Annotated in this window: 33 protein-coding genes and 1 pseudogene (1 of these 34 only partly in view); 23 read left to right on the forward strand and 11 right to left on the reverse strand. The window is 46.8% G+C overall.

Going from position 1 to position 45,183, the window contains the following annotated elements; translation table 11 throughout:
* The 5 genes in view from BUB37_RS15415 to BUB37_RS15435 are tightly spaced (at most 38 nt apart) and all read left to right on the forward strand, a layout consistent with a single transcriptional unit that may run on beyond the window.
* Nucleotides 1-731, forward strand: partial view of a sulfatase family protein gene (locus BUB37_RS15415; RefSeq protein ID WP_094766751.1) — the final stretch only. 835 nt of this gene lie to the left of the window's left edge; the window shows 731 of its 1,566 coding nt (coding positions 836-1,566); its start codon lies beyond the left edge, outside the window; its stop codon occupies nucleotides 729-731.
* Between the two features lie 22 nt (nucleotides 732-753).
* On the forward strand, nucleotides 754-2,667 hold the full coding sequence (locus BUB37_RS15420; protein ID WP_212635307.1) for a glycoside hydrolase family 97 protein: 1,914 nt from the start codon (nucleotides 754-756) through the stop codon (nucleotides 2,665-2,667).
* Between the two features lie 5 nt (nucleotides 2,668-2,672).
* On the forward strand, nucleotides 2,673-4,292 hold the full coding sequence (locus BUB37_RS15425; protein WP_072994719.1) for a sulfatase: 1,620 nt from the start codon (nucleotides 2,673-2,675) through the stop codon (nucleotides 4,290-4,292).
* A gap of 19 nt (nucleotides 4,293-4,311) precedes the next feature.
* Nucleotides 4,312-5,580, forward strand: a complete 1,269-nt coding sequence (locus BUB37_RS15430; RefSeq protein ID WP_212635308.1) for a DUF6786 family protein — start codon at nucleotides 4,312-4,314, stop codon at nucleotides 5,578-5,580.
* A 38-nt stretch (nucleotides 5,581-5,618) separates the two neighbouring features.
* Complete coding sequence (locus BUB37_RS15435; RefSeq protein ID WP_094766752.1) at nucleotides 5,619-6,647, forward strand: family 43 glycosylhydrolase; 1,029 nt, start codon at nucleotides 5,619-5,621, stop codon at nucleotides 6,645-6,647.
* A 266-nt stretch (nucleotides 6,648-6,913) separates the two neighbouring features.
* Here BUB37_RS15435 and BUB37_RS15440 read toward each other — a convergent pair whose 3' ends face one another.
* The 8 genes from BUB37_RS15440 to BUB37_RS15475 all read right to left on the reverse strand — a co-directional run bounded on the left by BUB37_RS15440 (nucleotide 6,914) and on the right by BUB37_RS15475 (nucleotide 12,713).
* Nucleotides 6,914-7,558 carry a DsbA family oxidoreductase gene (locus BUB37_RS15440; RefSeq protein ID WP_072994721.1) on the reverse strand — a complete coding sequence of 215 codons (645 nt, stop codon included), beginning with the start codon at nucleotides 7,556-7,558 and terminating at the stop codon, nucleotides 6,914-6,916.
* A gap of 1 nt (nucleotide 7,559) precedes the next feature.
* A complete protein-coding gene (locus BUB37_RS15445) occupies nucleotides 7,560-7,874 on the reverse strand; it encodes an EthD family reductase (RefSeq protein WP_072994722.1) in 315 nt (104 codons plus the stop codon).
* A gap of 78 nt (nucleotides 7,875-7,952) precedes the next feature.
* On the reverse strand, nucleotides 7,953-8,516 hold the full coding sequence (locus BUB37_RS15450; protein WP_072994723.1) for a carboxymuconolactone decarboxylase family protein: 564 nt from the start codon (nucleotides 8,514-8,516) through the stop codon (nucleotides 7,953-7,955).
* Nucleotides 8,517-8,588: 72 nt separating this feature from the next.
* Nucleotides 8,589-9,152 carry a TetR/AcrR family transcriptional regulator gene (locus BUB37_RS15455; RefSeq protein ID WP_072994724.1) on the reverse strand — a complete coding sequence of 188 codons (564 nt, stop codon included), beginning with the start codon at nucleotides 9,150-9,152 and terminating at the stop codon, nucleotides 8,589-8,591.
* A 93-nt stretch (nucleotides 9,153-9,245) separates the two neighbouring features.
* The gene (locus BUB37_RS15460; RefSeq protein ID WP_072994725.1) at nucleotides 9,246-10,520 is read right to left on the reverse strand and encodes a TRAP transporter large permease; all 1,275 of its coding nucleotides are present in this window, start codon (nucleotides 10,518-10,520) and stop codon (nucleotides 9,246-9,248) included.
* Nucleotides 10,517-10,972, reverse strand: coding sequence for a TRAP transporter small permease (locus BUB37_RS15465; RefSeq protein ID WP_072994726.1), 456 nt, complete (start codon nucleotides 10,970-10,972; stop codon nucleotides 10,517-10,519). The genes BUB37_RS15460 and BUB37_RS15465 overlap by 4 nt, the downstream gene beginning before the upstream one ends.
* A complete protein-coding gene (locus tag BUB37_RS15470) occupies nucleotides 10,969-12,003 on the reverse strand; it encodes a TRAP transporter substrate-binding protein (RefSeq protein WP_094766753.1) in 1,035 nt (344 codons plus the stop codon). Before BUB37_RS15470 ends, BUB37_RS15465 begins: the two co-directional genes overlap by 4 nt.
* A 113-nt stretch (nucleotides 12,004-12,116) precedes the next feature.
* Complete coding sequence (locus BUB37_RS15475; RefSeq protein ID WP_072994727.1) at nucleotides 12,117-12,713, reverse strand: RNA polymerase sigma factor; 597 nt, start codon at nucleotides 12,711-12,713, stop codon at nucleotides 12,117-12,119.
* Between the two features lie 117 nt (nucleotides 12,714-12,830).
* Between BUB37_RS15475 and BUB37_RS15480 the strand changes: the two genes are divergently transcribed.
* The 9 genes from BUB37_RS15480 to BUB37_RS15520 all read left to right on the forward strand — a co-directional run bounded on the left by BUB37_RS15480 (nucleotide 12,831) and on the right by BUB37_RS15520 (nucleotide 28,650).
* On the forward strand, nucleotides 12,831-13,997 hold the full coding sequence (locus BUB37_RS15480) for a FecR family protein (protein WP_072994728.1): 1,167 nt from the start codon (nucleotides 12,831-12,833) through the stop codon (nucleotides 13,995-13,997).
* Nucleotides 13,998-14,148: 151 nt separating this feature from the next.
* Nucleotides 14,149-17,508, forward strand: coding sequence for a TonB-dependent receptor (locus tag BUB37_RS15485; protein ID WP_072994729.1), 3,360 nt, complete (start codon nucleotides 14,149-14,151; stop codon nucleotides 17,506-17,508).
* 43 nt (nucleotides 17,509-17,551) lie between these two features.
* Nucleotides 17,552-18,976 (forward strand): RagB/SusD family nutrient uptake outer membrane protein, encoded by a 1,425-nt coding sequence (locus tag BUB37_RS15490; protein WP_170863176.1) that lies wholly within the window; start codon nucleotides 17,552-17,554, stop codon nucleotides 18,974-18,976.
* 132 nt (nucleotides 18,977-19,108) lie between these two features.
* Nucleotides 19,109-20,689 carry an arylsulfatase gene (locus tag BUB37_RS15495; protein WP_072994759.1) on the forward strand — a complete coding sequence of 527 codons (1,581 nt, stop codon included), beginning with the start codon at nucleotides 19,109-19,111 and terminating at the stop codon, nucleotides 20,687-20,689.
* A gap of 16 nt (nucleotides 20,690-20,705) precedes the next feature.
* Nucleotides 20,706-22,394: an FAD-dependent oxidoreductase gene (locus BUB37_RS15500; RefSeq protein WP_072994731.1), complete on the forward strand. Its 1,689-nt coding sequence runs from the start codon at nucleotides 20,706-20,708 to the stop codon at nucleotides 22,392-22,394.
* 95 nt (nucleotides 22,395-22,489) lie between these two features.
* Complete coding sequence (locus tag BUB37_RS15505; RefSeq protein WP_244526856.1) at nucleotides 22,490-23,965, forward strand: sulfatase family protein; 1,476 nt, start codon at nucleotides 22,490-22,492, stop codon at nucleotides 23,963-23,965.
* Between the two features lie 53 nt (nucleotides 23,966-24,018).
* Nucleotides 24,019-25,692 (forward strand): FAD-dependent oxidoreductase, encoded by a 1,674-nt coding sequence (locus tag BUB37_RS15510; RefSeq protein WP_072994732.1) that lies wholly within the window; start codon nucleotides 24,019-24,021, stop codon nucleotides 25,690-25,692.
* A 3-nt stretch (nucleotides 25,693-25,695) separates the two neighbouring features.
* Complete coding sequence (locus BUB37_RS15515) at nucleotides 25,696-27,150, forward strand: carbon starvation CstA family protein (protein WP_072994733.1); 1,455 nt, start codon at nucleotides 25,696-25,698, stop codon at nucleotides 27,148-27,150.
* Between the two features lie 78 nt (nucleotides 27,151-27,228).
* Nucleotides 27,229-28,650 carry a sulfatase family protein gene (locus tag BUB37_RS15520; protein ID WP_212635310.1) on the forward strand — a complete coding sequence of 474 codons (1,422 nt, stop codon included), beginning with the start codon at nucleotides 27,229-27,231 and terminating at the stop codon, nucleotides 28,648-28,650.
* Nucleotides 28,651-28,671: 21 nt separating this feature from the next.
* Here BUB37_RS15520 and BUB37_RS15525 read toward each other — a convergent pair whose 3' ends face one another.
* A complete protein-coding gene (locus BUB37_RS15525) occupies nucleotides 28,672-29,280 on the reverse strand; it encodes a hypothetical protein (protein ID WP_072994734.1) in 609 nt (202 codons plus the stop codon).
* On the reverse strand, nucleotides 29,277-31,970 hold the full coding sequence (locus tag BUB37_RS15530) for a tetratricopeptide repeat protein (RefSeq protein WP_072994735.1): 2,694 nt from the start codon (nucleotides 31,968-31,970) through the stop codon (nucleotides 29,277-29,279). Before BUB37_RS15530 ends, BUB37_RS15525 begins: the two co-directional genes overlap by 4 nt.
* A gap of 427 nt (nucleotides 31,971-32,397) precedes the next feature.
* On the opposite strand from BUB37_RS15530, the gene BUB37_RS15535 reads away from it, so the two are divergent.
* The 6 genes from BUB37_RS15535 (at nucleotide 32,398) to BUB37_RS15560 (ending at nucleotide 42,405) form a co-directional block, all read left to right on the forward strand.
* Nucleotides 32,398-32,961: an RNA polymerase sigma factor gene (locus tag BUB37_RS15535; RefSeq protein WP_072994736.1), complete on the forward strand. Its 564-nt coding sequence runs from the start codon at nucleotides 32,398-32,400 to the stop codon at nucleotides 32,959-32,961.
* Nucleotides 32,962-33,085: 124 nt separating this feature from the next.
* On the forward strand, nucleotides 33,086-34,228 hold the full coding sequence (locus BUB37_RS15540) for a FecR family protein (protein WP_072994737.1): 1,143 nt from the start codon (nucleotides 33,086-33,088) through the stop codon (nucleotides 34,226-34,228).
* 92 nt (nucleotides 34,229-34,320) lie between these two features.
* Nucleotides 34,321-37,683, forward strand: a complete 3,363-nt coding sequence (locus BUB37_RS15545) for a SusC/RagA family TonB-linked outer membrane protein (protein WP_094766755.1) — start codon at nucleotides 34,321-34,323, stop codon at nucleotides 37,681-37,683.
* A gap of 13 nt (nucleotides 37,684-37,696) precedes the next feature.
* Nucleotides 37,697-39,202 (forward strand): RagB/SusD family nutrient uptake outer membrane protein, encoded by a 1,506-nt coding sequence (locus BUB37_RS15550; RefSeq protein ID WP_072994739.1) that lies wholly within the window; start codon nucleotides 37,697-37,699, stop codon nucleotides 39,200-39,202.
* Nucleotides 39,203-39,232: 30 nt separating this feature from the next.
* Entirely contained in the window at nucleotides 39,233-40,774 is a 1,542-nt protein-coding gene (locus BUB37_RS15555) for a sulfatase family protein (RefSeq protein ID WP_072994740.1), read from the forward strand.
* Between the two features lie 59 nt (nucleotides 40,775-40,833).
* A complete protein-coding gene (locus BUB37_RS15560; protein ID WP_072994741.1) occupies nucleotides 40,834-42,405 on the forward strand; it encodes a sulfatase family protein in 1,572 nt (523 codons plus the stop codon).
* Between the two features lie 44 nt (nucleotides 42,406-42,449).
* Here the strand turns inward: BUB37_RS15560 and BUB37_RS21805 are convergent, their stop codons facing one another.
* Complete coding sequence (locus BUB37_RS21805; RefSeq protein ID WP_072994742.1) at nucleotides 42,450-42,635, reverse strand: hypothetical protein; 186 nt, start codon at nucleotides 42,633-42,635, stop codon at nucleotides 42,450-42,452.
* Nucleotides 42,636-42,964: 329 nt separating this feature from the next.
* Here BUB37_RS21805 and BUB37_RS15570 point away from each other — a divergent pair, with 329 nt between their 5' ends.
* The 3 genes and pseudogenes from BUB37_RS15570 to BUB37_RS15580 form a co-directional block, all read left to right on the forward strand.
* On the forward strand, nucleotides 42,965-43,993 hold the full coding sequence (locus BUB37_RS15570; protein ID WP_072994743.1) for a DUF4138 domain-containing protein: 1,029 nt from the start codon (nucleotides 42,965-42,967) through the stop codon (nucleotides 43,991-43,993).
* Nucleotides 43,994-44,040: 47 nt separating this feature from the next.
* Nucleotides 44,041-44,532: a conjugal transfer protein TraO gene (locus BUB37_RS15575; protein WP_072994744.1), complete on the forward strand. Its 492-nt coding sequence runs from the start codon at nucleotides 44,041-44,043 to the stop codon at nucleotides 44,530-44,532.
* Between the two features lie 11 nt (nucleotides 44,533-44,543).
* Nucleotides 44,544-45,183, forward strand: a pseudogene (locus BUB37_RS15580) (hypothetical protein); the annotation flags it as partial.

Genomic DNA, 45,183 nt, shown 5'->3' on the forward strand with positions numbered 1-45,183 from the left:
TGTACGGCGATTTTGTAATGCAGGTAGACGACGTTGTGGGCCAAATTCGGGAAGTTCTTAAGGAACGGGGAATTTCGGAAAATACCTTATTGGTGTTTACGAGCGATAACGGATGTTCGCCCAGGGCCGATTTCGAGGAGCTCGCCAGGGTCGGCCACGACCCCAGTTATGTGTTCAGGGGAGGCAAGGCCGATATCTATGAGGGCGGCCACCATGTCCCCTTTATTGTCGAATGGCCCGATAAGGGGTTGAAGAACGCCCAAAGTTCCAAAATCATATGCACGACCGACCTGTTCGCCACCTGCGCCGACCTTACGGGGTATAAAACAAAGGACAATGAAGCGGAAGACAGTTACAGCATACTGCCCCTGATTACCGGGGAAAGCGATAAGGAGATTCGTGAATTTACCGTACACCATTCGGTCAATGGCTCCTTTGCCATACGACAGGGCGACTGGAAACTGATCGTGGCCCCGGGCTCGGCCGGGTGGAGCTACCCCACGCTGCAGGATATCAAAAAGGAAAACCTCGATCTGCCCGACATGCAGTTGTACAATTTAAGGAAGGACATAGGCGAAACCCGTAATCTTGTCGACCAAGAGCCCGAAAGGGCGAAGGAGCTGCTCAAAGCCCTAAAAAAGATTATTTTAGACGGTCGTAGTACCCCGGGGAAGAAGCAGGAGAACGACGCGACCGAAGATTGGAAGCAAATAGAGATGATCGTCAATTGAATTTCGGGGAAGAAAAGCTGTTATGATATATAAAAAAACGATGGTAAGGGCCGTAGTTCTTTTCTGCCTGGTATTTGCTTGTGCATGTGTCCCTTCAAAAACGGTCGACCCGGTCACATCGCCCGATGGGGCACTATCCGTTGCCGTCGATATCGTCGATGGGGAGCTGGCCTACGAAGTCCTGTATAAAGGGAAGCAAGTAATAGCCCCTTCTGGCCTGTCGCTCTTTCCCGGGGCGAAAGTGGTGGTTGCGGGTACAAAGGTCCGTACCTCGAAAACGGAATGGGAGCCGCTTTGGGGGCAGTTCGATAAAATTACGGACCACTATAACGAATTGGTCCTGTCCCTAAAATACGATGGGGTCGCGGCCAACCTTTATGTTCGGGCCTATGATGGCGGGGCCGCTTTCCGCTATGAGGTCGATGAACTGCCGTCGGACGCCCAGCCGGCCTATTTTATCGAATACGGACTTTCGCAGAATGACGAGGTGTACATGCCCGCAGGGGAAGGCATGCCCAAGGGGCCGATCGTTTTGGGCGATTTGGCGCAAATGGACTCGGTACCGGACCCATGGCAAATGCCCTTGGTCGTCGAAACGGCCCAAGGGCCATTTGTGGCCCTGCTCGAATCGGACCTGGTAAGTGCCCCGGGTTTTTCGGTCATCGATTTCGACTTCGATACAAAGGGCGACAAGCTGTTTTCGAACAACAGGTTCGAGGCGAAGGACGATAAACTGAAAACACCGTGGCGGCTGATCCTTCTGGAAGGGAACATTGGCGACTTGATCACCAATCCCGTCCCCTTGAACGTGGCGGCGCCCCTGGCCCTCGAAGACCCTTCGTGGATCAAGCCCGGAAAGACCTTGTGGGACTGGCGCGTTCACGGGTATACCGCAGCGGACGGCTTTACCTACGGGATCAATACGGAGAGCTACCTGCGCTTTATCGATTTTGCCGCCGAAAACGGGATAGGCTATTTTTTGGTCGACGATGCCTGGTATACCGATGTTTCGGAAGGACATATCGAAATGTCGGATAAGCTCGATTTGGAAAAGGTAATGCAATACGCCGGGGACAAGGGCGTGTCGATCTTGCTGTATTACGACAACCACAAGGGCAGGTATGGCGATGCCGCCCTTTTTCCGTACTACCGCGAATTGGGGGCCAAGGGAATAAAGTACGGCTTTCAGGGAAAGAACGTTCCCTTTACCCGCAATGCGATCCAAATGAGTGCCGAGAACGGGCTCCTGATCGATTTTCACGATGGCCCCGTGCCCTTTACCGGGATAACGCGCACCTATCCGAATGCCATTACCCGGGAATATTGCCATGCCCAACAAGACTCGCGCCGGGCCTTTACCCCTCAAAGCTTTATTCGTATGGCCTTGATCAATGCCCTGCAGGGCCCCTTGGACATGAACAACGGGGTTTTCGATATAGGCAGTGTAAACGCCGGTGAGCGCGAAAAGGGTCCCAAGGCAAAAAACCTATATACCACGGTAACCGCCGAAGCGGCCCGTACCCTCATAATCTTTAGCGGCCTGGTATGCCTTCCCGACGCCCCGGAGGCCTATGCCGAAAAAGGCGACCTTTTTGAGTTTGTCAAGCAAATGCCGGTTGGCCAATGGGACGAAACCCGAATCCTGCACGCCCGAATGGACCAATACATTTCCACGGCCCGAAGGAGCGGAGCGGACTGGTTTGTCGGTTCGGTACACAACGAGCCCGGGGGAACCTTGCCCATTGCCCTCGATTTTTTGGAGGAAGGGAAGGAATATAAGGTGACGTATTACGAAGATACCGACGAAACGCATTTTAAGAATAATCCCGAAGCTTACCGGGTGCGACAGGGTACGGTGAAAAAAGGAGACCTGGTAAGGGCGAAAATGGCCCCCGGTGGTGGGCATTGTATGTGGATAAGACCTAACGAAAATTAAACCTTATGATACCATCGAAGTGTATAAATCCTTTATTGGCCGGTGTAAGCTTGTTGTTCTTGATTTCCTGTGGAAATCGGAAGGAACCGGAGCCGACGGCCAAAAAACCGAACATTCTTTTTATTCTGGTCGACGACCTGGGCTATGCCGACCTCGGGGTGATGGGCAGTTCGTACTATGAAACACCCAATATTGACCGATTGGCCCGGTCGGGCACCATTTTTACCAACGGCTACGCCACTTGTGCCGTTTGCAGTCCGTCGCGCGCAAGCTTGCTGAACGGCCAGTTTACGGCCCGGCACGGACTTACGCAATACGAAGGGGCGAAAACGGGGCAGGCCTGGAAGGCCCTGAACCGGCATACCAAGTTGTTGCCTCCCGAGTACGGGCACCATTTGGATACCAATGATGTGGTACTGCCCGAGGTGCTCAAAGACAATGGCTATGTCACTTTCTTTGCCGGTAAATGGCATTTGGGCGGTGCGGCGAACCGCTCGCTTCCTACCGATCACGGGTTTGACTATAATCAAGGGGGCTATGAAAAGGGAGGGCCTTACAGTGGCGGTTATTTTTCCCCGTTCAACAATCCGTATATGGAAGATAGGGACGATGAAAAGGGGATGTCGCTTTCCATGAAGCTGGCCAAGGAAACATCCGCCTTTATACGGGAACAACAAGATTCGACCTTCTTGGCCTACCTTTCGTTCTATGCGGTGCACGCCCCCATTCAGACGACCCGGGCCAAGTGGAAGAAATATAGGGACAAGGCCGACCGTATGGGAATCGCCGAAAAAGGATTTGAAATGGAGCGCGTACTGCCGGCAAGAAAGTACCAAGACAATCCCGTCTACGCCGGATTGATAGAGCAGGTCGACGAGGCGGTGGGCAGTGTACTCAAGACCCTCGAAGAACTTGGGCTCGACAAAAATACCATCGTCGTCTTTACCTCCGACAACGGAGGGGTTACCTCGGGCGATAATTATTCGACCAACCAGTTGGAGCTTCGCGGGGGAAAGGGATACCAATGGGAAGGTGGCCTACGGGTGCCCTATTTTATTTATGTGCCCTGGTTGGCGCAGGGCGGGGAGAAAAACGAAGAGCCCGTTTCCGGGGCCGATTTGTATCCGACCCTGTTGGACCTCGCCGATATTCCGCTCCGGCCCGAACACCATGCGGACGGGGTAAGCCTAAAACCCCTGCTTGAAGGGAAGGAAATTAAGGAACGGCCCCTGTTTTGGCACTATCCACATTACGGAAACCAAGGGGGCGAACCCGTTTCGATCATGCGGAAAGGCAATTATAAGATCATTCACTATTGGGAAGACGGCCATACCGAACTCTATGATCTGGCAAGCGATATCGGGGAAACGACGGACCTTTCCGCCCAAAACAAGACCTTGGTAGGGCAAATGAAACAAGAAGTGACCGATTGGCTGGAGGATATGGATGCCCAGTATGCCGAAGTCGATACCCTCTGGAACGAGGCGGCTTGGAAACAAAGGCTGGCCGACCATAAAACCAAACTGATGCCCAAGTTGGAGCAACAGCGTAAGGCCATGCTATCGACCGATTGGCGGCCCAACGAAGATTGGTGGGGCAGCGAACCCGTAACGGGCAAGCAATAAACCCATAAAGCAGAAGTGTATGAAAACCATTTCCATTACCTCCCTGATCCTCGGCCTAAGTATGGTACTGGGCGTGTTGTCGTGTCGGCCGAAGGCCAATTCAAAAGATAGACCAACCGAAAAAGATAATAAAGTGACCGATTCCATTGATTACCGCACGTTTAAAGATGACCTTTCCTTTTTGCAGGCGTATACGCCGATCGTAGAATTGTCAGACCGATCGGGGAAAAGTAGGATAGCCCTTGCCCCGAACCTGCAAGGTCGGGTAATGACCAGTAGCGCTTCGGGGGAGACGGGGATGAGTTACGGGTGGATCAATAGGGAACTGTTCGAGTCGCGGGATACCTTGGACCATATCAATGCCTTTGGCGGCGAAGAGCGTTTTTGGATGGGGCCGGAAGGGGGGCAGTACTCCATTTTCTTTGCCAAAGGTGCCGATTTTAATTTGGATAATTGGTTTACCCCCAGGCTTATCGATCTCGAACCTTTCGCTATTAAAACCGTATCCAAAAGCAAGGCGGTATTTGAGAAAGCGGCTTCGCTCACCAATTACTCCGGATTTCAATTCCATCTGGGTATTGAACGTGAGGTGGCCCTGCTTACCGACGATGACATCCGTAAGGAGCTGGACTTGGATAGCTTGGAAGGGTTGAGTACGGTGGCCTATCGAACCACCAACACCTTGACCAATATCGGAAAGCAGGATTGGAAGAAAGAAACGGGGCTTTTGTCGATCTGGTTGTTGGGCATGTTCAACCCGTCGCCGAACACGACCATCATCATTCCCTACAATTCGGCAGGCGAGGGACCCGTAGTAAACGATATGTATTTTGGCAAGGTGCCTGAAGATCGGTTGGTCATCAAGGAAAACGTCGTCTTTTTTAAGGGGGATGGAAGGCATAGGGGTAAAATTGGCCTGTCGCCATCCCGGGCCAAAAACATAATCGGTTCCTACGATGCCGAAAGAGGCCTGTTGACCTTGGTCAAGTACAGGCAACCCGACCATGATGCCGAGTATGTCAATTCGATGTGGGAAATTCAGGAAAGGCCCTACGACGGGGATGTCGTCAATGCCTATAACGACGGTGCCCCAAAGCCGGGCGAAAAGCCCCTTGGTCCCTTTTATGAGCTCGAGACATCGTCACCGGCCCTGGCGCTGAAGGCTGGGGAAAGCGGTGGGCATACACAAATGACCTTTCATGTCGAAGGCGATACGACGGTCTTGGGCCCGATACTGGAGCGCATACTGGGCGTAGGCGTAGAAGAGGTAAAGGGGGCTTTTGAATGAGGGGCTAAGTTCTGGATGCAACGATTAAATTTGAAGAAATGAAACCTATTTTATGTGCCATAGCCGTCCTCGTAATTTCACTTATGTCTTTGGAAAGTTGCAAGTCCAAAGAAAAACAAGGCCTTGAGGCAGGGGAGGAAACCTTGGCTTCGGCAAGCGAAAGAGTGACGTTTACGTATCGGGAAATTACCGGTATCGGAAAAGATTCCCTGTACAACAGGCGCGATAACAGCGACATTATCAAGGTCGGGGATACCTACTATATCTGGTACTCACGTATGGATAGTCCGATAACCGCAGGGTATTGGGCAACCATTTGGTATGCGACCTCAAAGGACGGTGGCCATACCTGGGAGGAACAGGGCATGGCTCTGGACGTAGGTCCCGATGGGGCCTTTGACCATAGCTCGGTATTTACCCCGAACATTTTGGTGAGGAATGGAAAATACTACCTCTATTATACCGGGGTGAAGCCCACACCGGGAAATCGGGACAAGGTATTCGAAAACAATTCGGAGAATGATTTTACGGCCATAGGGCTGGCCGTTGCCGATAGTCCGGACGGCCCGTTCAAACGGGTTGAAAACAATCCTGTGCTGAAGGTAAGTCCCAATAAGGAAGCTTTTGACAGCTACCGTATCGACGATGCCAGTCTGATGGTAATCGATGGTAAAATCGCTTTGTACTATAAGGGCAGGTCGCTCATTGACGGCGAAAAGGGGCCGGGCCTTACCAAAATGGGCGTGGCCTATGCCGAAAGACCGGAAGGCCCTTTTGTGAAGCACGGGGAAGCCCTGCAGGACAAGAGCCACGAAGTACTGGTTTGGAGAAAGGGCAAGGGGGTGGCCACCTTGGCATCGATAAGCAAAACGCTCCGTTATGCCGAAGACGGGATGCACTTTTCCTTGCTTCAAGATAGCTTGGCGAACATTCCCAAGGCACCGGGCCTATACCGGCCCCATCTGGAAAACGGCAACCCCGAGATCGAGCCCCCGGGTTGGGGCGTTTCGATGAAGGTCGAGAACCGTCAAGCCTTTTTCGTCCGGTTTGAGATGATACCGGACTAAGTCCCGTCTTTTTTTAGCTTTGGCTTCGGGGGCCGTTTTTTAATTTCCCGTACAAAGTGACCGATTTGCCCACGGAATTTTTTAAAGTAAAATCCGGTGCTTTTTCCCTAGGTTCAGAGGCCTGTCCAGTACTCCGGAATCTTCTACACTTTTAATGCTTGCCGAATAGACCCGATTGTTTCTTCGGTGAATTTGACCGCACCTGCTTTTCGCCGTACATCGAATAGGGCATCCAATTCCCCTACACTTCCATTTTTTATATGGTATTATTCGGCGATAACTTCTGAAAGTACCTGTTTGAAGGTATCAACAGGCTGTGCTCCGGTAATGGCGCTTTTTCGATTGAATACGATGGTAGGAACCGAATTGACCCCCAGGTTCTTCCAGTATCCTTCTTTGCTCCTTACGTTGTACCGAGCCTCCTCCTTATCCAGTTCGGCCAGTGCTTCCTCGGCATTCAAGCCCACATCCAACAAGGCCTGTTTTAACACATTTCTGTCAGAAACATCTTTTCGCTCGCTAAAGAAAGCCGTGGTGAGCCGCATGTTCAATTCCGTCTGTTTGCCAAAAGCTTGGGCATATTCCAACAGAACATGGGCATCGAAGGTGTTTACCATCCGCATTTCATCAAAATAATCGAATGTAAAACCGAGTTCTTCGCCCATTTCGGCCATACGTTGCTGCGATTCTTTTTGCTGTTCTATGGTAGATCCATATTTTTGGGCAATATGCTCCGTTACATTCTGGCCTTCGGCAGGCATATCCGGATTCAGCTCAAAAGGTTGCCATTCGATTTCTACTTGGTCCGTTATACCTAATTCCGAAATGGCTTTTTCCAGTCGTTTGTAACCAATGGTGCACCAAGGGCATACCACATCGGATACGATATCTATTTTTAGTTTTTCTTTCATTTTAATAGGATATGGATTCACTGATCTGAAGCTCGCCCCTAACATTGCTATAGTTTTTAACGTCCGCCGCAAATGTTGCCGCGTGCGGACCGAAAGAAGCTTGAAAAGAAGCGATATCATCGAACTTTAAATGGGCTATTGCCACATAGGGGGCTGGTTCGCCTTCGCCCCTGCCGGCCATGCCCAAATCCAGTTCCATGCCTTTTAAAGCACTGCCCAATAATTCTGAAACCATGGGCAAATGCTTGTTTTTATAATACTCGGCATTAAACTTAACGTCTTTGCCGTTCGGGTACATCACCGATACTTTTATCATATTTCCAATTTTTTATAAGCAAAACCTTCCGAATAAACGGAAGGTTTACCGTCATCCATCAACCTGTAGGTTTCGAAGTTACGAAACTACATTCTCTTTTGACCATGCAAACTTTTTAAAGCCGGCATCCACGGGGGTGTTGGCGATATGGTTTACATAATTGCTTATTGTTTTTTGCGATAGGCCCAAAATAATTTCCAGTACTTGGGCCTCGCCATAACCCGCCGCGTAAAAGGCGTCCAGATCTTCTTGGCTTACGTGCCCACGGTTTCTGACTATGGTCAATGTCATGGTGCGCAGGGCCTCCAACTTGGGGTTTTCAAGAGGGGTTTCGTTGCGCAATGCCTCTGTAATGGCATCGTCTACCTTCATCATTTTGGCGATTCCCGTGTGGGCCGGAACACAATAATGGCATGCGTGCTCCACATTAATGGTCTGCCATACGACGGTCAGTTCTTCTTCGTTGAAGGAAGTTTGGGTAAAGAGCTCGTGTAAGGTTTGATAGGCCTCTAAAATTTTTGGCGCCCCGGCCAAAACGCCGTGCAAACCGGGAATCATCCCATAGGCCTTTTGCGATTTTTCCAATAATTGCTTGCTTCCTTCGGGAGCTGTCTCGATGTTGTGGACTTGTAACGTTGTCATGATTTTCTTTGTTAAAAGGATTAATGTTAAATATTTCTAAACAATCGTTTAGTTTTAGGTTAAAAAAAATGGTTAAAGGTTTTTAAAGGTCATTTCTATGTAATCTTCGATTTCTTGTTTTGTATTTACCCTCGATGCGGCGGCCAAGCCGTGTTTGGCCAAAAGTAGGTAGTTGGCTTCCCTTATGATGGTGTCCTCGTCCTTGGTCTTATCCATTTTGAGTTTTTCGATAATCAGCTTTTTAAGCTCGGCCATAAATGAATTGACCTGTTCCTTGATTACTTGGTCTTCAATTTCAGAAAACTCGTTATAGGTATTCGTAATAAAACACCCCTTAACATTGTCGTCTTTAAAATTGGAACTTACGGAATCGTAGAAAAATTGTTTGATATCGGCTATCCCCTTGTTGGCATTTTTGAGCTTTTCCAATAGAACCCTGACCCTTGTTTTATAGCGTTCGAGGCATTGAAGGAACAAGCCGTGCTTACTGTCAAAACTGGCATAGATAGAAAATTTGTTGATGCCCATTTCCTTTTCGAGCATCTGCATAGAGGTATTTGTATAGCCATTTCTCCAAAAAAGGTTCATGGCCTTCTCTACCACCTCGGCTTCGTCATATTGCTTTTTTCTTGCCATTGCTTAGAACTACACCACAAAACTAAACAATTGGTTAGATATAGTATCCTGTTTAACAAATTTTTGGGGTTTGAGGGGGAGACTTCCTGTGTATCAATCCATAATAAGATCGGGCAAGAACAAGGATATCTCCGGAAAAAGGGTGACCAAGGCCAAGATGATCAAACTGACCGCCAAAAAGGGGAGTCCTGCCTTGCTTACCGACCCGATCGATACCTTGCCGATGCTGGAGGAGACGAACAGGCAAATACCCAAGGGCGGTGTTGTGAGTCCGATCATCAGATTCAATAGGGCAATGACGGAAAAATGAATGGGGTCGACCCCGACGCCCATCGAAACCTTGAGCAAAATAGGGAAAAGGATCAGCAAGGCGGCAATGGTTTCCATAAAGGTACCCACAAAAATGAGCAACAGGTTGATCAGCAGCAAGACCACATATTTGTTCTCCGAAAAGTTGAGAATTTCGTTGGAGACCAATTGGGGCATTTGTTCCGTAATAAGGATCCATCCGAATAGATTGGCAAAGCCCACCAAGACCATAAGTGAGGCCGAGGTCTTCATTGAATCCAAAACCAAAACCCATATGTTTTTAAGGGAGAGTCTTTTGTAGACAAAAATACCGATCAACAAAGCGTAGGCTACCGCTATGATCGATGCTTCCGTAGGAGTGAATATTCCACCGATTATGCCGAACAGGATAATGAGGGTCATCAACAGGGCCCAAAAGGTGTCGACGAAGCCCTTGGCTATTTGTCGAAAGGAGCTCCTTTCGTGTTTGGGATAGTTGCGTTTGCGTGAGAGGTAGTAGGTGACGGCCATTAGTCCTGCCCCGAGCAATAGGCCCGGTAAGGCTCCCGCCAAAAAAAGTCGGCCGACCGAGAGTCCGCTCAAGGTAGCGGCGATTATCATGGGCACGCTGGGCGGTATAATGGGGCCTACGGTCGATGAGGAGGCAGTTATGGCACAGGCAAATGAGGGATCGTAGCCTTCTTTTCTCATTGCGGGTATCAGTACGGATCCCAAACTGGCCGTATCGGATATGGCGGTTCCCGAAATCCCGGCAAAGAGCATCGATGCCCCTATGTTGGCCAGGGCCAGTCCCCCTCGAATATGGCCCAGCAAATGGTTGCAAAAAGCAATGATTTTCTCCGTTAGGCCCCCATAGTTCATCAGATTGCCGGCCAAGATAAATCCGGGTATACTGAGCAATACAAAAACGTCGATGCCGGAGTAGAGTTTCATGGGCAAAACGATCAAGGGAATGCCCTTGGCAATCAGGTAGGCCAAGCACGAAATGCCCAGCGAAAATGCTATTGGAAAGCGCAAAACAAGACAGACGATAAAGACGATAAACAGTAACCAGATCATTTTTTTCTACGGATTGTTTTAAGGAGTTCGAGCCAGGTGTACAAGCAGATGGAGCAGCCTAATACAACGGTGCTGACAAAGGGAACGGCCATGGGTATGCCCATGCTGGGTGCGCTTTCGTCAAACCCGTTCAAGGTAAAGATGCTGCCATAAAACGCACAGGTGGCAAAGAGTACGAATACCGTCAGTTGGGTGATAATGTCGAGGTATGTTTTGGCCTTAGGGCCCAGATACTGGTAGAGCAGGTCGAAATTCACATAGTAATTGCCCCTTACGGCCAAACCTGCGGCAAAACCCACCGCATGGATAAAAAAGACCCTGGCGGCCTCCTCCGTCCATGGCGGTGCACTTTCCATAAAAAACCGGGCATATACCTGGATCAAGGTGCAGACTATAAATCCCATGGTGCTGAAAAGCGTACCGAACTTGAGTATTTTGGCAATAAATTTCATGGCCTCCTAGACTTTAGGTTCGAAACGATGTCGTTGTATATCGCTTGCATTTCGGGCGAAAGACTTGAAAAGATGGCCTCCCTGCTGGCCAGGGCAAAGGCTTCTTTGTCGACCTCGACGAAGACCATGCCTTGGTCTTTGAGTTCTTGCTGAACCTTCTTTTCGTTTTCGACAAACAAGCGGTGTTCGTAGGCCTGCATGTCGCGGGCCGCCTCGAGGAATATTTCCTTCAGGTCGTCGGGCAATTTCTGAAATTGCTTTTCACCGATAACGGGGTAGGTCCAACTGACCACGTGGGCGGTAAGGTTTACATATTTTTGGACTTCCGAAAAGCCGGCGGCCCGTATCATGGCAAAGGGGTTTTCCTGGGCCTGTATGGTGCCCTGTTGCAGGGAGGTGAACACTTCGGAAAAGGCCATGGGGGTGGGCTTCGCCCCCAACGATTGCCAGGCCGTGATAAAGGAAGGTACATTGGGCACGCGAACGATAAGTCCCTTCAGGTCGTCAGGATGCCTGATGGGCCTGTTGGAAGTCAGGTGCCTGGGACCCCTTTGAAAATACCCGAGGGGCCGTAGGCCGATTTTGAGCATTGCCTCTTCCATTCTTTGGCCAATGGGGCCGTTGATAATCGTCTTCATGTCGACGGAATCCTTTAAGAGGAAGGGCAATTCGCAAAATGCGATGATTTCTTCCCAATTGTTCAAGACCGAACCTGTGGTCGTCATGTCGATTACCCCGGCCTGGATCAAGCGAATGGCCTCACTTTCTTTGGCCAACTGTTCCGAATGGTAGTTTTCTACGACGATCCGTCCTTTGCTACGTTCCTCCAAAATCTCCGAAAAATAGGCAAAGGCCTTATACCAAGTATGGTTTTCATTGACCAAATGACTGGCCCTGAACACGTATTCCGGTGACTTTTTCTCTTGGCATGAGGCGAGAAGAACAAAAAGGGCACCGACAAAAATCGCATAGGCAATTCTGAAAATTTTGCGGTCGGCCAGTTTTTTTTGGTTTAAACATTTGGTGTTCATCGAACGGGGTTGTTGAACTTATTTAGGTAGCCTTCCCAGTTGTCGGCCATTGTTGCTGTTAATACTATTATACTGAAGGATGACCCGAATTCAATAGCTGTACGTCGGGAACATTACATACTCCTTAATTCTTCTTTTGGGTTGGAAAAGATAAGAAATAAAATACTTTGATATTGCTGGCCCAACTTTCGCTTTAGAATGGAAAATGCCTTGGTGATCTGGGCTTCCACGGTCTTAATGGAGACGTTTAAATAATCGGCGATCTCATTGTTGGTCAGGCCCTCTTTTTTACTCAATAGAAACACCTTTTGGCATTTGGGGGGCAGTTTTTGAATCTCGTTGTTTACAATTTCGATCATTCGGGTTAGGGCGTGGTCGTCTTTTTCCTCAACGATCTCATGGGCGTATTCGATATATTTTTGATGGAGCAGGAAAACGGCCCTGTTTTTTTGGTAATGGTTTAAAAATTCGTTGTAAACGCATTTGTACAAAAAGTTGCGTATCGAAAAATCGGGATTTAGTTTTTTTCTTGCCTTCCACGTTTTGATGAACACATTTTGAACTATGTCCTGGGCGCTCGACTCTTCGTGGGTCAAGGTAAGGGCGTAGGCATTTAAGGGGCGGTGGTACTTTTGCAATAAAAACATATACGCCTTTTCCTCACCTATGATCAATTGCTCTATTAACTTCCGGTTATCGTTCAGGTTCATAAATATGTGTTTATTTCACAAATAAACAATAAAAATTATGCGATTATCAAAAAAAAATTGAAAAAAAGTTAGGGTATCGGAAATGTTGCTTGTATTCTATATAGAGAAACAAAGCAGATGGTACCCCAGGAAATCGAAAATTGCATCGTTAGGTATTTGACCCGGTCGGGAGGTGTCGACGATCTGAACCTGTTGGACGAATGGTTGAGGAACGAAGAAAACCAAACAAAGTTCAAAGCCTACGTTGAAACCCATTTTGCTATTACATTGGCCATGAACGATCCCAATTACGATAAAGTTAAAGATGAGCTGCTCAAGGAAATTAGAAAAGAGAGGAAGCCTGTTTCCCTATATAGGACCAAGGAATTTTTAAAATATGCGGCCATTGCCCTTGTATTTCTCGGTTTGGGGCTTTTGTTGAAAAGGGATGTTTTTAGACCAGGCGACCCGAACGCCATTGTTCCCAGGGATAACGCCATAACCCTGCAGCTCGGTAATGGCGAGGTTAAGATCATTTCCGAGGACGGCAGCTCGCAAGTCGTCAACGAAAAGGGCGAGGTAATAGGGGCCCAAAAAGGCGAGCAAATCGATTATACCGTTGCTTCCGACCATTCGGAAACCGACTTTAACACCTTGACGGTACCAAAAGGCAAACGTTTCGGCCTTGTCTTGTCGGATGGCAGCAAGGTGCATTTGAATGCGGGCAGTTCCATTACCTACCCTACGGTCTTTCACCGGGGCAAGGAGCGGAGGGTGGTCCTGGTAGGGGAGGCCTATTTTGAGGTGAGCCATGATAGCCTCAGGCGGTTCGTGGTTAATTCGCAAGACCTGGATGTGAAGGTGTACGGAACCAAATTTAACGTAAGCAACTATCCCGAAGATGAAGAGTACCAAGTGGTCTTGGTCGATGGGTCGGTGAGTATGTCCCAGGTAGGCGATGTCGATGTATCGAACAAGGAAATGTTCTTGGAGCCGGGATTCAAGGGAACCTTGAACAAGAGCGACAAGGAGTTCGACAACCAAAAGGTAAATACTTCGCTGTACACCTCTTGGATGCAGGGCGACCTGGTTTTTCGCAACGAAACCTTTGAGAACATTACAAGAAAACTCGAAAGGCATTATAACGTGGTGATCGTCAACAATAGAGAGGATATTGCCAAGGAACGCTTCAATGCAACGATCGAAACGGAACACGAAACCATCGAGCAGGTCTTTAACTACTTTAAAAAAGTGTATGACGTAGACTATGCCATCGTCGAAAACAAAATTATTATCAACCCATAAATGTTAGCGCCAATGAAAAAAAGAAAATAAACCAACTGAACAATGGCCCCGATGACCTAGGGGCAAAAACAAAAATCGGAAAATGGTGCAACATTTCCCGATTTAGTGAATGATCACACACTAGCGTAATCACGAATAAACACTCAAAATTATGAAAAAACCACCAAAGTCGCGGGGTAGTTTCCCGTGGCGTTCTAACTACGACCTAAAAATGAAGTTGTCGCTTCTGTTTTTCCTTACCATTGGCTTTTTGGTCCAGGCCAATCCGACCTATGCCCAAAAAACCAAAATAACCCTGGACAGGGAAAATACCAGTGTAAGGGAAATACTCGATGAGATAGAGGCAAAGACGGAGTTTAAATTTTTCTACCACACCAAATCGGTCGACCTGCAACGAAGGGTTTCGATCAAACTTAAGAAGGCCAGCATAGAGACCATCTTACGGAAGCTGTTCAAGGACGTCGATACCTCCTACGAGCTGGACGACCGTAAAATTCTTTTGACCCGAAACCCCAAAAAGGCCGAAATACAGATAAAGGCCAGTCCTTATTCCCTAGACCAACTCGACCAACAGGTGGTTACCGGAACGGTGACCGATACCGGTGGGCTGCCGCTTGCGGGAGCGAACATTGTTGAAAAGGGAACACTAAATGGCACCCAGACCGACTTTGACGGGAATTTCTCCCTTAAAGTGAGCGATGACAATGCCGTATTGGAGGTCTCCTACATCGGTTTTGCCAGCAAGGAAGTTCCCTTAAACGGGCAAAGCACCGTCTCCATTACCTTGGAGGAAAGTGCGGCAGGCCTCGAGGAAGTGGTGGTTGTGGGGTATGGGACCATGAAAAAGTCGGATTTGACGGGTTCGGTGTCACAGGTAAAAAGTGAAACCTTGGAAGCCGTCCCCGTTTATAATATGGAACAGGCCTTAAAAGTCGGGGCTGCCGGTGTCAGGGTTTCCCAAAATTCCGGAACACCCGGTTCCCGAATTGAAGTAAGAATACGTGGAGGCAATTCAATGATTGGGGATAACCAACCTCTTTATGTGGTAGATGGATTTCCAGTTACAGGGGGGATTGATTTTTTAAATCCTGCGGACATAGAATCCGTGGATATTTTAAAGGATGCTTCTGCAACGGCCATTTATGGTTCAAGGGGAGCTAATGGGGTGGTGATCATTACCTCGAAGCGAGGTGTTCAAGGGCAAGAAAGCAAAGTGGAAATTAATAGCTTTTTTGGGATGCAGCAGGCAATCAACCGCTATGATTTGCTTGATGCCAAGGAATATGCCATTGTCGCCAATGAATGGTTAAAGAACGAGGGCCTTGACCCTTATTTTGATGTGGACGAAGTACAAAATCCTGGAACCGATTGGTGGGATGCTATCTTTAGGGTCGCTCCCGTACACAACCACACAGTAACATTTTCAGGCAGTTCCGAGAAGGGGAGGTATTCGATTTCGGGGAACTACTATGACCAAGAAGGTATTATTGAAAATTCTGGGGTTACTAGGGGTTCGGTTAGAATTAACCTAGATCAAGAACTAAAGAGCTGGTTGAAAATGGGATTAAACGTTCAGTTATCCAGAAATGAACGCAATTCAGTTCCGGTAGACAATGGAAACCGGGGGAACTCGATGCTTTCAGCGGCTGCATCGGCGCCTCCGACCTTGCCTCTGTACGATGAGCAGGGCTTGCCCACACAAATCGAACAGGCCTATAATTTCGGTTCGGCCGATATGCGGAACCCCTTGATCAGCACTTTTAGGAAAGACCAATCTTTTTCCAATAGTGTTTTGGCAAATACCACCTTAGATGTCCAGATTGCTCCTAATTTGTCGTTTAGGACCTTGTTGGGGCTACAATACAGTCATGGTAGAAGTGATTTTTTCCTGCCCGTGATTTATGACAATGACAGGGGGTCGGCTTCGGAAGGAAATTCTTATTCCAATTCATTCCTTACCGAGAACGTTTTAACCTATTCCAAAAATTTTAATGACACACATAGCTTAAATGTAATCGGAGGTGCGACATACCAAACAAGTGCATACCGCAGTTCAGGAATCAGCGTTAGTGGTTTTGCCAATAATATTACCGAAAACTTCAATTTGGCGGCAGCGGAAACCGTGGGTAACCCTAGTTCCGGTTATTCGGATTGGACATTATCGTCTTTTTTGTCGCGAATAAATTATGCCTATGAAGGAAAGTATATGTTCACGGCCAGTATCCGAGCGGACGGTTCGTCCAGGTTTGGAGCTAACCACAAATGGGGTTATTTCCCTTCAGGGGCCCTAGCCTGGCGCATATCGGATGAGAAGTTTCTAGAGGACAGCAAAACCATATCCAACCTTAAATTGAGGGCAAGTTATGGTATTACCGGTAATACGGCCTTAAGCCCCTATCAGTCACTTGATCGTTTGAACTCCGTAAAATACATATATGGAGGGCAAACGGATGTTATAGGTTTCTATCCCACAGGTATTGCAAATAGTGATCTAAAATGGGAAACTACAGGGCAACTTGATGTCGGTTTTGATCTTAATCTCTTCAATGACCGCATAAGAGTTGTGTTTGATTATTATAAGAAGAATACCAAGGACTTACTTGCATCGGTACCTCTCCCCCCTACAGTAGGGTTTGGGTCGATACTAAGAAATTTAGGGGAAATACAAAATAGCGGTATTGAATTTAGTTTGGATGCCGATATTGTCAGGACAGAGTTCAAATGGAGTGCTTCCGGCCAAATTTCGGCCAATAGAAACAAGGTAATCGAACTTGCAGGGGACAGTGATATCTTTGGTTCTGAACAAAGCGCGGTATGGCCGAGCGCAAACATCGCCCGGGTCGGGGAGCCCTTGGGGGCTTTTTATGGCCTGTTGGAAGATGGTCTTGATGATGACGGATTTATAAAATATCAAGATGTCAGTGGGCCCGACGGAGTGCCCGATGGCATTGTCAATTCGCTCGACCGGGTGATATTGGGCAGTTACCATCCTGATTTTATATACGGCCTTACCTCTAATATGAGCTATAAGGGAATCGAGTTAAACCTTATTTTGGAAGGGGTTCAGGGAAATGAACTTTTCAACGCCACAAATGGAACGCATCTCAATTCCTTTCAAAGGGGAAATAATCAATTTAGGGATATTATTGGGAATTATTGGACGGAGGAAAACCCGGACCCCAATGCCAAATATCCTAAGATAAGTAGCGCAACACAAATTACGGTATCCGATAGGTTTATTGAGGATGCAAGTTACTTGCGACTCAAATCTATGAGATTGGCCTATAACCTTCCTTTGGACCAAGTTGGATTGAGGTCGTTCGACCAAGTTCAGCTCTACATTTCGGGCACTAATTTATTTACTATTACCAACTATACGGGAATCGATCCGGAAGCCAATACAAGAGGGACGGATTCTAGTAATGTTGGAGACAGACTTCGTTTTGGTCATGACCAAAGTAGTTATCCGAGTGCTAAAATCTATGCTATAGGTATGAAACTAAGATTTTAATCGAAATAAAAAAGCAATGAAAAATATAATAATAACTATAATAATGGCAGTGTGTTTTGCTTCTTGCGAAGACACATTGGAAGAAGTTCCAAAAGATTTTGTCTCCAAGGCAAATTTCTATAAAAATGCGGATGATGCCGAGGCGGCCATAGCAGGTGCTTACGCAGGGATGCAGAACGATTTTTTTGGAATCACCAATTATCTAATGACCGAACTGCACGGGGATTATCTCTTTGGAAGGGGTTCCCAAGCGCCTATAACCATTTGGGATCAAATTCTCAACCAACAGAATATAGGTAGGTGCGCTACAAACTGGTCGTCGTTTTACAATACGATCAATAGGGCGAATGCAGTCTTGGAAAACGTGCCCAATATCGAAGACATAGATGCTGGCGTGCGAGATCGAATTTTGGCTGAAGCTCATTTTCTTAGGGCCTTGTGTTATTTCGAATTGGTTCGGGGCTGGGGCCCAGTTCCGATCAAAACCTCCGAAAGTGTCGATCTAAGCGCTATCGAGGCGCCTAGGGAAGCTGAAAGCAAGGTTTATGAGCTCATTGTTCAAGATGGTTTGGCTGCGGAAGAAGGTTTAGGTGAGGTCGGAAGTGATACGGGAAGGGCCTCTAAATGGGCTGCCAAAATGTTGCTTGCCCATGTTTATCTTACGATCGAAGATTGGGATGCAGCTGCTGCCAAGGCCGAGGATGTGATTAATAATGGGCCTTTTGAACTGATTACCGTGGAGCAGGCCGACGACTTCTATAAAATTTTTGCGGTAGATACGAGCTCTGAAGATATCATGTCGATGCATCATTCCGAAACAAAGGGCTCCACTATTCCCAACTATTTACATAGGGCCGGGAATATTCCGTACAACTATTCGTCCGGAGGTGTCTTTGCCTGGCTGCCCGATCCAAATTCCTTTATCGGTGACGAATGGGACGATAATGACCTTCGAAAGGATTTTAATCTCTATACGCAAATACAGAATGCCGAAGGCGAATGGATCCCGCTTCCCGATACGACCCCGATACTATTTAAAAAATTCATCACCAACACATCTGGACAAAGTGTGTATAGTGTTCCTATCTACAGATTTACGGAGGCCTTTTTGTTTTATGCCGAAGCATCCGCTATGGCAAACGGAGGTCCGTCTGCATTGGCGCTGGAACGGCTCAATATGATAAAGAGAAGGGCTTATGGGTACGACCCTGGTAGTGTATCGCCGGTTGATTATCCACCCGGTATGGGAAGTGAGGAATTCCAAAATGCGGTATTACAGGAAAGAGCATACGAATTTATGATCGAGCGTAGGCGTTGGTTTGATTTGAAGCGAACGGGAAAGGTTAAGGAAGCTTTCGCCGCCGCCGGAAAGAATGTCATAGACGAACGACTTCTATGGCCTATTCCGGAAGATGAGATAAATAATAATCCGGCAATTGGTCAATCGGATCAAAACCCTGGGTATTGATATAAGACGTTTGATCGGTTTTAATACAGGCTTGTAATCAAGCCTGTATTCTTCCAATTTCTTCGTCGACCGAGATATATAAAATAGAACCCTATGTTAATGTTGGATGCCATTTTTTATTTAAAATTTAGGATGCGCATTTTGAGTTTGCCATTTTTGGTATTTGGTCTATCGGCATTTTGTAGTGCTCAGGTTAAAAACGACAAAACCCCGAATATCATTTTGATTTTTCCCGATCAATTGCGCTCCGATTATGTGGGGGCTAAGGGAGGTAAATGGGTTTACACTCCGAACATGGACAGACTGGCAAATGAGGGAGCGGTCTTTACCAGGGCTTATAGTGCCACTCCTACTTGTCTTCCGGCAAGGGCGGCATTGTTGACGGGAAAGAAACCATGGAAACATGGACTTCTGGCCTATGCCCCGATGGCAACAAAATATAGCAACGAAATGCCACGGTTATTAAGGGATGCCGGCTATTATACGTTTGCAACCGGAAAGCTACATTTTAAGCCTATTGGAGCCGGGCCCTTGAATGTAGAATTAGGTGCCATTGATAATGCTAAGTTTATGCACGGTTTTCACGAGATTGCTTTATGTGAGGGCTGGGGACATCCACAAAATGCATACAATAAGTGGTTTAAGGACAAAGCTCCGGATAAAAATATTGATGGAACGGGTTTGGGGCCAACTGATCATCGCGCCGGCGTATATCCGTATGGGGAGGAGCTGCACCCGACCACATGGACCGCCAATCAGGCCATTGATTTTATAAGCGGTTATAACCGGAATGCCCCATATTTTCTCAAAGTGGCCTTCCATCGACCACACCCGCCATTTGATCCGCCGAAAAGATGGTTGGATTTTTATAAGAAAAGAGATCTTCCATTGGCTGCCGTGGGCGATTGGGCCGATGAAAAATATGGTGGGTTCAATAAGGTTCCCGATATAGGGGAGCAGCAAAATTCACCCAGAGGTAATTATGGAGATAGTGTCGTTCGCCGTTCTCGAGAGGCCTATCTGGCATCGATAAGTTTTATGGATGAACAGATTGGGAAAATACTAAGGGCATTGGAAGAATCGGGAGAACTTGAAAATACGCTCATTTTGATTTCTTCCGATCATGGTGACATGATGGGCGACCATCATTTATGGCGCAAATCATATCCCTATGAAGGCTCTTCGAGTGTGCCAATGATCGTTCGATGGCCAGAAAGTATAGGAATCGAGGCCGACCGGGGCCAGGTAATCGAAAACTTGGTGGAATTAAGGGATGTTCTTCCCACTTTTTTGGAGGTGGCCCAGATTTCTCCGCCGACCGATTTGGATGGCTTGAGCCTATTGAACCTTATCAAGGGTGAAAGGGATAATTGGCGCAAAACCCTAGACCTTGAACATGGTACTTGCTATTGGCCTGAAAATAACTGGACAGGATTGACCGATGCTCAATATAAATACATCTATTTTGCCACAACAGGGGAAGAACAGCTTTTTGATTTGGAACAAGACCCCAAAGAAATGTGCGATTTGGCAAAGAAGAAGGAGTACAAAAATACGCTCCAAAAATGGAGGCGGAAAATGGTAGACCATTTAGCTGAACGTGGCGAACCTTGGGTAGTGAACGGTGAGTTGGGGCTACGAACAGAGGAAATCAAATTCAGCCCCAATTACCCGAAGGAATATTACCCAAGGGAAATCGTCACAAAATACTAACTATAAAAGAAATAAAATGAGAAAATTAATTGCCTTTTTTGTATTCGTGTTGATATTTCAAATCACGAATGCCCAATCCAAAAAATACGACATTGTAATATATGGAGGAACCTCGGCAGGTGTGGCAGCAGCCATTCAAGCCAGTAGAATGGACAAATCTGTCGTCTTGATAGAACCCACAAATAGAATAGGTGGATTGACCACAGGAGGTCTGGGTCAGACGGATATCGGTAATAAACAAGCCATTGGAGGAATTTCCAGGGAGTTCTATGAAAATATTAAACGCTATTATGACAATCCTGAAAATTGGAAATGGGAAAATCGATCGGACTATATGGACGGGGGCCAAACACGGACCGAAAAGGGGGAAGAGGCTATGTGGACGTTCGAGCCTTCCGCGGCACTATCGGTCTATCATGAAATGATCGGAAAAGAAAAAATAAAACTGGTTTATAAGGAGCGTTTGAACAGAAGGGACGGAGTGGAAAAAAAAGAGGGTAAGATTGTGTCCATTACTATGGAAAGTGGAAAAAAATATAAAGGTAAGGTGTTTCTCGATGCCACCTATGAAGGAGACCTAATGGCGGCAGCAGGGGTCTCCTATGCCATAGGACGCGAGAGCAATGATGAATATGGTGAAACCTTGAATGGGGTGCAGGCCAACAATATTAATTTGTCCTTGACCGGATTGGTCTCCAAGAATGCCCATAACCACAACTTTGTCCAAGGGGTTGATCCCTATATCATAAAAGGTAATCCCGATAGTGGACTTCTGCCCAATGTAAACGAAAAACCTGGACTCGAGGGGGCTGGAGACGATAAGATACAGGCCTATTGTTTTAGAATGTGCTTGACCGATCATCCAGAAAATCGAATCCCGTTTAAAAAGCCTTCTGGTTATAACGAACTTGATTATGAGCTTCTGTTTAGAAATTACGAGGCACGTAAGGGAGAAATACGGGATATGTATAGCTATGGTAATTCCCTGTTGCCGTGGATCAATTCAAGAATGCCAAATAGAAAAACCGATACAAATAATAAATTCGGGTTTTCCACTGATTACATCGGAAAAAACTATGACTATCCAGAAGCCTCATATGAGGAACGCGATAGGATCATAGAAGAGCATAGGAACTACCAAATGGGCTTAATGTGGACATTGGCCAACCACCCAAGGATTCCAAAGGAGGTGCGTGAAGAGGCCTCAAGATGGGGGACGACAAAGGATGAGTTTGAACGGGAGGATGGCTGGCAACAACAGTTGTATATACGGGAAGCTCGACGTATGGTCAGCGATTATGTGATGACCCAGCATAATTGCGAGGGTTTAAAGGTAGCTGAGGATGCGATTGGCTTGGCGGCCTACGGAATGGATTCCCATAATGTTCAGCGTTATGTCGATGCCAACGGATTTGTACAGAATGAAGGTAATGTTGAAGCCCATGGATTTAAACCCTACCCTATAAGTTACAAATCCTTGGTCCCTAAAGAAAAAGAATGTGAAAATTTGATCGTACCTGTTTGCGTGAGCGCAACGCACATTGCCTTCGGGTCGATACGGATGGAACCAGTATTTATGGTTTTGGGCCAGTCTGCCGCAACGGCGGCCTCTTTGGCAATTGATAAAGGTTTGTCGGTTCAAGATGTGCCTTATGCCACTTTGCGAACAATCTTGGAGCAAGACGGTCAGCGATTGGATCCTTAGTGATGATATGTTTGATATATGCGAAAATGGATAGTTCGATAAAATCAATATATAAAACGGGACGCTTGGTCTTAAAAGCATTGTCGTTTTGTATAATGTACTTTTGTGCATCGTCTTGCAAACAAAGGGAAAGCCCAAGCACAAAAAATGAATTACCCAATATAGTAATCATTTTGGCCGATGATCTTGGGTACGGTGATTTAGGGGTGTACAATAAAAACTCCTTGGTTCCGACCCCGAATTTGGACAGGTTGGCTTCAGAAGGTATTAGGCTAACAGATGCCTATTGTCCCGTTTCGGTTTGTTCGCCGTCAAGATTTGCCCTTATAACAGGAACCTATCCCTTTAGAAGCTGGAAAAAATCAGGGGTTATGGCCAACTATGAACCCTCAATGATCGGGCCCGATCGATTGACTATAATGCAAATGCTCAAAAATAATGGGTACGCGACAGGAGGTTTTGGAAAATGGCACCTAGGGGCAACCTTTCCAACTTTAGATGGGAAAAAACCAGCGGGCTATGGTAAGTTTAAGGCAGATAACAATGGGGCCAATATTGATTTGACCAAGCTGATAAGCGATGGTCCCGTTGATTATGGGTTTGAACGTTGGCTTGGGTTTAGTTGTGCGAGCGAATGTTGGGTTTTAGGGAATAAAGAGGTAATCGGGTTTTTGGAGCACGATTATTACAATGTGGATTCCGCAACGAACAAGGAGCATTTAAAACAGTTTCCCAGAGAACGGTACCTTTCCTTTCTTACGGATAGAAGCACTCGGTTTGTCGAAGAGCATACTGAAAAAAACGACGGTAATCCATTTTTTCTATACTATGCTCCCTACGTGCCACATATTCCACTGGCCGTAGGTGATAGTTTTATCGGAGCCACCGATGCGGGGCTTTATGGGGATTATGTCCACGAATTGGATTTTTATATAGGAAAACTGCTGAAGAAGCTAGATAGCTTGAAGTTGACGGATAACACGCTGGTGATTTTTGCCAGTGATAATGGTTCTACTTTTACGACAACAAGTCGTAATGCCGATTTCTCGCAGGTTAGTAACACTCTTAGTGAGATGAAAGTAAAAGTGGCAGATGAATTGGTGCATAGGCCCAACGGGGTATTTAGAGGGACCAAACAAAGTATTTGGGAAGGAGGGGTTAGAACACCTTTTATTGCAAGGTGGCCGGGACATATTCCCCAAGGTGCCGTTTCCCAGCAATTATTTGCCTTAAATGATGTGATGGCAACCCTTGCTGCCATATTGGATTATGATTTATCCGCGGGGGAAGGAGTTGATAGCTATAACCTCTTGCCCGTTTTAAAAGGAAACGACAAGGAAGTCAGGCCCTCTGTCATTGTCCAATCATCAAGGGGAAGGATGGGATTGAGAAAAGGCCATTGGAAGTATATAGCTCCCGATGACCAGCATACAGAAGGTGAGTTGTACAACCTTTACGCAGATACCCTCGAAATGGTTAATGAATACAAAGCACATCCCGAACTGGTAAGGGAGATGCAAGAAGAGATGGCCCGAATAATCAGGGAAGCGAAAAATGGGCCCTCCCTATAATCAGTACAAACGAAAACAACAAAACCGATTCGATAAACCTAAACCACAAACAGATGAAAAACTGGAAACAAAGAACAACTGCCTTGTTACTTGCCATGGCCGCGGCCATCTTGGCTATCAACTGCAAGGAGAAACCCGAAGCCCAAGACGATGCCATTTACGCCGATATCGTAATTTACGGCGGTACTTCCGCGGCCATAACCGCTGCCGTCGAGGCCAAGCGCTCAGGCAAATCGGTCGTGGTCGTATCGCCCGACATCCACCTGGGCGGTTTGACCTCGGGGGGACTCGGCTGGACGGATACGGGTGATAAAAGTGTCATTGGAGGACTGGCGCGTGAGTTTTACCAACGTGTATACAACCATTACAATACCGATGAGGCCTGGCGATGGCAGCCGCACAGTGAGTATGGCAATACGGGGCAGGGTACGCCGGCAATGGACGGGGAGAACCGTACCATGTGGATCTTTGAGCCCCACGTGGCCGAAAAGGTTTTTGAAAGCTTTGTACAGGATGAAAACATACGGGTAGACCGCGACGAGTGGCTCGACCGCGAAAACGGGGTGGTTTTAAAGGAAGGCAAAATTATTTCGATCACCACCCTGTCCGGTAAAACCTATAAGGGAAAGGTGTTTCTCGATGCTACCTACGAAGGCGATCTGATGGCGGCTGCAGGTGTTAGCTATCACGTGGGCCGTGAGGGCCGCGATGTATACGGTGAGGAGTGGAACGGTGTTCAGACCGGTGTTTTGCACCACAAGCATTGGTTCGCATCCGATATTTCGCCCTATGTGGTGCCTGGGGATCCTTCTAGTGGATTACTGCCTCGGGTTTCCGGCGAACATCCCGGAGAAAAATATAGCGGAGACAATAAAATTCAGGCTTACTGTTTTCGTACCTGTATGACGAATCACGAACCCAATCGGGTACCTTTCCCGAAACCAGAGGGTTACGACCCCATGCAATACGAACTGTTGGCCCGTGTTTTTGAATCGGGATGGAAGGAGTGGTTCGGGAAATTTGATGCCATTCCCAATTATAAGACCGATACCAACAACCACGGTCCGTTCAGTAGTGATAACATCGGTATGAATTACGACTACCCCGAGGCCTCGTATGAACGAAGAAGGGAGATTATCAAAGAACACGAACAATATCAAAAAGGACTCCTGTGGTTTGTGGCCAACGACCCTAGGGTGCCCGAGGACATTCAAACGGAAATGCAGAAGTGGGGTTTGGCAAAGGATGAGTTTGTCGATAACGGCAACTGGCCGCATCAAATTTATGTTCGTGAAGCACGCCGGATGATAGGCGAATTCGTCATGACCGAAAACGAACTGTTAAAACGCAGGCCTACGCCCAAGTCCGTAGGCATGGGCTCTTACACCATGGATTCCCATAACGTACAGCGCTACGTTAAGGAAGATGGCTTCGTGCAGAACGAGGGCGATATCGGGGTCGGTACCAACGGTCCGTATGCCATAAGCTATGGTTCTTTGGTGCCCAAGAAGAAAGAATGTGCTAACTTGTTGGTTCCGGTTTGTGTCTCCTCGAGCCATATTGCTTTTGGATCGATCCGAATGGAGCCCGTGTTCATGATTTTGGGACAGTCGGCCGCCGCTGCCGCGGCAATGGCCATCGACGGGGAGGTTCCCGTTCAGGAAGTAAATTACAATAGCCTGAAAAAAGTGCTCTTGGACAGGGGGCAGGTGCTTGAAAAACAATAGAAAATGATATCGTTTGTAATTTCCATTGGGGTTTTGGTGCTGGGGTATTTTACGTACGGCAAGTTTGTGGAAACCATTTTTGCCCCTGATCCGAAACGAGAAACCCCGGCCCTGAGATTGAACGATGAGGTAGATTTTATCCCTCTGCCCACCTGGAGGATATTCTTGATCCAATTTCTCAATATAGCGGGGCTAGGGCCAATTTTTGGTGCCATTGCCGGCGCCATGTATGGTCCTTCGGCGTTCCTGTGGATCGTACTCGGGAGCATTTTTGCAGGGGCGGTACACGATTATTTTTCGGGTATGTTGTCGGTCCGTCACGACGGCCTGAGCATAAGTGAGATCGTGGGCATTTACCTAGGACCCAAAATGAAACACCTCATGCGCTACTTTACGATAGTGTTGCTGATTTTTGTAGGAACGGTATTTCTTATGGGCCCGGCAAAGATTATAGATGGCATGACCAATGGCTATTGGAACATTTGGGTCTGGGTAGCCATTATTCTGGCCTATTATATTTTATCTACCCTACTGCCCATAGACAAATTGATAAGCAAGCTCTATCCACTTTTCGGAATCGCCATGATCCTCATGTCATTGGGATTGTTCGGTGCCCTGATGTTCGGGGATTATCACATTCCCGAAATCGTACCGGCCAATCTGGTGAATATGACCGCCGACCCCGAAGAAACCCCCTTGTTCCCTATTTTGTTCGTAACCATTGCCTGTGGGGCCATTTCGGGTTTTCACGCTACCCAGTCCCCATTGATGGCACGGTGTATGAAAAACGAAAAATTAGGAAGGAAGATATTCTACGGCACCATGGTAACCGAAGGCGTTGTAGCCCTTATTTGGGCGGCGGTGGCCATGGTCTTTTTCGGCAACGTGAACGGCCTAAATGAAATGATGGCGGCCCATGGCAACAATGCCGCTTGGGCGGCGAACGAAATATCGGTAAATATGTTGGGCCAGGTCGGCGGACTGTTGGCCCTGCTCGGTATTGTGGCCGCCCCGATAACCTCGGGCGACACGGCTTTTCGGTCGGCGCGTTTGATCTTGTCCGATATTTTTAAATCGAACCAAAGGAAAATTAGGAACAGGTTGCTCATCAGTGTGCCTTTGTTCGTTGTTGCCTTTGTACTCACCTTGGTTGACTTTGGCATTATATGGCGTTATTTCGCCTGGAGCAACCAAACCTTGGCCACCGTTGTACTTTGGACGATAACGGCATATCTTATGGATGCCAAAAAGGCTTATTGGGTTACCTTGCTGCCGGCCATCTTTATGAGTATGGTATGTAGTACCTACATTTTGATCGCTCCGGAGGGCTTTCAACTCGACAATACCTTGGCCTATATTGGCGGGGGATTCATTACCCTGTTCATAACCGGTCTGTTCCTGTGGTACAAGCTCGGCCCAAGCTACCGAACCGGTAAAGTGCTTGCGGAAAAAGGATGATAAATAGTAATGTTGGAAGGTTTTATGGGGCCGTTGAATCGAAATAATACAGTTGCCGCTTGGCTATGCTTCCTTTTTATGGGGATGGTCTTTGCCCAAGTTCCGAAGAAGTCCGGGCAAGGGGGAATGCCCAATGTCATTGTGTTTATTGCCGATGATATAAGCTGGAACGATTTTGGCTGCTATGGAAACCCGTTTGTCGAAACGCCCCATATCGATAGCTTGGCGGCCCATGGCCTTAGGTTCAACAATGCCGTTCTAACGACCAGTTCGTGCAGTCCGAGTCGAATAAGTATTTTGACGGGTAGGTATCCCCACAATACGGGAGCGGCGGAGCTGCATACCGAGCCCAAGGTGGCATTTGGGTCCATAGCTTCCGAACTGAAAAAAAAAGGCTATTATACCGGTCAGGCGGGAAAATGGCATATGGGCACCTTGCTGCGTCAGGGCTTCGACAAGATACACGATAGCCGTGCCGAGAACGGTGACGGGGGCGAGGAAATGTGGGTGCCCTCGATTCTGGAAAGGGATAGGGGCAAACCCTTTTTCTTCTGGTTTGCCGCCTATGACGCCCATAGGCCTTGGGGCGTTAACCGGTTTTCGGGTACCCACCGCCCCGAAGATGTGGTCGTTCCACCTACCTTGGTCGACGATGGGCCTACACGAGGCGATCTGGCCAAGTACTACGATGAAATCAAGCGCTTCGATACCCATATCGGGAAGGTTATAACAACCCTAAAAAAGGAAGGCGTCTATGAAAACACCCTGTTGGTGGTCATGGCCGATAATGGCCGCCCCTTTCCCCGTGACAAGACCCGATTGTACGATTCGGGCATACGAACGCCCTTTATTGTTCATTGGCCGGGCCGTATGGCTACCGGTACGAGCCAAAGTTTGATCAGTAGTGTCGATTTGGCCCCTACGATTTTGGACGTTTGCGACGCGGCCATCCCCGAAAGCTTTCAGGGCAGGAGCTTTAAGGAACTCTTATTTCGGCCCCATACCAATTTTAGGCGCTATGCTTTTGCCGAACACAATTGGCACGACCATGAGGCGCATGAGCGTATGGTCAGGACTACGGATTTTGTCTACATACTTAATTCCAGGCCCGAGCTTCCGAACCAGGGTCCGGCAGATGCCTTGGACAGTCCTGCTTTTAAGTCCCTTCAGGCAAAAAACGACAAAGGTGGGTTGACCAAGGCCCAGTACGATGTGTTCTTGGCACCGCGACCCAAGGAAGAGCTGTTTTATATAAAGGGCGATGTCCTTCAAGTGCAGAACTTGATCGGGAATGAGGAGTTTGGGCAGGTGCGCGGGAAATTGAGAAAAGTACTCGCCGACTGGATGCGGGAGACCCGTGACAACATACCCGATGGCCTGACGAAAGACTGGTACACCAGGGACGGGGGTAAAAAAATTGACGGGAACTTTCAAATACGAGGGGAAATGCCAGGGGCTTCCACCGGGGCTGAAAAAGTAAATGTGATCAGCGGTTTTTAGAGGCGACCCGGCAAGGCGGGGCTAAAACAGGCCTTCGTCCTTTTCCCACTGCCTTACCGAACGCCCGTCGCCCAAAAAGGAAGTATCAAGCCATTGCTGTAAAAATGCTGCTGAAATGGCCTTGGCCCCGTCCCGGCAAATTTTGTAATAGGGTACGTTGGGCAATAGGTCGTTGTTAACAAGCTGCCTGCCGTTATATACCTCAGGGGCGACCAAGGTATAGGCTTCGATGGATTTGGCCTCGGGCCGGTCGAAGGGGAAGCATTCGATTCGCACCAGCGAATACCCGATTTCCCTGGCCGTAAAATTCGCGTAGTCCGATTTTTGGACCCTTCGAAGCACGCCGTTGGCCCGGTCGTGGTCAAGGCCCGTGTATTGTACATTGAACGCCCCGAAATAGGGTTCGCCTCGGTCGGGGTCGTGGTATATGGGGCGGCTTCGGACATTCTCGTCGGGGTCGTAATTCAAAATCCGTTTTACCCCGATGGCCGTAACGGGTACAAGCTGTAAGGACCCCTTGATGTCTTTTTGGGACGAAAACTGATTGATCAAGCTGCCATATCCGAACAGGTTGAACTCGTCTTTGCTTCGCAAAAAATCTTTCCAAGGGTATAAATAGGTGTCTTTCATAGGGGGTGACTGTGATATTTTTTTAGTTGGTTGTACCGGATCTTGGTGAGCTCGTAGCTGAGCCAGGCATTTTTATCGACCGACCGGTGTACTTCCTCCGCTTCTAAGAGGTAGTTGTTCGATTCGTCCTTCAGGCCGTCTTCAAACTTCATGAGCCCCAATAGACATAGGGCCCGGTAATACCTCATGTAACGGGTAAAGTCGTGGTCTTCGCAAAGGCTTAAGGTGGTATGGCAAAATTCGGTTGCATCCTTTGGCCGATTGTACTTGTAATATAGGTCTGCCAATTCTATCGAGGCCAGTGCGGCGGACTCCCAATACTTTATCTTGGTCAGTTCGGCATAGCTGTCGAGCAACAAGGCTTCGGCCGTTTGAAAATGGGCGATCGTCTTGGGTTTTCGGGCATAAATTCGGCCCTTGTTTATCTTGTTGATCTGAAACCAACTGTAAGGTCCCTTCAGTTTTAGGGCATCGTGGGTTTCATTGGTATATTTAAGGCTCTCTTCCAAATCGGCCATATCGCTGTAGAGCAATCCGAGATTGGTTTTAAAACCTAGGATCCAACGGTCCTCGCCTATGCCCGTGTAATTGACTATGGCCTGTTTCAGGTGCTTTTCGGCCTTGTCGAATTTCCCCCTCCTCCAATAAAACAAAGCCGTGTAGTTACAGGCCCTTGCCTGTTGCAGGGGATAGCCTGTCATAAGCGTTTTTGACTGTTCGAAATGTTCGGCCGCCAAATCGAAATTGCCCTTTCTTTCCTGGGCCCGGGCCATTTCCAGAATCACAAAGGCATAGTTGAGCATTCCGATTTTCTCGATCTCTTCCGGGGAAAAGGCCATGGTTTTTTCGATAATCGATTCGCCTATGTCAAATTCGGCCAATTCGCCCGACAGGTTGGCCCCTATGCGGTAGATTTCCCCCGTTGTTTTATCAATGCTTGTTTGTTCGGCGAGTATCTGTAAGGCCTCCCTGATGGGGGCCGGACTCAGGTCCCTGCTTTTGCTGCTTTTTAAAAGCCGGGCCTTTGACATCAATAGCCTGGCCCGTGGTTTTCCCGATTTGAAATGATCGAGAAGCCCGTCGTATAATTTTTCTGAAATAACGTATGGACCTACCTCGTTCAAAATTTTCTCCAAGAGAACCAAGAGGTCTAGGGCCAGGTCTTGGTTGGCGTTGTCCGTACACCATTTGATCATGCCCTCGATGTCCAACGCATCGTTTTTGAGGGCAGAAATGCTTCTGTTGTCCAAATCGGTATTGTCCTTGTCAAAGAGCCAAGAGTGTATTTTTTGTAGCAGGGTGTGGTAATTATGGCATATTTCCAATAGGTAGGTCTTGTCGTAAGCTATGCCCTTCGACTTCATGTCCCATTCAACGTTCTCTTTGAAAAGCACATAAATTTCATACCGCTCCTCTTCCCCATCGGGGTCGATCGTTTCCCGAAGCAAGCTTTGGTTATAGAACTTTTTGACGGTCTCGGTGGTTTCGAGGTAGTCGTTGAATTGGGGCCAGTGGGGAATATTTCTGAGATAGAATCCATTCTTAAAAAAACTGAGATGGTAGAAGAACAATTTTTCTTCCTCGCCGAGGGTGTCATAATTCCACTTGAAGGCGGTATACATATTGAGGTGCCTTTCCGAAAGTTCGCCGTAAAGGGGTATTATCTCCTTTTGCAACAATTTGGTGAACTGGCCTTGAATGGTCTTTAGCTCGTACTCGACACTTTTGCAGGCCAATAGTCGAATGCCCAAGGGGTTGTTCGAAACTTGGTTGCACAGGTCGGCAATTATCCCGATTTGTTCCAAGGTAAAGGACTTTCGGGCCTTTTTCCTGAATTTGTCCACATAGTCGTTATGCAGTCTGCAAAACAGTTTTATGGCGCCGTAGTTCGATGTCAGGTCCTTTTCGGAACGGCCATCGATCGACCTGACGTTGCTTAGCCCCTCTAGCTCATAGATGACCTGTACAAAATTGATTTTCACCTGGCTTGTAATGATAACCTTGATGTTCGGGTTGGTGAGAAAGGGTTCGATCAACTCTTTGTAAATTTTTACGTGCAGGCCGTAATTCAGTTTCACATGGTCGTAGTGGTCGAAGAAAAAGATGGTCGGGGACTGGAAATTTTTTGCGATAAAAAAGTAATCCTCCTTACGGTCGTTGTTGAGGCAGCGATTGAGTATGCCCTGGGCGTGTGCGAACATATCTTCGATTTCGCCGTTTTGGAGCGATTCGAAGTCGACTTCGATAACCAGTTGAAACCTGTCTTTTAACCGTACCGTGCACACCTCTTGCACCAATCGGGTTTTTCCGATGCCCGAAGGCCCCGTCACATTGATCAATTGGTTGTTTTCTATGATTTCACCCAAATTGCTAAGGTTGTCGTTATCGTCTACATATTTGCCCTTGGGGTTTTCCTTGGTCATTAGGTTTCCGGGGTAGAGCTGGGGTTTGTTCAATACCGTTTGCCCCGTTGGTTTCTTCCAGAACCTGAGCCGTTGAAAAATCTTTTGCGAATTGTCTACTGCATCGCCGAGTTGGCTAAAGGTTTCCACATACCATTTGAACACCGTGGCGAGCACGATGAGAATGGAAAGAACGAGGCCGATACCGGGCCATAACTGTTCATAGATCGTGTCTAGGTCTTGAACCGGTAAAAGAAGGTAAGTTTGAAATAGGGTCCCGTTTGGCATCTTACGAAGATTTGCAATTTAGTGGTTTAGATCGGTCTACGGGGGAAGGCAAACAATTCTATGGGTAAAAATTAGAGGAATAAATGCTTTGAAACAAGCAATGGGGGGAATACTTTTTTCCGGTAAAGAGACTATGGGAACAAGCACTGGGGCAATCTTTTAAATTTTAGGTGTCTTCTCTTGATAACTTATGGCTTTACAAGGCTATTTCGGCACGTGGGAAAATGGAATAAAGCAGCACAAGGGCTAGGGCAGCACAGTACAGGATGCTTTTCTGGGCAAAACGTTATATCCTTGATTAGACTTATTTTATTTTTCAGTTTGTTAACTGGGTATATTCTCTATGCAACCTTGTCTAAAAAGTAGGGTATGGCCATTAAAATAGGTATAAGGTAATTCCAAACACAGGTAAGCAATTTTCAAACAAATGTCCAAGCGTGTCGAAATCGGCTTTGCGGAAGTACGGAACGGAAATCATTTGGCCTTTAAAAGGTTGTTCGATTCGACGTACAAAGAGCTTGTGGTCTATGCCCATGGTTACCTTTACGAGAAATCGGCAAGCGAGGATGTGGTGCAGGAGGTTTTTATACGCCTTTGGGAAAGGTCCCGTTCCCTGGATGTGCAGACCGATATACGGGCCTACCTCTTTGCCATGGTACGCAATGCCTGTTTGAACCATCTCAAGAAATACAAGATCAGCGATCGGGCCAAAGTACTGGAAGACCCTGGGGCCCTGATGGCGTATTATGAACCCGAGCAGTTCGGGGAGGAGCAAAAACAACCGCTCTACGGACAAGTACTTCAGGTAATGGACAAGTTGCCCCGAAAAATGAGGGCCATCGTAGAGTTGCGGTTTTTGGGACACTACCGTTATCAAGAGATTGCCGACGAACTCGACGTTTCGGTAAATACGGTTAAAACACAACTTCAAAGGGCCAAGACCAAGTTCGCCGAGCTCATGTTGACGCTTGTTCTTCTTTTTTGGACTTAACGCAAAAGCCTTTAAAATGGCATACTCTCATTTTTTTATTAAGAATTTTGTGATTTTAATAAAATTTTGTCACCCATTTTGACTAAGTGCTTGTCTTAATGGTAAAAGCCGGTGTTGCGCCCTCATGGAATTTAAGCTTATCATTAAGAAAATCGAGAATGCCCTAAGTGAATCGGAAGCGGAGATTTTCGATAGGTGGTATGCAGAATCGCCCGAGCATAGGGACTATTTTCACCGGGTGCAACAGGCGTATCGGGATGGCCCGAAAAAAATAGAAAACGACAAGGCCTGGGCCAAGGTTTTTTCTAAAATCAAGGATAGAAGAAGAAAAAAAAGTTATCTCAAGTATGCTGCGGGCATTACCCTATTACTTGCCCTAGCTTCCTTCTGGGCCACAAGGAAATCGACCCAAAAGACGATGGCCCCGGTACCGTCGGTGGTGTCTGTGCCGGAAGGGGATAGGATCGAGGCGGGTAGCGATAGGGCCGTACTTACCTTGGAAGACGGAACCCAAGTGGTTCTTGACAAGGGACGTCGATTCAAGAAGGGAAATGTTTCGAGCAATGGAGAGGAATTGGTCTACGCCAATGACGGTGCCCAGGGTGGGAAGACCGTTGCGCAAAATATCTTGGATATCCCCCGGGGAGGCCAATTCCATATGGTATTGTCCGACGGGACAAAGGTTTGGGTAAACGCAAAGACCAAGTTGAAATACCCTGTGGCCTTTGCCCCGGGCGAGACTAGAAAGGTAGAATTGGTATATGGGGAGGCCTATTTCGAGGTCTCGCCAAGTACGGCCCACGGGGGGTCCCGATTTATCGTGATGACGGGCGAACACGAGGTGGAGGTGCTGGGCACCCAGTTCAATATCAAGGCCTATGGGGAAGAACCGCAGATTTCGACAACTTTGGTCGAGGGCAAGGTAAAGGTAGGAAACGGAACTACAAAGCGGGACTTGTCGCCCGGATATCAGTCCAGGTTCGAAAGGGACACCGAAGAGCTCGCGGTCGTTGAAGTCGATGTATACGACGAGATATCGTGGAAGAACGGTTTTTTCAGTTTTAAGGACAAGCCCTTGGAGGATATCATGGAGGTGCTTTCGCGTTGGTACGACTTTGACGTGCGCTTTGAAGAAGAGGGACTAAGAAAACTGACCTTTAACGGGGTTTTTAGGCGGGCCGAGGACATCGAGGATATTTTAAACATCATACGACAAACCAATGAAGTAGATTATGAAATCGACCAAAAGACCATCACCATAAAGTAATTACAAAAAAAAGGGAACGGAGTCTAGATCTGACAAATTTAAACCTCCATCCCCATGTATATCGATTAATAAATTAACCAACATTCAAATTTATGAAAACTAAACCACTTGGGGGCATTCTTCGCCTTTTAAGAAAGTCCCTATTACTGACTATGAGGATCTTCATCTTGTTCTTTACGATTCTATCGTTCGGATTTGGGTCGGAAAAGGGCTTTTCCCAGAATGAAAAGGTCAGTTTCGACACCGATACCTCCTTATCGGTCGAAGAAATCCTGGAGGTAATTAAAAAGCAGACCGATTACAACTTCATCTATCGGTCGGATCTCTTTGCGAACAGCCCCAAAATTAAGGTCGATAAGGGAAAAATACGGATCGGAGCGCTCTTGGACAAATGTGCCGAGCTGACCGACATTGAATTTCAGTTTGCCGGCAACAAGTCCATATTGCTAAAAAAGCGCCCAAAGGAACGGGAGAGGAAGGAAGTCCGGTTTACGGTTTCGGGGACGGTTTCGGATACCGAGGGCATTCCCTTGCCCGGGGCCAATATCGTCGAGAAGGGTACGACCAATGGGGTCACTGCCGATTTCGACGGGAACTTCACGATAGAGGTAACCGACGAAAACGCCGTATTGGAGGTTTCCTATATAGGTTATGCCAGTAAGGAAATCCCGGTAAACGGCCAGGCCCGTCTTCAAATCGTACTGGAGGAGAGTGCGGCCGGTTTGGACGAGGTTGTTGTGGTGGGATATGGCGTGCAGAAAAAATCGGATATTACAGGTGCCGTTTCCAATATTTCAGAAGAGAAATTACAGAGTAGGCCTACCGCAAATTTTTCCGATGCATTACAAGGGAGGAGTAGTGGTGTTCAAATACGGCAATCCGGAGGTGATTTGGATGGAAAATTTCAAATAGCCATACGCGGTGTTGGTTCGGTTACGGGAAGCAACGACCCGTTGATAGTGGTTGACGGTGTGCCTTTGATAAGTGCGAGTTTTTCTACCATAAACCCTAAGGATATTGCATCGATAGATATTTTAAAGGATGCTTCCGCTACGGCTATCTATGGGGCCAGGGCGGCCAACGGGGTTGTGATTATTACCACCAAGAAAGGAGAAGTAGGTAAGCCACAACTAACCTATAGTTCGGATTTAAGTGTCGAACATATTTCAGAGCGGTACGATGTGATGAGCACCGAAGAACAAAGGTTACTTTTTGTAGAGGCCTTTAAGAATTCGAATAGAAGTACAGCGGTTTATGATGATCCGACAAACCCTATCTGGCAGGTTGATACCGACTGGCAAGATTTGGGTACACGTACGGGAGTTCGCCAAATACATAACATTAACTACTCCGGAGGCACGGAAAATACACAGTATTCGGCGTCGGCCTCCTACCAGAATAGGACGGGAACTCTTTTGAATACTGATCTTAAGACGTATTCGATACGTACCAATCTAAGTACCCGGGTAAACGATTGGCTTAAAATCAGTACCAATATTACGGGTAGCTACCAACCTGAGAACTATGCGAATGGAGATGATTGGGGATCAACAGGTTATCGGGCATTTGCTTACCAGCACAGTTACACTAGACCTTATGATGAGGATGGTGAATTGACCAATGTTAATACGGCCTCAGCTCCTTATTTCGGGGCCAACCAAAACCCATTGGTGCCATTGCTTCTGCCAACTAGGGAACGAAACACTACCCGGTTACTAGGCAACTTTCAAGCCAATATAAAACTTGTCGATGGTCTATTCCTCAATACCAACTTTGGTGGTGATTTGGTTCGAATAGAGGAGTATGGTTACAACCCTATCTATGAAATAGGACGAATGATAAATAACCAGGGCTCCGTAACGGTTAGCAATAACAACGATACCAATTGGGTGGCCGATGCTACCTTGGACTATACAAAGGAATTCGGCAAGCAAAGTGTAAAGTTTTTGATAGGGGTCTCGGCCCAACAATTTTTATTGCGCCGAACTACTGCCTCAGGTACGGGTACTGTCGATAATTCATTGAACCAATTGTCGAACCAGACCAGTTTTAATAGTACGGGGAGTAATGTACAAGGTGGTTTGGCATCTTCCTTTGCGAGATTAAACTATGGGTATGACAACAAGTACCTTTTGACGGCAACCATTAGAAGGGACGGTTCCTCCCGTTTTGGACCGGATAAAAGATACGGAACGTTTCCTTCGGCATCGGTTGCCTGGCGGATTTCCCAGGAAAACTTTTTAAAGAACAGCACCACGTTGAACGATTTAAAATTCAGGATCAGTTATGGTTTGACCGGAAATCAAAATATTGGAAATTTTGAGTTCATAACGAAGGCGGCACCTACTCCGTATGTTTATGGAAACACGGTCGTTGTGGGCAACTCTGCTTCTAATATAGGTAACCCTTCGTTGCAATGGGAGGCAAACAAGCAATTGGATATAGGTTTGGATTTTGCCCTGTTTAAGAGCCGGATTAGCGGTACTATCGATTATTACGACAAGAAATCGGAAGACTTATTGATTCAGAACCCCATACCCTTAACGGCAGGAGTTCCCAATGCGCCGATTGTCAATATAGGGTCGGTACAGAACCAGGGAGTCGAATTTGCAATTTCTTCAAGAAACCTGGTGGGGGAATTTAAGTGGACCACGGATTTTAATATAGCCTATAACAAAAATGAAGTACTCGATATAGGGACAAATTCTGCGGGCGAGCCGCTAGAGATTCCCGGACAGAATATTCCGCTTTCAAACCTTCCTTCCAATTTAACGGTTGCAGGACGCCCGGTCGGGGCCTTTTACATGTATGTCTATGATGGTGTATGGCAACTTGGGGAAGAAGCCGAAGCTGCAACATGGTTTAACGCCGTTCCAGGCGACCCCAGATATAAGGATTTGAATGGTAACGGCGTGTTGGACGCGGGTGATAGGACTTTTGTCGGTAATCCTCACCCAAAACTTATTGGAGGGCTCGATAATACCTTTTCCTATAAAAACCTGTCGTTATCTATTTTTATGAACTTTGCCACAGGTAACAAACTATATAATACGGCTCGAAACCTGTTTTCAAGAGGGGTGCCTTTTGTGCAGAATTTTAAGGAAGCTTCCGATTTTTGGACACCGGACAACCCATCCGAAGTACCACGGCCGTCACAAGGGGGAACCACTACCACGCTGGCCACCTTGGTTTCTACCCGATTCTTGGAAGATGCGAGTTTTTTGAGGGTTAAGAACATTGCACTCTCTTATGATTTGCCGAGCAAAATTTTTGCGGATTCTTTTATAAAAAGTACGCAATTCACCTTTTCGGGAACCAATCTTTTGACTTTTACAAAATATACCGGTCTAGACCCAGAAGCCTCAAGTAGGGAAAGCCTACTCTCTGCAGGTATCGATTATACCCCTTATCCAAACACGAGGCAATATAATTTAGGGGTGAAAATTAGTTTTTAAAAAAAAGGATAAGATGAAAAATTACATAAAATATATCGGACTATTTATACTAGGTTTCACCAGCTTCGGTTGCAGTGATATTTTAGATCCAGAACCCGAAGGTCAAGTAGCATTGGAAGAACTTCTGGCCACAGAGGAAGGGCTTATTACAGGTGTTAATGGCGTTTACGAGCCGCTACAACCCATTTTTCAAAATGCCATGATTCAATTGGCCGGTCGTTCAAGTGATGATGGTTGGACGTGGCGAAAGGAAACGGAATCGGATATTTTCAATATTGACGAATCTTTTGGACTGATTCAGACAACCTGGGAGGATCACTATCAGGGTATTACCAGGGCAAATACGGTTTTGGACAGAATGACATTGATAGAGGAGTTTTCCAGCGAAGAAATGAAAATGTTGATTGAAGGCCAATGTAAGTTTATGCGCGCCTTTTACTACTTTAATTTGGTAAGGCTCTATGGAGGTGTTCCCTTAATTCTCGATGAGATTAAAACTCCATCGGATGCGGAATTGCCAAGGGCTTCGATCGAAGAGGTCTACGCACAAATAAAATTGGACCTGAATGAGGCCGTTCCCTTATTGCCTCCATCTTATGAAGGGGGTAGTGGAAAGGAAGTAGGTAGGGCTACCAAATATGCGGCCATGGCCTTGCTCGCAAAGGTGAATTTGGAATTGGAGGAATGGGACGAAGCCGTTGCCAATACCGAAGGCATTATTGGTAAAGGCAGTTTGCTCGAAAACTACGCCGATAATTTTAATGGATCAAGTGAAAATGGCCCGGGTTCTATTTTTGAGGTGCAGTATGGGGGTGAAACAGGTGCAACTACTACTACCCTTCGAAATACCTTTGCTCCCGAGGCCATGCAGGGAGGCGCCGCTACCTTGCCCACCGATGACCGGCTGAATGGTGAGGGAGGCAGTCTTTCTTCGGGCAATGGAATTGTACAGGAATACGAGGAAGGCGATAAAAGGCGTGATGTGACTTTGGCCGATTATGGCCTGGATAACTTCTTGTTTCCCGACCAACCAAAAGGAAGCCTCCTTTTTGTGAATAAATATCTTAACGAAGTAGACCAACCACCAAGCCAAAGTACATGGAACTACCCTGTTATTAGATATGCGGATGTGTTGTTGATGCGTGCGGAGGCCCTGAACGAAATAGGGTATATAGCCGATGGTGAGGCTTTCGATTTGTTAAATGAGGTTCGCGTCAATGCAGGCCTTGAGGCCCATAATGCCTCTACTCTAAGTTCTCAAGAAGAATTTAGAGCGGCCTTGAGAAAAGAACGAAGGGTGGAGTTGGCTTTTGAGACCAAACGTTATTTCGATCTGAACAGATGGGGTATTCTGGAGGAGCGCATTCAGTTTCAGATGGATATTAAAGGGGAATTGAATTTTCCTTCTGACCGGTTGATTTCCCATCCCGTTACGGGAAAATCCTATTACCTGTATCCCATCCCCCTCGTGGAATTCTCGAACAATGCCAATATTCAAGAACAAAATCCAGGCTATTAGATCTTCGGCGTTCTGTTTAAATAGATTTTTATGGTAAATAAATTAGCCCATCCTATTTTAAAAAAGGTGTCGATCGCATTATGCTTGTCTTTTTTCTTGTCATCCTGTAACTCAAAGACTTCGGGAAAAGAAAAGGATTCAGTTCGGACAATGGACCCTCCCAATATCGTCTATATTCTTGCCGATGACATGGGATATGGAGATTTGTCATCGCTTAATTCCAAATCGGGCATTAGAACCCCGAATATGGATAAGATTGTGGAACAGGGCATATATTTTACGGACGCACATTCCAACTCTGCAGTCTGTACGCCCACAAGGTATGGGGTCTTAACGGGTAGGTATGCATGGCGAAGCCGTTTAAAGGAAGGGGTTCTATGGGGATATGACCCGCCCCTTATTGAAGAAAATCGTACAACGGTAGCTTCATTTTTGAGAGGTAACGGTTATCGAACAGCCTGTATTGGAAAATGGCATTTGGGCCTCGGTTGGCATCCTAAAAACCCTGATAAACCAATTGCGAAATATGAATGGGACCGGGTTTTTGAAGAAGGGGCCGACAGTAACGTCGATTTTAGTAAACGGGTAAGCGGACCTAACACGCTTGGGTTTGATTATTCATATATCATTCCCGCTTCATTGGATATGACGCCTTATCTATATCTCGAGAATGAGAGAGCCACCGAGTTGCCGACGGCCTATACCCCGGGGAAAAGTCAGGAGAAAGACGGTAGGGGCGTTTTTTGGCGGGCAGGGGAGGTTGCCCCCAATTTTGATTTTTACAATGTGCTCGGTCATCTAACGAAAAAGGCTACTGGCTTCATCAAGAAACAGGAGCCAGCAGAAAAGCCGTTTTTTCTCTATTTCCCCTTAACGGCGCCCCATACCCCATGGTTGCCTACAGAAGATGTAAACGGAAAATCAAAGGCGGGGCGGTATGGCGATTTTGTTACTTTGGTCGATCGTACGGTAGGTGAGGTTCTTAAGGCTTTGGAAGAATCGGGGCAGGCCGACAACACCCTGATTATAGTGACTTCCGATAATGGGTCAAATTGGACGAAGGAGGACAAGGAAAAATATGCACACCGTGCCAACTACATCTATCGTGGGCAAAAAGCCGATATCTATGAAGGGGGGCACCGTATCCCTTTTATTGCGCGCTGGCCTGGAAAAATAGAACCAGGGAGCGTCTCCGACCAAGTGATGTGCACTACAGATTTGCTCGCTACCTTAGCTGGCATTATAGGGAAAGATTTGTCTAAAGGGGCCGGAGAGGATAGCTATAATATGCTCCCCGCATTTACCGGGAAGGCAAAAAATCAGATTCGGGATTATACCGTACACCATTCCTTAAACGGTTTTTTTGCCATACGGAAAGGCCCATGGAAACTTACCACATCCCTTGGGTCGGGAGGTTTTACCAAACCTGATTTGATCGAGCCCGAAGAAGGACAGCCGGGTGCAACTTTGTATAATTTGGAAGAAGATCCAAAGGAAACAAATAATCGTTATGAAGAACATCCTGAGGTGGTGAGAGAGCTTTTGGCTCTCCTAGAGGGGGCCAAAAGATAATTGTATAGATGTCCAGGTCATTTCAACAAATTCTTAGGTGTCTAAATTAAATTCATTCCATGAAAATAATACTTGAACGCTCTATAATTTTTTTGCTGGTTCTATTCATGGCTGCCTGCAAAAACAAGAAGGAAGTTCGCGACGGGGTTGGGATCGAGGCGAAACGGCCAAACATTGTTATTATTTATGCCGATGATATGGGATATGGCGACCTTAATTGTCAAAATCCGACTTCAAAGATACCCACTCCGAATCTGGATCGTTTGGCATCGGAAGGCATGCGTTTTACCGATGCCCATAGTTCTTCGGGGATTTGCTCCCCAAGTCGTTATGCATTATTGACCGGCACGTACCATTGGAGACGACAACATGGTATTGTGCAATCATTCGGAGAGCCATTCTTTGATGATAATGATTTTACCCTACCGCAAATGTTACAAAGGTCTGGTTATACCACGGCATGTATAGGGAAGTGGCATTTAGGATGGGATTGGGAGTTCAAGAACGAACCTTCAGGAGAAAAAATGCAACGTGGAAAGAAAATAAAATTCTACCAATCACAAGATATTGATTGGAGTAGACCAATTGTAGGTGGGCCCTTGGCCCGTGGATTTGATTATTATTTTGGGGATGGAACAATAAATTTTCCACCTTACGTGTGGGTGGAGAACGACAGGGTGTTAAAGGTTCCAACGGTGAACCAAAATATTCAAAGCAGTGGACATGAGACAAAAGAAGGGAACTGGGAATTCCGTCCTGGTCCTATGGTTGAGGGGTGGAACCCTTATGAAGTTCTTCCCACACTTACAAAAAAGGTTGTCGAATATATAAATAATCAATCAGGGGCTACCCCTTTTTTCCTATACTTTGCCTTGCCTTCGCCCCATGCACCTATCATTCCGAATGAGGAGTTTGTCGGTAAATCGGAAGCTGGCGGCTATGGCGATTATATGGTGCAGACCGATTGGGTTGCGGGACAAGTGTTAAAAGCTTTGAAAGCACGAGGTTTGGATGAAAACACCTTGGTTATATTTAGTTCTGACAATGGTCCGGAGAAATATGCTTTCGCAAGAGCCGAAAAATATAACCACTATAGCATGGGGAATTTCCGGGGATTGAAGCGGGATGTTTGGGAAGGAGGTCATCATATACCCTTCATTGTAAAATGGCCGGGAAAAATTGAGGCAGGTGCGGTTTCCGACGAACTAATTTCCCAAGTTGATATTATGGCCACATTGGCCGCAATTACAAAAAGTGAATTACCCCAAGAAGCGGCCCCCGATAGTTATAACCTATTGCCGGTTTTCCTTGGGGAAAGATATAACTCTCCCCTTAGGGAAGCAATGGTGCACAATACCTATGAAAATATTTGGGCTTTACGTAAAGATAATTGGCTTTACATCGATGGTCCATCCGGAGAACACACCAAGATGCCTGACGGATTCAAAAAATTAAGAAACTATGAAAATTTCAAAACTGAGGGGTTGTTGTTTGATGTAAAATCAGACCCGGAACAACGTATGAATTTGTTTGCTAGATATCCTGAAAAAATTGAGGTTATGCGTCAATTATTGGGTGAATATAGGGGGAAAGGCTATTCGATAGACCGTTCCAATCGGCCTATAAAATGATAATTTCGTTGAGTTATTAGTTAGTCGAAAAGGGGTAATAGTTGCTATTGCCCCTTTTTATCAATACCATCTTTTAACGTATTCTTTTTTTCGCTTCCCTTTTGGTTTTGCAGGTAATTGGTGGGTCGATTTTTTCTCGTACGGACCCCAGGGGTGTTGTTGAGGGCCAAAGGTTTGGCATGGGACGCTATCGTTTTTCTAAGCAAGTCCACGACCTTTGCGCTGGGCATTGAAAAGTTTCGGGGCATACACAGGGACTTCATCCGTTACTTGTCCATTATTATTCAAATTAGGGTTATCGAAAAGTGCGTTCGGGCACTGAAAAGCAACGGGAAATTTAAATTGCAAAGTCATTGAATTGCGTATTTTCTGGGTTGATGCCACGTATTTGTTCTACCTGTCCTTCAATTGTTCGGAAGGGTCAACCCATAAGCCTTCCCTTTCGACGATAATTTCTTGGGGAATCTGCATTTATTGATATTTTTGTATTTCAGTGTTTTAATAAACCTTCTTTTTTTGTAGGTAAAAAACCATAGGGAATATTAAACTTTCTTTACGTATGAAGGTACCCCCGATCTTTTCTATCATATTCATCGGTTGCTTCCTGCTTGTCGGCAATTCTACCATCATGGCCCAAACTCCATTGGCGGTGGCGTGCAATGACAACAGTACCGTGAGCCTGTTTTTCCCGGCTAAGGTGGTTAAAATCGTTGACCCGGCAGTAAACTTCAAATTTACCTATGACGAAAGTGCCAATTTAGGAACGCTGCAGGGGAGAAGGGGAAGAAATAGCAACCTCACCGTAATAACCGAAAATGGCCATATCTTTTCTTTTAACTTGATTTATTCGGAGAATGTGGAGAAGTTCAATTATATCCTTTTACCGGGACAAGCGGTAGGAAAATTGGACCAAGGGCCTGTAAGTCCAAAAGAAAAGGTTCCGGAAACCGCTACAAATTTTCAGGACACGGTTTCGGTCGATGGGAAATTTGGGCCGCCAAGGGGGCAAGAAGTTCTCGAAGTGCCCGAAGATGTGGTGGTTGAAGAAAAAACTCCTACTTTTTCAGATAAAAATGGAATAGATCAAGAAAATAGCCCTAAACTTGAATCGATGGAATTTTCGGATGATGGGGAGGCAGGGGTTGAACAAGATTTATATGACGTTGACAGGGAAGAATACTATCGGATTTTTTGTGAAAACAATTACTTGCAAAAAACGGTTTTTAAAAGAAGTTTCAGGCAAAACAAAAGAATTGTCTTAAAATTGAACAATATTCTGGTAGACAGGGAAGAAATTTACTTTGTGCTGCAGATTGAAAATAACTCTAGGCGTGAATATCATATAGACGGGGTTAGTTTCTTTAAAAAGACGGGTGTTGGGCAATTGCAAAAAATCATGAAGCCCAAATATACCTTTAACCTACAGGAATCCCTTGATCCGGCAAGTGTCAATGAGATCGTATATGTGTTCGAAAAATTTAAATTAAGTAGCAAGGAGTTAATTTATGTTGCCTTGGCAGAAAAAGATACTGACAACATGGTCATACTTCCGTTAGATAATAAACAAGTAAATTTTCCTTCCAATTGAATATTAGAGAAATATCTTTCGTCATACTTCTTTGCATCCCCGTTTTTATGATTGGGCAAAGTTATACCAATACTTTCTCGGTCTCTGGCGGCATTTTTGGTGACGGCTACGGAGGGGAAGTGACCTTTAACTCCAACCTTAGTGAAGATACTTTTACGCAATTGGCTTTAAATGTGTCGATTGCGAACTACGAATTGGGTATAAAGTCCATTCCTTATTCGAGTTTTACGGCAAGTTATTCCTATTTCGTAACGGTTTATAGTAGAAATAGGAAAATGCAGGCACTTTCCTTGGGAGGTGGAGCCTTGGCAGGATATGAAATGGTAAATAACGGAGAGTTGGAGGTATCGAACATCGTTTCGGTCAACGGGAAAAGTAAGATTATTTATGGAGCTGTTCTAACGGGAGATCTTGATATTATTGTAAGTGAGCATATATCCTTGGTCATTCGTACCTCGGAGTTTTATCATGTCAATAGTGATTTTGGCAAATTCACCAATTATACGGGGCTTGGATTTAGATATTATTTTAATAAATAACCCCCCCCCCCTTGAAAAAAAAATACCACAAACTATTTTATTCTCTGGTTTTTGTCGCCGTCATGTTTGCCTGCACCAAGGACGTTGGGCTTTTGACCGAGGTTGAGTTCGTACTGTCGGGCGAGAACACGGAGGCGGGTCATGTGGGCGAATCGCTGCCCACGACCTTGGCCGTGGTGCCCGAGGAGGTGATGGATGACTATACCTATACCTTCAGCTATTCTGTGGAATCGGGCGCGGGCCATTTCGAGGACGGCCAGGGGGAGGTGCTTGAGTCGGGGAAGCCCTATGCCCTTGACGGGCTTGTCAAGGGACTGGTCTATATCGGGTCCGAGGAGGGGGACCATAGGGTACGCTTCGTGGCCGAGGACCCCTACGGTTTCACCGAGGAGCTCGAACTGGGCTATGAGTTGACCGAGGTCCCGGCGACATGGACGGCCACCGTTTCTGGGACCGAGGTGCTTGTCGGCACGGGCACGGGCGTTACGGTGACCTTGGCTGCCGGCACGGCCGATACGACCTACGAGCGGAGCTACCGTATAGCCGAAGGCTCGGGCGGGCTGACCGAGGTTGACGGCGGCGGGGTGGAGCTCGACGGTTACGTGGATATCGTACCTGGCAGCTACCAATATGTCTTTACGGGGGATACGC

Source organism: Pseudozobellia thermophila (assembly GCF_900141855.1).
Classification (GTDB): Bacteria; Bacteroidota; Bacteroidia; order Flavobacteriales; family Flavobacteriaceae; genus Pseudozobellia; species Pseudozobellia thermophila.

Coding starts and splice junctions, on each gene's coding strand:
- BUB37_RS15470 (WP_094766753.1), bottom strand. CDS start 12,003: ATGAACACCAAATGTTTAAACCAAAAAAAACTGGCCGACCGCAAAATT.
- BUB37_RS15460 (WP_072994725.1), bottom strand. CDS start 10,520: ATGATCTGGTTACTGTTTATCGTCTTTATCGTCTGTCTTGTTTTGCGC.
- BUB37_RS15445 (WP_072994722.1), bottom strand. CDS start 7,874: ATGATAAAAGTATCGGTGATGTACCCGAACGGCAAAGACGTTAAGTTT.
- BUB37_RS15500 (WP_072994731.1), top strand. CDS start 20,706: ATGAGAAAATTAATTGCCTTTTTTGTATTCGTGTTGATATTTCAAATC.
- BUB37_RS15430 (WP_212635308.1), top strand. CDS start 4,312: ATGAAAACCATTTCCATTACCTCCCTGATCCTCGGCCTAAGTATGGTA.
- BUB37_RS15440 (WP_072994721.1), bottom strand. CDS start 7,558: ATGAAAGAAAAACTAAAAATAGATATCGTATCCGATGTGGTATGCCCT.
- BUB37_RS15455 (WP_072994724.1), bottom strand. CDS start 9,152: ATGGCAAGAAAAAAGCAATATGACGAAGCCGAGGTGGTAGAGAAGGCC.
- BUB37_RS15505 (WP_244526856.1), top strand. CDS start 22,490: ATGTACTTTTGTGCATCGTCTTGCAAACAAAGGGAAAGCCCAAGCACA.
- BUB37_RS15540 (WP_072994737.1), top strand. CDS start 33,086: ATGGAATTTAAGCTTATCATTAAGAAAATCGAGAATGCCCTAAGTGAA.
- BUB37_RS15535 (WP_072994736.1), top strand. CDS start 32,398: ATGTCCAAGCGTGTCGAAATCGGCTTTGCGGAAGTACGGAACGGAAAT.
- BUB37_RS15510 (WP_072994732.1), top strand. CDS start 24,019: ATGAAAAACTGGAAACAAAGAACAACTGCCTTGTTACTTGCCATGGCC.
- BUB37_RS15490 (WP_170863176.1), top strand. CDS start 17,552: ATGGCAGTGTGTTTTGCTTCTTGCGAAGACACATTGGAAGAAGTTCCA.
- BUB37_RS15550 (WP_072994739.1), top strand. CDS start 37,697: ATGAAAAATTACATAAAATATATCGGACTATTTATACTAGGTTTCACC.
- BUB37_RS21805 (WP_072994742.1), bottom strand. CDS start 42,635: ATGCCCAGCGCAAAGGTCGTGGACTTGCTTAGAAAAACGATAGCGTCC.
- BUB37_RS15575 (WP_072994744.1), top strand. CDS start 44,041: ATGATTGGGCAAAGTTATACCAATACTTTCTCGGTCTCTGGCGGCATT.
- BUB37_RS15545 (WP_094766755.1), top strand. CDS start 34,321: ATGAAAACTAAACCACTTGGGGGCATTCTTCGCCTTTTAAGAAAGTCC.
- BUB37_RS15530 (WP_072994735.1), bottom strand. CDS start 31,970: ATGCCAAACGGGACCCTATTTCAAACTTACCTTCTTTTACCGGTTCAA.
- BUB37_RS15570 (WP_072994743.1), top strand. CDS start 42,965: ATGAAGGTACCCCCGATCTTTTCTATCATATTCATCGGTTGCTTCCTG.
- BUB37_RS15560 (WP_072994741.1), top strand. CDS start 40,834: ATGAAAATAATACTTGAACGCTCTATAATTTTTTTGCTGGTTCTATTC.
- BUB37_RS15480 (WP_072994728.1), top strand. CDS start 12,831: ATGGTACCCCAGGAAATCGAAAATTGCATCGTTAGGTATTTGACCCGG.
- BUB37_RS15425 (WP_072994719.1), top strand. CDS start 2,673: ATGATACCATCGAAGTGTATAAATCCTTTATTGGCCGGTGTAAGCTTG.
- BUB37_RS15515 (WP_072994733.1), top strand. CDS start 25,696: ATGATATCGTTTGTAATTTCCATTGGGGTTTTGGTGCTGGGGTATTTT.
- BUB37_RS15525 (WP_072994734.1), bottom strand. CDS start 29,280: ATGAAAGACACCTATTTATACCCTTGGAAAGATTTTTTGCGAAGCAAA.
- BUB37_RS15450 (WP_072994723.1), bottom strand. CDS start 8,516: ATGACAACGTTACAAGTCCACAACATCGAGACAGCTCCCGAAGGAAGC.
- BUB37_RS15465 (WP_072994726.1), bottom strand. CDS start 10,972: ATGAAATTTATTGCCAAAATACTCAAGTTCGGTACGCTTTTCAGCACC.
- BUB37_RS15485 (WP_072994729.1), top strand. CDS start 14,149: ATGAAAAAACCACCAAAGTCGCGGGGTAGTTTCCCGTGGCGTTCTAAC.
- BUB37_RS15495 (WP_072994759.1), top strand. CDS start 19,109: ATGCGCATTTTGAGTTTGCCATTTTTGGTATTTGGTCTATCGGCATTT.
- BUB37_RS15555 (WP_072994740.1), top strand. CDS start 39,233: ATGGTAAATAAATTAGCCCATCCTATTTTAAAAAAGGTGTCGATCGCA.
- BUB37_RS15435 (WP_094766752.1), top strand. CDS start 5,619: ATGAAACCTATTTTATGTGCCATAGCCGTCCTCGTAATTTCACTTATG.
- BUB37_RS15475 (WP_072994727.1), bottom strand. CDS start 12,713: ATGAACCTGAACGATAACCGGAAGTTAATAGAGCAATTGATCATAGGT.
- BUB37_RS15520 (WP_212635310.1), top strand. CDS start 27,229: ATGGGGATGGTCTTTGCCCAAGTTCCGAAGAAGTCCGGGCAAGGGGGA.
- BUB37_RS15420 (WP_212635307.1), top strand. CDS start 754: ATGATATATAAAAAAACGATGGTAAGGGCCGTAGTTCTTTTCTGCCTG.